54 protein-coding genes (2 of these 54 only partly in view) are annotated in these 55,700 nt (G+C 71.6%); 24 read left to right on the plus strand and 30 right to left on the minus strand.

Features of this window, described 5'->3' with window-relative positions; all coding sequences use genetic code 11:
• Positions 1–2,043: the 3' portion of a PEP/pyruvate-binding domain-containing protein gene (locus tag ACGFIM_RS26955; RefSeq protein WP_393205096.1), read on the plus strand. The gene continues 528 nt to the left of window position 1, outside the view; the window shows 2,043 of its 2,571 coding nt (coding positions 529–2,571); its start codon lies beyond the left edge, outside the window; the stop codon is at positions 2,041–2,043.
• Positions 2,044–2,168: 125 nt separating this feature from the next.
• Here the strand turns inward: ACGFIM_RS26955 and ACGFIM_RS26960 are convergent, their stop codons facing one another.
• The 5 genes from ACGFIM_RS26960 to ACGFIM_RS26980 all read right to left on the minus strand — a co-directional run bounded on the left by ACGFIM_RS26960 (position 2,169) and on the right by ACGFIM_RS26980 (position 7,960).
• Positions 2,169–3,035 (minus strand): sugar phosphate isomerase/epimerase family protein, encoded by an 867-nt coding sequence (locus tag ACGFIM_RS26960; protein ID WP_393205098.1) that lies wholly within the window; start codon positions 3,033–3,035, stop codon positions 2,169–2,171.
• Between the two features lie 17 nt (positions 3,036–3,052).
• Positions 3,053–4,219, minus strand: coding sequence for a dihydrodipicolinate synthase family protein (locus tag ACGFIM_RS26965; protein ID WP_393205101.1), 1,167 nt, complete (start codon positions 4,217–4,219; stop codon positions 3,053–3,055).
• On the minus strand, positions 4,216–5,361 hold the full coding sequence (locus tag ACGFIM_RS26970) for a Gfo/Idh/MocA family protein (protein ID WP_393205104.1): 1,146 nt from the start codon (positions 5,359–5,361) through the stop codon (positions 4,216–4,218). The genes ACGFIM_RS26965 and ACGFIM_RS26970 overlap by 4 nt, the downstream gene beginning before the upstream one ends.
• Positions 5,362–6,091: 730 nt before the next feature.
• A complete protein-coding gene (locus ACGFIM_RS26975) occupies positions 6,092–7,318 on the minus strand; it encodes an HRDC domain-containing protein (RefSeq protein WP_393205107.1) in 1,227 nt (408 codons plus the stop codon).
• A 45-nt stretch (positions 7,319–7,363) separates the two neighbouring features.
• Positions 7,364–7,960, minus strand: a complete 597-nt coding sequence (locus tag ACGFIM_RS26980) for a DUF3000 domain-containing protein (protein WP_393205110.1) — start codon at positions 7,958–7,960, stop codon at positions 7,364–7,366.
• A 622-nt stretch (positions 7,961–8,582) separates the two neighbouring features.
• Here ACGFIM_RS26980 and hemE point away from each other — a divergent pair.
• The 4 genes from hemE to ACGFIM_RS27000 all read left to right on the plus strand — a co-directional run bounded on the left by hemE (position 8,583) and on the right by ACGFIM_RS27000 (position 13,633).
• The gene (gene hemE / locus ACGFIM_RS26985) at positions 8,583–9,581 is read left to right on the plus strand and encodes a uroporphyrinogen decarboxylase (RefSeq protein ID WP_393205910.1); all 999 of its coding nucleotides are present in this window, start codon (positions 8,583–8,585) and stop codon (positions 9,579–9,581) included.
• Positions 9,582–10,322: 741 nt separating this feature from the next.
• Positions 10,323–11,726, plus strand: a complete 1,404-nt coding sequence (hemG, locus tag ACGFIM_RS26990) for a protoporphyrinogen oxidase (protein ID WP_393205113.1) — start codon at positions 10,323–10,325, stop codon at positions 11,724–11,726.
• A gap of 5 nt (positions 11,727–11,731) precedes the next feature.
• The gene (gene hemQ / locus ACGFIM_RS26995) at positions 11,732–12,433 is read left to right on the plus strand and encodes a hydrogen peroxide-dependent heme synthase (protein WP_393205115.1); all 702 of its coding nucleotides are present in this window, start codon (positions 11,732–11,734) and stop codon (positions 12,431–12,433) included.
• Between the two features lie 462 nt (positions 12,434–12,895).
• A complete protein-coding gene (locus ACGFIM_RS27000; RefSeq protein ID WP_393205118.1) occupies positions 12,896–13,633 on the plus strand; it encodes a hypothetical protein in 738 nt (245 codons plus the stop codon).
• A 171-nt stretch (positions 13,634–13,804) separates the two neighbouring features.
• On the opposite strand, the gene msrB is transcribed toward ACGFIM_RS27000, so the two are convergent.
• The gene (gene msrB / locus ACGFIM_RS27005) at positions 13,805–14,206 is read right to left on the minus strand and encodes a peptide-methionine (R)-S-oxide reductase MsrB (RefSeq protein WP_393205121.1); all 402 of its coding nucleotides are present in this window, start codon (positions 14,204–14,206) and stop codon (positions 13,805–13,807) included.
• A gap of 636 nt (positions 14,207–14,842) precedes the next feature.
• Between msrB and ligD the strand changes: the two genes are divergently transcribed.
• Positions 14,843–15,844 (plus strand): non-homologous end-joining DNA ligase, encoded by a 1,002-nt coding sequence (gene ligD / locus ACGFIM_RS27010; protein WP_393205124.1) that lies wholly within the window; start codon positions 14,843–14,845, stop codon positions 15,842–15,844.
• Between the two features lie 33 nt (positions 15,845–15,877).
• On the opposite strand, the gene ACGFIM_RS27015 is transcribed toward ligD, so the two are convergent.
• Entirely contained in the window at positions 15,878–16,690 is an 813-nt protein-coding gene (locus ACGFIM_RS27015) for an MBL fold metallo-hydrolase (protein ID WP_393205127.1), read from the minus strand.
• A 381-nt stretch (positions 16,691–17,071) separates the two neighbouring features.
• Between ACGFIM_RS27015 and ACGFIM_RS27020 the strand changes: the two genes are divergently transcribed.
• Both ACGFIM_RS27020 and ACGFIM_RS27025 read left to right on the plus strand, forming a co-directional pair.
• The gene (locus ACGFIM_RS27020; protein ID WP_393205130.1) at positions 17,072–17,404 is read left to right on the plus strand and encodes an RNHCP domain-containing protein; all 333 of its coding nucleotides are present in this window, start codon (positions 17,072–17,074) and stop codon (positions 17,402–17,404) included.
• Positions 17,404–17,811, plus strand: coding sequence for an RNHCP domain-containing protein (locus ACGFIM_RS27025; RefSeq protein WP_393205133.1), 408 nt, complete (start codon positions 17,404–17,406; stop codon positions 17,809–17,811). Before ACGFIM_RS27020 ends, ACGFIM_RS27025 begins: the two co-directional genes overlap by 1 nt.
• Positions 17,812–18,022: 211 nt before the next feature.
• Here ACGFIM_RS27025 and ACGFIM_RS27030 read toward each other — a convergent pair whose 3' ends face one another.
• Positions 18,023–18,898: a tetratricopeptide repeat protein gene (locus ACGFIM_RS27030; protein ID WP_393205136.1), complete on the minus strand. Its 876-nt coding sequence runs from the start codon at positions 18,896–18,898 to the stop codon at positions 18,023–18,025.
• Between the two features lie 240 nt (positions 18,899–19,138).
• Positions 19,139–20,680, minus strand: a complete 1,542-nt coding sequence (locus ACGFIM_RS27035) for an MFS transporter (RefSeq protein WP_393205139.1) — start codon at positions 20,678–20,680, stop codon at positions 19,139–19,141.
• A 425-nt stretch (positions 20,681–21,105) separates the two neighbouring features.
• Between ACGFIM_RS27035 and pgeF the strand changes: the two genes are divergently transcribed.
• Entirely contained in the window at positions 21,106–21,813 is a 708-nt protein-coding gene (gene pgeF, locus ACGFIM_RS27040) for a peptidoglycan editing factor PgeF (RefSeq protein ID WP_393205142.1), read from the plus strand.
• A 438-nt stretch (positions 21,814–22,251) separates the two neighbouring features.
• On the opposite strand, the gene ACGFIM_RS27045 is transcribed toward pgeF, so the two are convergent.
• From ACGFIM_RS27045 to ACGFIM_RS27055, 3 genes are read right to left on the minus strand one after another with little or no spacing between them, the layout of a single operon-like run.
• Entirely contained in the window at positions 22,252–22,614 is a 363-nt protein-coding gene (locus ACGFIM_RS27045; protein ID WP_393205145.1) for a hypothetical protein, read from the minus strand.
• A gap of 24 nt (positions 22,615–22,638) precedes the next feature.
• On the minus strand, positions 22,639–23,796 hold the full coding sequence (locus ACGFIM_RS27050; protein ID WP_393205148.1) for an ATP-dependent DNA ligase: 1,158 nt from the start codon (positions 23,794–23,796) through the stop codon (positions 22,639–22,641).
• A complete protein-coding gene (locus tag ACGFIM_RS27055; RefSeq protein WP_393205151.1) occupies positions 23,789–24,514 on the minus strand; it encodes a pyrimidine reductase family protein in 726 nt (241 codons plus the stop codon). Before ACGFIM_RS27055 ends, ACGFIM_RS27050 begins: the two co-directional genes overlap by 8 nt.
• A gap of 145 nt (positions 24,515–24,659) precedes the next feature.
• Between ACGFIM_RS27055 and ACGFIM_RS27060 the strand changes: the two genes are divergently transcribed.
• Positions 24,660–25,055 carry a hypothetical protein gene (locus ACGFIM_RS27060; protein ID WP_393205154.1) on the plus strand — a complete coding sequence of 132 codons (396 nt, stop codon included), beginning with the start codon at positions 24,660–24,662 and terminating at the stop codon, positions 25,053–25,055.
• Positions 25,056–25,085: 30 nt separating this feature from the next.
• Here the strand turns inward: ACGFIM_RS27060 and glgX are convergent, their stop codons facing one another.
• Both glgX and ACGFIM_RS27070 read right to left on the minus strand, forming a co-directional pair.
• Positions 25,086–27,218 carry a glycogen debranching protein GlgX gene (gene glgX / locus ACGFIM_RS27065; RefSeq protein ID WP_393205157.1) on the minus strand — a complete coding sequence of 711 codons (2,133 nt, stop codon included), beginning with the start codon at positions 27,216–27,218 and terminating at the stop codon, positions 25,086–25,088.
• A 69-nt stretch (positions 27,219–27,287) separates the two neighbouring features.
• A complete protein-coding gene (locus ACGFIM_RS27070; protein WP_393205160.1) occupies positions 27,288–27,713 on the minus strand; it encodes an OsmC family peroxiredoxin in 426 nt (141 codons plus the stop codon).
• 522 nt (positions 27,714–28,235) lie between these two features.
• Between ACGFIM_RS27070 and ACGFIM_RS27075 the strand changes: the two genes are divergently transcribed.
• The gene (locus ACGFIM_RS27075; protein WP_393205163.1) at positions 28,236–28,865 is read left to right on the plus strand and encodes a hypothetical protein; all 630 of its coding nucleotides are present in this window, start codon (positions 28,236–28,238) and stop codon (positions 28,863–28,865) included.
• Between the two features lie 154 nt (positions 28,866–29,019).
• The gene (locus ACGFIM_RS27080; RefSeq protein ID WP_393205166.1) at positions 29,020–29,598 is read left to right on the plus strand and encodes an HD family hydrolase; all 579 of its coding nucleotides are present in this window, start codon (positions 29,020–29,022) and stop codon (positions 29,596–29,598) included.
• Between the two features lie 186 nt (positions 29,599–29,784).
• Here ACGFIM_RS27080 and ACGFIM_RS27085 read toward each other — a convergent pair whose 3' ends face one another.
• The gene (locus ACGFIM_RS27085) at positions 29,785–31,128 is read right to left on the minus strand and encodes an ankyrin repeat domain-containing protein (protein WP_393205169.1); all 1,344 of its coding nucleotides are present in this window, start codon (positions 31,126–31,128) and stop codon (positions 29,785–29,787) included.
• A 184-nt stretch (positions 31,129–31,312) separates the two neighbouring features.
• Between ACGFIM_RS27085 and ACGFIM_RS27090 the strand changes: the two genes are divergently transcribed.
• Positions 31,313–32,029 carry a DUF1707 domain-containing protein gene (locus tag ACGFIM_RS27090; protein WP_393205172.1) on the plus strand — a complete coding sequence of 239 codons (717 nt, stop codon included), beginning with the start codon at positions 31,313–31,315 and terminating at the stop codon, positions 32,027–32,029.
• A 189-nt stretch (positions 32,030–32,218) separates the two neighbouring features.
• Here the strand turns inward: ACGFIM_RS27090 and ACGFIM_RS27095 are convergent, their stop codons facing one another.
• The 5 genes from ACGFIM_RS27095 to ACGFIM_RS27115 form a co-directional block, all read right to left on the minus strand.
• The gene (locus ACGFIM_RS27095; RefSeq protein WP_393205913.1) at positions 32,219–32,917 is read right to left on the minus strand and encodes a sirohydrochlorin chelatase; all 699 of its coding nucleotides are present in this window, start codon (positions 32,915–32,917) and stop codon (positions 32,219–32,221) included.
• Positions 32,918–32,976: 59 nt separating this feature from the next.
• Complete coding sequence (locus ACGFIM_RS27100) at positions 32,977–33,705, minus strand: phosphoadenylyl-sulfate reductase (protein WP_364067410.1); 729 nt, start codon at positions 33,703–33,705, stop codon at positions 32,977–32,979.
• Positions 33,706–33,871: 166 nt separating this feature from the next.
• Entirely contained in the window at positions 33,872–35,560 is a 1,689-nt protein-coding gene (locus tag ACGFIM_RS27105; protein WP_393205175.1) for a nitrite/sulfite reductase, read from the minus strand.
• Positions 35,561–35,670: 110 nt separating this feature from the next.
• Positions 35,671–35,754, minus strand: coding sequence for a putative leader peptide (locus ACGFIM_RS27110; protein ID WP_311132608.1), 84 nt, complete (start codon positions 35,752–35,754; stop codon positions 35,671–35,673).
• A gap of 84 nt (positions 35,755–35,838) precedes the next feature.
• Positions 35,839–35,964: a hypothetical protein gene (locus ACGFIM_RS27115; protein ID WP_393205178.1), complete on the minus strand. Its 126-nt coding sequence runs from the start codon at positions 35,962–35,964 to the stop codon at positions 35,839–35,841.
• 18 nt (positions 35,965–35,982) lie between these two features.
• On the opposite strand from ACGFIM_RS27115, the gene ACGFIM_RS27120 reads away from it, so the two are divergent.
• The 5 genes from ACGFIM_RS27120 (at position 35,983) to glyA (ending at position 41,063) form a co-directional block, all read left to right on the plus strand.
• The gene (locus tag ACGFIM_RS27120) at positions 35,983–36,753 is read left to right on the plus strand and encodes a TIGR03084 family metal-binding protein (protein ID WP_393205181.1); all 771 of its coding nucleotides are present in this window, start codon (positions 35,983–35,985) and stop codon (positions 36,751–36,753) included.
• Between the two features lie 54 nt (positions 36,754–36,807).
• The gene (locus ACGFIM_RS27125) at positions 36,808–37,182 is read left to right on the plus strand and encodes a YccF domain-containing protein (protein WP_364067414.1); all 375 of its coding nucleotides are present in this window, start codon (positions 36,808–36,810) and stop codon (positions 37,180–37,182) included.
• A gap of 64 nt (positions 37,183–37,246) precedes the next feature.
• Positions 37,247–38,179 (plus strand): YihY/virulence factor BrkB family protein, encoded by a 933-nt coding sequence (locus tag ACGFIM_RS27130; protein WP_364067415.1) that lies wholly within the window; start codon positions 37,247–37,249, stop codon positions 38,177–38,179.
• A 38-nt stretch (positions 38,180–38,217) separates the two neighbouring features.
• Entirely contained in the window at positions 38,218–39,636 is a 1,419-nt protein-coding gene (locus tag ACGFIM_RS27135) for a protein kinase (RefSeq protein ID WP_393205185.1), read from the plus strand.
• A gap of 176 nt (positions 39,637–39,812) precedes the next feature.
• Entirely contained in the window at positions 39,813–41,063 is a 1,251-nt protein-coding gene (gene glyA, locus ACGFIM_RS27140; protein WP_364067418.1) for a serine hydroxymethyltransferase, read from the plus strand.
• Positions 41,064–41,203: 140 nt separating this feature from the next.
• Here the strand turns inward: glyA and ACGFIM_RS27145 are convergent, their stop codons facing one another.
• Genes ACGFIM_RS27145 through ACGFIM_RS27155 form a run of 3 tightly spaced genes read right to left on the minus strand, consistent with a single transcriptional unit; the run spans position 41,204 to position 42,421 of the window.
• A complete protein-coding gene (locus ACGFIM_RS27145) occupies positions 41,204–41,725 on the minus strand; it encodes a hypothetical protein (RefSeq protein ID WP_393205188.1) in 522 nt (173 codons plus the stop codon).
• A gap of 16 nt (positions 41,726–41,741) precedes the next feature.
• Positions 41,742–41,936 carry an anti-sigma factor family protein gene (locus ACGFIM_RS27150; protein WP_393205191.1) on the minus strand — a complete coding sequence of 65 codons (195 nt, stop codon included), beginning with the start codon at positions 41,934–41,936 and terminating at the stop codon, positions 41,742–41,744.
• Positions 41,933–42,421 (minus strand): sigma-70 family RNA polymerase sigma factor, encoded by a 489-nt coding sequence (locus ACGFIM_RS27155; RefSeq protein WP_364067698.1) that lies wholly within the window; start codon positions 42,419–42,421, stop codon positions 41,933–41,935. The genes ACGFIM_RS27150 and ACGFIM_RS27155 overlap by 4 nt, the downstream gene beginning before the upstream one ends.
• 356 nt (positions 42,422–42,777) lie before the next feature.
• On the opposite strand from ACGFIM_RS27155, the gene rsgA reads away from it, so the two are divergent.
• Positions 42,778–43,875: a ribosome small subunit-dependent GTPase A gene (rsgA, locus tag ACGFIM_RS27160; RefSeq protein WP_393205194.1), complete on the plus strand. Its 1,098-nt coding sequence runs from the start codon at positions 42,778–42,780 to the stop codon at positions 43,873–43,875.
• 163 nt (positions 43,876–44,038) lie between these two features.
• Entirely contained in the window at positions 44,039–44,698 is a 660-nt protein-coding gene (locus tag ACGFIM_RS27165; protein WP_393205197.1) for a phosphoribosyltransferase, read from the plus strand.
• Here ACGFIM_RS27165 and ACGFIM_RS27170 read toward each other — a convergent pair.
• On the minus strand, positions 44,663–45,136 hold the full coding sequence (locus ACGFIM_RS27170) for an ATP-binding protein (RefSeq protein ID WP_393205200.1): 474 nt from the start codon (positions 45,134–45,136) through the stop codon (positions 44,663–44,665). The genes ACGFIM_RS27165 and ACGFIM_RS27170 overlap by 36 nt on opposite strands.
• Before the next feature lie 85 nt (positions 45,137–45,221).
• On the opposite strand from ACGFIM_RS27170, the gene ACGFIM_RS27175 reads away from it, so the two are divergent.
• A complete protein-coding gene (locus ACGFIM_RS27175; protein WP_393205203.1) occupies positions 45,222–46,148 on the plus strand; it encodes a helix-turn-helix domain-containing protein in 927 nt (308 codons plus the stop codon).
• Positions 46,149–46,280: 132 nt separating this feature from the next.
• Positions 46,281–46,514, plus strand: coding sequence for a DUF397 domain-containing protein (locus ACGFIM_RS27180; protein WP_393205206.1), 234 nt, complete (start codon positions 46,281–46,283; stop codon positions 46,512–46,514).
• 521 nt (positions 46,515–47,035) lie between these two features.
• Here the strand turns inward: ACGFIM_RS27180 and ACGFIM_RS27185 are convergent.
• The 5 genes from ACGFIM_RS27185 to ACGFIM_RS27205 all read right to left on the minus strand — a co-directional run bounded on the left by ACGFIM_RS27185 (position 47,036) and on the right by ACGFIM_RS27205 (position 52,074).
• Positions 47,036–47,695 (minus strand): hypothetical protein, encoded by a 660-nt coding sequence (locus tag ACGFIM_RS27185; protein ID WP_393205209.1) that lies wholly within the window; start codon positions 47,693–47,695, stop codon positions 47,036–47,038.
• Positions 47,696–48,666: 971 nt separating this feature from the next.
• On the minus strand, positions 48,667–48,978 hold the full coding sequence (locus ACGFIM_RS27190; protein WP_080036407.1) for a WhiB family transcriptional regulator: 312 nt from the start codon (positions 48,976–48,978) through the stop codon (positions 48,667–48,669).
• A gap of 100 nt (positions 48,979–49,078) precedes the next feature.
• Positions 49,079–49,948 (minus strand): sucrase ferredoxin, encoded by an 870-nt coding sequence (locus tag ACGFIM_RS27195; protein ID WP_393205212.1) that lies wholly within the window; start codon positions 49,946–49,948, stop codon positions 49,079–49,081.
• Between the two features lie 103 nt (positions 49,949–50,051).
• Positions 50,052–51,569, minus strand: coding sequence for a glycerol-3-phosphate dehydrogenase/oxidase (locus ACGFIM_RS27200; protein ID WP_393205215.1), 1,518 nt, complete (start codon positions 51,567–51,569; stop codon positions 50,052–50,054).
• On the minus strand, positions 51,562–52,074 hold the full coding sequence (locus tag ACGFIM_RS27205; RefSeq protein WP_393205218.1) for a TetR/AcrR family transcriptional regulator: 513 nt from the start codon (positions 52,072–52,074) through the stop codon (positions 51,562–51,564). Before ACGFIM_RS27205 ends, ACGFIM_RS27200 begins: the two co-directional genes overlap by 8 nt.
• Positions 52,075–52,105: 31 nt before the next feature.
• On the opposite strand from ACGFIM_RS27205, the gene ACGFIM_RS27210 reads away from it, so the two are divergent.
• Positions 52,106–53,668 (plus strand): FAD-binding oxidoreductase, encoded by a 1,563-nt coding sequence (locus ACGFIM_RS27210; RefSeq protein WP_393205915.1) that lies wholly within the window; start codon positions 52,106–52,108, stop codon positions 53,666–53,668.
• A 77-nt stretch (positions 53,669–53,745) separates the two neighbouring features.
• On the opposite strand, the gene ACGFIM_RS27215 is transcribed toward ACGFIM_RS27210, so the two are convergent.
• Positions 53,746–54,114, minus strand: a complete 369-nt coding sequence (locus tag ACGFIM_RS27215; protein ID WP_393205221.1) for a hypothetical protein — start codon at positions 54,112–54,114, stop codon at positions 53,746–53,748.
• Between the two features lie 527 nt (positions 54,115–54,641).
• On the opposite strand from ACGFIM_RS27215, the gene ACGFIM_RS27220 reads away from it, so the two are divergent.
• Positions 54,642–55,700 carry the 5' portion of a metallophosphoesterase family protein gene (locus ACGFIM_RS27220; protein ID WP_393205224.1) on the plus strand. The gene runs 99 nt beyond the window's last position, so 1,059 of the gene's 1,158 nt are visible here — the first part of the coding sequence; its start codon is at positions 54,642–54,644; its stop codon lies beyond the right edge, outside the window.

The raw sequence follows: 55,700 nt of genomic DNA on the forward strand, positions 1-55,700 counted from the left end.
GCGAACCCCGTCACCGGCAGGCGGCGCGAGATCGTCATCGACGCGAGCCCCGGCCTGGGCGAGGCGGTGGTCTCCGGCGCGGTCAACCCCGACAGGTTCCGCTTCCGCGACGGCCGGGTCATCGAGCGCCGCGCCGGAGACAAGCGGCTGGCGATCAGGCCGCTGCCCGGCGGCGGCACCGAACGCGTCGCGAAGGCGCACGACGGCCTCTGCCTTTCCGACGACGAGGTACGCCGCCTGGCCGACCTCGGCGCCCGCGTCGAGAAGCACTACGGCGCGCCCCAGGACACCGAATGGGCCATCGACGCCGGCGGAACGCTCTGGCTCACCCAGGCACGGCCCATCACCACCCTCTATCCGCTGCCCGAGAGCACCCGGGCGGGTCTGCGGGTGTACTTCTCGGTCAACGTCGCGCAGGGCGTCATGGGGCCGCTGACGCCCATGGGCGTGGCCGCGTTCCGGATGATCAGCTCGGGCGGGGCCGGGCTCGCCGGGCACGCGCCCGCAGACCCGTACGCCGGCGCGGGGTTCCTGGCCGAATCAGGCCACCGGCTCTGGCTCGACATCACCGCCGCCGTGCGCAACCGCGCAGGCCGCGCCCTCCTGCCGCGCGTGCTGACGCTGGGCGAGGCCAGGGCCGTGCCCCTCGTACGCGGCCTGTTCGAGGACCCGCGGCTCGCCCCCGCGCCCCGCTCCCTGCGGCCGTTCCTGCGCGGCGCGCTGCGCTTCGCCCGCAACGTGCGGCTGCCCCAGCGCGTGCTCGTGGCGCTCACCAGCCCGTGCCGGGCGCTGGCGCACAGCGTCCGGCTGGGGGCCGAGCTGGACCGGCGGCTGCGCGTGCCCGGCTCGGCCACCCCGGCCCAGCGGCTCGACCACGCCGAACGCGTGCTCGCCGGGACGTTCCCGCTGATCATCCGGATCATGCCGACCGCGATCACCGGCTACGCGCTCTACGCGCTGTCCTCGAAGCTGTCGGGCGTGCCGATCGACGAGATGAGCGACGTCCTGCGCAGCGTCCCGCACAACCCGACCACCGAGATGGACATCGAGCTGTGGCACCTCGCCACGCGCGTCGAGCCCGAGCCGTTCCGGGAGCTGCCGGTCTCCGAGCTGGTCGCCCGCTATCAGGCGGGCGAGCTGCCGCCGGTCGCCCAGCGCGAGATCACCGCGTTCCTCGACACGTACGGGCACCGCGGCGTGGCCGAGATCGACGCCGGGGTGCCGCGCTGGTCGGAGGAGCCCGGCCACATCCTCGGCGTGCTCGCCAACTACCTGCGGATGGACGGCGGGCTCACCCCGGCCGAGCTGTTCGAGAAGGGCGCGCGGCAGGCGCAGAAGACGATCGGCGAGGTCGCCGCGCGGGCCGGGCGGCGCGCGCGGTGGCGGGCCCCCGTCGTGCGGTGGGCGCTGGGACGCACCCGGCAGTACGCGGGGCTGCGCGAGCTGCCCAAGTTCTACCTGGTCAAGACGCTCGCGGCGGTCCGCCGCAGCCTGCTCGTGGTGGGGGAGCACCTGGCGGAGCAGGGCGTGCTCGACCGCGCCGGCGACGTCTTCTTCCTCGACCTGCGCGAGGCCAGGGCCGCGCTGCGCGGCGACGACATGCGCGAGCCGGTGACCGGGCGGAAGGCGACGTACGAGCGGGAGAAGCGCCGCAAGCACGTGCCCAGGGTGCTGCTGTCCGACGGCACGGAACCCGAGGCGGAGGCCGTTGCGGGCGCCGCCGACGGGGCCGCGCTCACCGGCACGCCCGCCTCGCCCGGCACGGTCACCGGTGTCGCGCGCGTCGTGCTCGACCCGCACGGCGCGCACCTGGAGCCGGGCGAGATCCTCGTCTGCCCGTCCACCGACCCGGGCTGGACGCCGCTGTTCCTGACGGCGGGCGGGCTCGTGATGGAGATGGGCGGCGCGATGTCGCACGGCGCGGTGGTGGCCAGGGAGTACGGCATCCCCGCCGTCGTCGGCGTCCCCGAGGCCACCCAGCGCATCGGCACCGGCGAGCGGATCACCGTGAACGGCGCCGCCGGCACGGTCACCCTCGCTTGAGCACGACCGGCCCAGTCACCCCCGCCTGAGCGCCGCCGGTGCGGTCGCCCCCCGCCTGAGCGCAGGCGGCCCGGGGCGCCCCTCGCCTGGCCGCAAGACCGCCGCCAGGCGAGGGCGTGCCCGCCTCAGGCCAGCACGACCTGCTCGTAGCGGGCCTTCATGGTGGCCACCACCTCGTCGGGATCGGCGGCCCAGATGTCGGCGTTGAAGATCTCGACCTCGACGTCGCCGGCGTACCCGGCGGCCTGGACGGCGCGCGTGATCGGCGGGAAGTCGATCACGCCATCGCCCATCATGCCCCGCCCGAGCAGCACGTCCTCGGGCAGCGGGTGCAGGTAGTCGCAGACCTGGTAGCTCGCGATCCTGCCGCCCGCCCGCGCGATGTCCTCCGCCAGACGCGGATCCCACCACACGTGGAAGGTGTCCACGACCACGCCGACCTGCTCCTCGGGGTAGGGCAGGCTCAGCTCCAGCGCCTGGCCGAGCGTGGACAGCACCGCCCGGTCGGGGCAGTAGATCGGGTGCAGCGGCTCCAGCGCCAGCTTGACGCCGCGCTCCCCGGCGTACGGGGCCAGCTCGGCCAGCGCCTCGGCCACGCGCTCGCGCGCGCCCGCGAGATCGCGGGTGAAGCCGCTGTCCGGCAGCGCCTCGCCGGGCCGGACACCGGGCAGACCGCCCACCACCATCACCAGGCAGGCCGCCTCCAGCTCGGCCGCCTCGTCGATGGCCCGCCGGTTGTCGTCGAGCGCCCGCGCGAACGCCTTGCGGCCCTCCTCGCCCGGCAGCCCACCGGCGGTCAGGAAGCCGCCCCGGCACAGCGACGACACGCGCAGCCCCGCCGCGCGCACGAGCTTGACGCTCTCCGCCAGGCCCTGCTCGGCGACCTTCTCCCGCCACAGGCCGATGGCCTCAAGGCCGTGGCGGACGCAGCCGTCCACCGCCTCGGCCACCGACCAGCGCCTGGTCGTCCACTGGTTCAGCGACAGGCTCATGCGCTTTGCGTCCCCGCTCACAGGCCGTTCACCGCCAGCAGCGCCCGCATCCTGCGCACGGCCAGCTCCGGGTCCGCGAGCAGGCCCGCCTGGTCGGCCAGCCGGAACACCTCCGACAGGTGCAGCAGCGAGCGCGCCGACTGCGCGCCGTTCACCATCGCGAACGCGTCCTGGTGGCCGTTCAGCCAGGCCAGGAAGACGATGCCGGTCTTGTAGTGGTACGTCGGCGCTTCGAAGATCTTGCGCGACAGGGCGACCGTCGGGGCGAGGATCTCGTCGTACCGCGTCAGCAGCCGCTCCCGCTCCGCCTCGTCGGCGGCCGCCTCGGCGGCGTCCAGCACCCGCAGCGCCTCCGCGGCGGCGGGGGCGATCGCGTCGAAGATGCCGAGCAGCGCGTGGGAGCCGCTCTTGATCAGCGACGGGTAGTTGAAGTCGTCGCCGGTGTAGAGCTTGACGCCCTCGGGCAGCGCGGCGCGCAGCCGCACCTCGTGCTCCTCGTCCAGCAGCGACACCTTCACGCCGTCCACCTGCGCGGCGTGCGCGTGGATCAGCTCCAGGAACGAGTCCGTGGCCGCGTCGATGTCGCGCGAACCCCAGTAGCCCGCGAGGTTCGGGTCGAACATCTCGCCCAGCCAGTGCAGGATCACCGGGCGGTCGGCCAGGCCGAACAGCTTCCCGTACACCTGGTGGTAGTCCTGCGGGCCCGTCGCGACCGCGGCGAGCTGGCGCGAGGCCATGATGATCACGCCCGCGCCCGCCGACTGCACGGTCTCGATCTGCTCGGCGTACGCGGCGGTGATCGCGTCCAGGTCGGCGGCCTGCGGCGCGTGGTCGGTGCCCGCACCGCACGACACCAGCGTGGCCGGGTCGCCGAACGAACGGGCCTCCGCGGCGCTGCGCCTGATGAGCTGCTGGGTCGCCGCCCAGTCGAGGCCCATGTTGCGCTGTGCGGTGTCCATGGCGTCGGCCACCCGCAGCCCGTGCGACCACAGGTGGCGGCGGAAGCGCAGCGTCGCGTCCCAGTCGACGGCGGCGGGGGAGCCCGGCGTGTTGTCGCCGAGCGGGTCGGCGACGACGTGCGCGGCCGCGTACGCGATGCGGCTCTTCGCCGGCGTGGCCTCCACCGCCCGGCTCTGCGCCTCCCGCAGCGGATACGACCCGAATCCGGGCAGTTCGATCCTCACAGCTGCGGCACCTCGATCCTGCGGCCCTCGGCGTTCGAACGCAGCCCCAGCTCGGCGAGCTGCACGCCCCTCGCACCGGATGCGAAGTCGTTCGGGAACGGCGCGTCCTCCAGCACGTGCCGGATGAAGTTCTCCCACTGCACCTTGAAGCCGTTGTCGAACTCGGCGTTGTCCGGCACCTCCTGCCAGTCGTCGCGGAAGCGCGCGGTCGCCGGCAGGTCCGGGTTCCAGACCGGCTTCGGCGTGACGGAACGGTGCTGGACGCGGCACTTGCGCAGGCCCGCGACGGCGCTGCCGTGGGTGCCGTCCACCTGGAACTCCACCAGCTCGTCGCGGTTCACCCTGACCGCCCAGGAGGAGTTGATCTGCGCGATGATGCCGCCCTCGAGCTCGAAGATCCCGTACGCGGCGTCGTCGGCGGTCGCCTGGTAGGTGTTGCCCTGCTCGTCCACCCGCGACGGGATGTGCGTGACGGCCTTGGCGTAGACCGACTGCACGCGGCCGAACAGGTTCTCCATCACGTAGTGCCAGTGCGGGAACATGTCGAGCACGATGCCGCCGCCGTCCTCGGCGCGGTAGTTCCACGACGGGCGCTGCGCCTCCTGCCAGTCGCCCTCGAACACCCAGTAGCCGAACTCGCCCCGCACCGACAGGATGCGGCCGAAGAAGCCGCCGTCGATGAGCCGCTTCAGCTTGAGCAGGCCAGGCAGGAACAGCTTGTCCTGCACGACGCCGTTCTTGACGCCCTTGGCCGCCGCCGCCTCGGCCAGCGCGACCGCCTCCTGGGTCGACTCGGCGGTGGGCTTTTCTGCGTAGATGTGCTTGCCGGCGTCGATGGCCTTGAGCACGGCCTTGACGCGGGCGCTGGTGACCTGGGCGTCGAAGTAGATGAGGTTGTCGTCGTCGGCGAGGGCGGCGTCGAGGTCGGTGGTGAAATCCGAAATTTCGTGCTTCTTAGCGATGGCTGCAAGCTTGTCGGCATTACGGCCGACCAGGACGGGCTTGAGGGTGACGCTGGAGCCGTCCGAGAGCGTGACGCCGCCCTGTTCGTTGATGGCCAGAACGGAACGGACCAAGTGCTGGCGGTAGCCCATCCGTCCGGTGACGCCGTTCATCACGACGCCGATCGTGCGCACGCTCATGAGGATCCCTTCAGGCACAACGGGTGGAAAGCGCTTTCCCGAACGGTAAGGCCCGCCCGCCGAGGGCGTCAAGAGCCCCACCCGTCCGGCGTCCTCCCGCCGCTCCCGTCACGACGTCCCTGACCCGCCGCTCAGCCGCTCCCGGCCTGCGCCCGAACGGCGCCCCCGGCGGCCCCACGTTGAGGTGGCGCCTCGGACCCGGCGCGCCCGCATCGCGGGAACGACCGTCACGGGTGCCTTGTGCCACGGACGCCTCAGATCGGGCACCCCACGCGCGGGCCGAGCGCCTGCCCTCGGCTCTGCGCTGCTTCGCGACCGGTCGCCGCCAGGGTCACGGTCCCTTCGCTTGGGACGGGCCTCGGCTGGGGGCGGTGCTCCCGAAGGGCGGGGCGCGCGGGCGCGTCCTCTCGCCTCTGTCCGGTCCGGCCCTCGCCGGAGCGGGGCTGCGGCGGACGCGCGGCCTGGCCAGGGCTCTGACCGGGCGCCCCTGGCCAGGCTTTGCGCTGCGACGCCGGCCGGGTCCCGGGCTGCAGACCTTTCGGCTGGAGCGGGCCTCGGCCGGGGTGTGGCGTTCCTGGGTGCGCTTCGGCCGGCCTGCGGGGTCGGTCGCCCGGCCCGTGGGTGCGTTTCGGCCGGCCTGCGGGGTCGGTCGGCCGGGCCTTGGCGGCCGGCTTCACGGGGGCCCCGACAGGGCGGTTCCCGGGTGGGCGGCCCACCCGGGAACCCCGCGCTACGAGTCGCCGCCGTCCTCCAGGCGGGCCAGCGCCTTGGCGATCGGGTGGGCGGCGAGGGAGAGCTGCCACTCGCGGGCGCCGAGCTTGCGCAGCCGGGCGGTCACGGTCTCGTCCGTGATCTCCTCGGGCGGCTCCCAGGTGAGCCTGCGCACGGCGTCGGGCTGCAGGAGGTTCTCCGCCGGCATGTGGTGCTCGTCGGCCAGCGCCGCGATCACGGCCCTGGCGGCGGCGAGCCGCTTGGCGGCGGCAGGGTCGCGGTCGGCCCAGCGGTTGGGCGGCGGCGGGCCGTCGCCGGGCGTGCTGGGCTGGGGGAGCTGGCTGTCGGGCAGCGCACGGGCGCGGGCGACGGCGGCGAGCCAGTCGTTGATGTGACGGCGAGCGCTCCGCCCGGTGAATGCCGAAATTTCGGTCAGTGCCTTCTTGGTGCGCGGTCCCTCCAGCGCCGCCGTCACGATCGCCGCGTCGGGCAGCACCCGGCCGGGCGCCAGGTCCTGCTCGCGGGCGATGCGGTCGCGCATGTTCCACAGCTCCCGCACGATCGCCAGCGCGCGCACGTTCCGTACCTTGTGGATGCCGGACGTGCGCCGCCACGGATCGGGCCGCGGCGCCGGCGGCGGGGTGTTGAGCACGGCCTCGAACTCCTCGCGCGCCCACTCCAGCTTCCCGGCGTCGGCCAGCTCCTGATGGAGCGCGTCGCGCAGCTCGACCAGGACCTCCACGTCGAGCGCGGCGTACCGCAGCCAGTCGAGCGGCAGCGGCCTGGTGGACCAGTCGGCCGCCGAATGGCCCTTCTCCAGGCGCAGGCCGAGCACGGTCTCCACCATCGTGCCCAGGCCCACCCGCTCGTAGCCGAGCAGCCGGCCGGCCAGCTCGGTGTCGAACATCCGCCGCGGCTTGAAGCCGATCTCCATCAGGCACGGCAGGTCCTGGGACGCGGCGTGCAGCACGATCTCGGCCTCGGCCAGCGCCTCGTCGAGCGAGGACAGGTCGGGGCAGCCGATCGGGTCGATCAGCGCGGTGCCCGCGCCCGCCCTGCGCAGCTGCACGAGGTAGGCGCGGTTGCCGTAGCGGTAGCCCGAGGCCCGCTCGGCGTCGACGGCGACGGGGCCGCTGCCCGCCGCGAACCTCTCCACGACCTCGGCCAGCCCGGCGGCGTCGGCGACGACGGGAGGTATGCCTTCGCGTGGCTCCAGCAGCGGCTCCACGGTGCGTTCTTCTGTCATGAGTTCACCGACCTCATGACGCAGGTACTGTCTTGACTGGTGCCCTCACTTCGTTCGGTCACTCTCCGGATCATCACGTCGACGGGGCAGGGCGGCCACGTCGGGCGGAAGGGGCGGGATGCCCGCGGCCAGGCACATCAGATCACACCAAGCGGCGACATGGCCGGACAGATCCTCCTGTGCGGGGGACCAGGAGGCCCGCAACTCCAGCTCGGTCGTGACCGGATCGTCGGCCTTGTTGCCGAACCCCTCCGACACGGCTCTTGTCACGGTACCGCCGGCGGCGGAGTAGTCGGCTTGGTGGGCGTCGAGGGCCTCGGTCAGCCAGCTCCAGGCGACGGGGCCGAGGAGCGGGTCGGAGGTGATCTCCGGCTCCATGTCGGCCCTGACGTAGGCAACCAGCCGGAACGGGCCCTCCCAGCCGCGCTGGCCGTCGGGATCGTAGAGCAGGATCAGCCGGCCCACCGCCAGCTCGTCGTCACCGCGGTAGACCGACGCGCCGATGGCGGCCGAGTACGGGGCCAGCCGCTGGGGGGCGGGCAGGTCCTCAAGCTCGATCTCCTGCCGTACCTCGGTCAGCCGCATGCTCTCCGCGGCCCGCGTGAACGCGGCGGGAGGCGGCGGCTGGTCACCGAGCGTCATAGCCGAAGCGTAGGCCGAAGTCGGACGAAAGGGGACCACGGGGGTGCTCATCCTTCGTGATCAAGCCGCTGCCGTAACCAGCTGGCGAACCGGACGGGTGGCCTCGGCGGCGCCGGACATCAGGGCGTGACCGCAGTCGACGCAGGCCCACTCGGGGCACTGGCCCGGCTCGTGCCCGTCGGCGCACGGCGGCTGCTCGAACGGCCGCTCACCGTCGCATGACGGGCAGCGCACACTGCGGCGCTCTGGGGAACTCCACAACGCGGTCATCGCACGAGTCATCGAACCGGGGCCTTTCTTCGGGTCGTGGCTCCGACGTTGGCACGAGCCGCTGACAATTCCCCGCAACGCGCTCGGCGTGTCCCGAAAGTGGTCGATGAATCGGTGCCGCGCGGTGGCTTGGGGGACTTTTGGCCCAGTCGAGACCGGCTCTCTGGCCGCGCATGGGGTGTGCTGGACCCGTGCGGGATGCCGATGCCGAGCAGACCGGTAAACCTTCATCTGGCTATCTGATCATGATTTGGGGTGTCCAATGCATGTTTTTCCGACACCTCGCACTCGTGTCGGGACCGCGCCCCGTTCATGGCACCCTGGTGAGGTGAACCTCGCCGACTCAGCCTTCCTGCGCGCCTGCCGCCGCCAGCCCGTCCCGCACACCCCTGTCTGGTACATGCGCCAGGCGGGCCGCTCGCTGCCGGAATACCTGAGGGTCCGCGAGGGTGTGCCCATGCTGACCGCCTGCTCGACGCCCGACCTCATCGTCGAGATCACCATGCAGCCCGTCCGCCGCTACGGCGTCGACGCGGCCATCTTCTTCAGCGACATCGTCGTACCGCTCAAGGCCATCGGCGTCGACCTCGACATCAAGCCCGGCGTCGGCCCCGTCGTCGCCGAGCCCATCCGCGACGCCAAGGGCCTCGACGCGCTGCGGCCCCTCGAGCCCGGCGACGTCCCCTACATCACCGAAGCCGTCAAGGCGCTCACCACCGAGCTCGGCGACACCCCGCTCATCGGCTTCGCCGGCGCGCCCTTCACCCTCGGCTCCTACCTCATCGAAGGCGGCCCGTCGAAGAACCACGACCGCACCAAGGCCATGATGTACGGCGAGCCCGAGCTGTGGCACGCGCTCATGGAGAAGCTCTCCGACATCGTGCTGCAGCACCTGCGCATCCAGATCGATGCGGGCGCCTCCGCCGTGCAGCTCTTCGACTCCTGGGTCGGCGCCGTCGCGCCCGACGACTACCGCGAGTTCATCCTGCCCCACACCCGGCGCATCTTCGAAGGCGTCGCCGACGTGCCCCGCATCCACTTCGGCGTCGGCACCGGCGAACTCCTCGGCGTGCTCGGCGAGGCCGGAGCCGACGTCGTCGGCGTCGACTGGCGCGTCCCCCTCGATGAGGCCGCCCGCCGCGTCGGCCCCGGCAAGGCGCTCCAGGGCAACCTCGACCCCGCCATCCTCCTCGCCCCCTGGGAGGTCGTCGAGCGCAAGGCCCGCGAGGTGCTGCGGCGCGGCGAGGCCGCCGAGGGCCACGTGTTCAACCTCGGCCACGGCGTGCTCCCCGACACCGACCCCGACCAGCTCAAGCGCCTCACCGACCTCGTCCACGAGCACCGTCGCTGACCCGGGCGCTTCGCTCTCCCGCCGCCTTTCGAGCGCACCCTCGGCCGGCCCGGACGCTCCCCGGGATCGCGCCACCGCCCGTGCGTGGGGCGCGCTTGTGCAAGCGCGGTCGTGGCCGGGTTGCCGCCCTGCGCGTGTGTGGCCGGGTTGCTCATGTGTGGAGGCGCGTGGGCGCGTGTCCGTGCGCGGGGCGGCCGGGTTGCGCGTGCGTGGGGGCGCGCTTGTGCGTGCGCGGGCGCGGGCGCGGGCGGTCGGCCGGCCGGCCGGGAGTGACCATCGCAACTCGCGGTCATGGCCATGCGGGCGCGGGCGGGCGGCCGCTTTTCGTCGCTCTGGGGCGCGGGTGCCGCCGGTGCGCCTCCCTCCCGCCGTGCCCGGTGCTCGGCGTTCTTTTGCGGAAACCCCCTCGGGCCGGGCGCCGTCATGCGTGTCGGAGACCCGCTGCGCTCGCCGTAGTTCACGCATCGGTCGCCCACCGTCCGGTGGTGGCCCGCCGCCAGGGGCTGGGGTTCCAGGGAGGGGTTGTGTGCAAGCCCGCCGATCGCCGTGTGCGCGGATGTGCCGATCGCGCTGCGTGCGGCTCACCGGTTCCATGGCGGTCGCTGCTGAAGGCTGGGGGTTTCCTGGGGGAGGCGGGGTTTTCGGGGCACCGGTTCGTGCTGCTGTGCGGTGGTGAGGTGGGTTGCGGGAGGTCTGCCCCGCGGAGATGGGCACGTGTGAGAAGCGGTAGCGTTCGGAGGCGTGGAAGGGAATCGGGCGCACGTGGTCGTCGTCGGCGCGGGGATCTCCGGACTCGCCGCGGCGTGGTATCTCCGGCAGGGCGCGGGTGAGCGCGTGAAGGTCACGGTCCTGGAGGGCTCGCCGCGCATCGGCGGCAAGCTCTATGCCTCGGAGGTCGCCGGGGTGAGCGTCGACGCGGGCGCCGAGGCGATGCTGGCCCGCCGTCCCGAGGGCAAGGAGCTGGCCAAGGCGGTCGGGCTCGGCGACGACCTGGTCTTCCCCGGCACCACCCGTTCGGCCGTCTACAGCCGCGGCGCCGTACGCTACCTGCCCAAGGGCCAGGTCATGGGCGTGCCCGCCGACCTCACGGAGCTGGCCAAGTCCGGCATCATCTCGCCCGGCGGGCTGCTGCGCGTGCCGCTCGATCAGGTGCTGCCGGCGACGCTCGTGCGCACCGACGTGTCCGTCGCCGCCTACATCCGCGCCAGGATGGGCGCCGAGGTCGTGGACCGGCTGGTCGAGCCGCTGCTCGGCGGCGTCTACGCGGGCCGCGCCGACATGCTGTCGCTGGAGGCGACGATGCCGCGGGTGGCCGCGATCGCGCGGTCCGAGCGTTCGCTGCTCAACGCCGCGCGCCACCTCGTCGAGGAGACGCCGAAGGACCAGGGCCCGGTCTTCACCACCCTGCGCAACGGCCTGGGCGGCCTGCCCGAGGCGGTCGCCAAGGCGTCCGAGGCCGACGTCAGGACCGGCGTCACCGTCCGCGAGCTGCACCGCACCGAGACCGGCTGGCGGCTGGTCACCGGCCCGGTGCCGCAACCCGAGATCGTCGAGGCGGACGCGGTGATCCTGGCCACGCCGGGCCCGGCGACCAGCCGCCTGCTCAAGACCGAGGCGCCCAAGGCCGCCGCCGAGCTGGCCCGCATCCAGTACGCGAGCATGGCCGTCGTCACGCTCGCCTACCCGGCCGACGCCTTCCCCGAGCCGCCCGCCACGAGCGGCTACCTGGTGCCGCCCGTGGAGGGGCGGCCGGTCAAGGCGGTGACGTTCAGCTCGGTGAAGTGGCCCCACCTGTCGAAGGACCTGGTGATCCTGCGCTGCTCGATCGGCCGGGTCGGCGAGGAGCACCTGCTGCAGCGCGACGACGTGGAGCTGGTCGCGCTGGCCACCGCCGAGATGGCCGACGTGATGGGCGTGCGCGGCCTGCCCGTCGACAGCCGGGTGACGCGCTGGGGCGGCGGGCTCCCGCAGTACAACGTGGGCCACCTCGACCGGGTGGCCAGGGTGCGCGCGGCGGTCGCCGTGCAGCCCGGTCTGGCCGTCTGCGGGGCCGCCTACGACGGCATCGGCATCCCCGCCTGCATCGCCACCGCCCGCACGGCCGCCGCCCGGATTCTGGACCACCTCTCCCTGAGAGCAGAATAGGCAGCATGACAGAGGGCGCACCGCGGCTCAAAGCCCGCGATCTCAATCAGGTGATCCGTTACACGATGTGGTCGGTCTTCCAGGCGACCGAGCCGTGCCCAGGCGACCGCGACGGCCTGGTGGCCGAGGTGCAGGAGCTGCTCGACCAGGTCGCCGGCAAGGGCGTCGTGACCAGGGGGGTCTACGACGTCGCCGGGTTCAGGGCCGACGCCGACTTCATGTTCTGGTGGCACGCTCCCACGCCCGAGGACCTCCAGGACGTCTACGCCAGGTTCCGCCGCACCCGCCTGGGCCGCCACAGCAGGCCCGTCTGGTCGGCGATGGCGCTGCACCGGCCCGCCGAGTTCAACAAGTCGCACATCCCGGCCTTCCTCGCCGAGGAGGAGCCGCGCGCCTACGTCAGCGTCTACCCGTTCGTGCGCTCCTACGAGTGGTATCTGCTCGACGAGTCCGAGCGGCGGGCGATGCTGGCGGAGCACGGCAGGATGGCGCGCGACTTCCCCGACGTGCGGGCGAACACGGTGGCGTGCTTCTCGCTCAACGACTACGAGTGGATGCTCGCGTTCGAGGCGAACGAGCTGCACCGCATCGTCGACCTCATGCGCACGCTGCGGGGCGCCCAGGCCCGCCGCCACACCCGCGTCGAGATCCCCTTCTACACCGGGGCGCGCAAGCCGCTGCCCGAGCTGGTCGCCGCCCTGCCGTAGTCCTCTCGGCCGGTCCCCGCCCTCGCGGCCGGGTGAATCCGCCGCGAGTCAGACCCGAATCGGCGATCTCGCTGCAGCCCTCTATCCGCTTTGTCACAATCGGGGAATCTCTGCCTCGCAGGGCGTGAGCGGGGTGGCACGTTCCAGGTGTGCGGGCTTGGAGGGCTGGTGGAGATGTCCGGAAGGCGGGGTCGCCGGGGGCGGCACGCGGCAGGACGCCGCTCGGCGCGGGCCAGGGGAGACGGCCTCGGGTCCGCCGGGCGGTCAGCGGAGGACGTCCGGCGACCTGCACCTGAAGTCCGGCGGGCTGCGGAGGACGTCCGGCGACCTGCACCTGAAGTCCGGCGGTCTGCGGAGGACGTCCGGCGGTCTTCGGGGGAGGGGCGGCGCTCTCGGCGGGGCGGTTCCGGTGAGCGGGGCAGGCGGCGTCGAGGGCTGCTTCGGCGGGCGGCGCTCGGGCGGATGGCCGGCGTCGCCGCCGGGGTGACCGCGGGCGGCGCGGTCGTGGTGCTCGCGATGCAGGGGGTGTTCGGGACTCCGGTCACGTACGGGCTGCTCGGCACGGTCACCGCGCCCCCGGCGAGCCAGGCCGCGGAGCCCGGCGCGAGCGACGGGAAGCGGGCCAGGGGCGGGCCCGCGGCCGCCGCGGCGGCATCGTCCGGTGGAACGAGCGCGGGCGAAGGCGCGGACGGCGAAGGGACGGACGGAGGCAAGGGCGCGAACGCGCACGCCACCAGCAAGGGGGCGCGCAAGCCGGAGCCGCCGAAGCCGGCCCCGAGCACGAACTCCGGCCTGGTGCCCGGCACGACCGGCCCCGACGACCTGCCGGCAGGAGGCCCCGTCAGGAGCCATGGCAAGGACTACAAGGCCGACGGCCCCTCGCGGCACACGGATCACCAGGCGGCCGAGTACTTCCGAACGAACTGGGGACCGGACGACAAGGCCGTGAAGCGTCTCAAGGACATCCGCACAGTGGGCGGATATCTCCGCATTTATACGGATCTGCCGGAGAGTGCGGACAACTCCCGTACCGCCATCACCCTCTGCGAGCGCGGCCTCGCCTACCTCCGCGAACGCGGCGTCGAGAACCCCGTGGTGTTCGTGCACTCGGAGTTCGGCCAGAACGGCAACCCGGTGCTCGCCAACATCATCGGCCCCTCGGATCGGAGCTGCCGCGTCACGTATCCCGACCCGGAATGACCCAGGGCCCGGGTCACCGGACCCGGACCCGTGTCTTCGAGCACACCTCGCATCGCTGTGTCACCACCCGCCCGATGGTCTCGATCGTCACCCACCGGTGGCGAAGATGGACAAAGCGCACGCGGTGCTCGTACCCCTCGCCAGCGATCGATACGCCCCGTCGCTACCCGATCACTCCTTGGGCTCGAGGCGGAGCGAGATCGAGTTGATGCAGTAGCGGTCGTCCGTCGGCGTGGGGTAGCCCTCGCCGTGGAAGACGTGTCCCAGGTGGCTGTCGCACCGGGCGCAGCGCACCTCCGTACGGACCATGCCGAGGCTGCGGTCCTCCAGCAGCCGGACCGCGTCGCTGTCGGACGGCGCGTAGAAGCTCGGCCAGCCGCAGTGCGACTCGAACTTCGTGTCAGAACGGAACAACTCGGCACCGCAGGCGCGGCACGAGTAAACCCCCTCGGTCTTGGTGTCGACGTATTCCCCCGTGAACGGGCGCTCGGTCCCGGCCTCCCTGAGGACGTGGAACTCCTCAGGCGTCAGCTGGGCCCGCCATTCCGCCTCGCTCTTGACCACCTTGTCCATGACTCCAGAGTACGAGATACGGCAAAAAGAGATCTCCGCAGGGTGAAGCATCCGTTCTCGGGGAAATTCGCGTCTTTCACGGCAAGGAGGTGTGTTCGCCTCCTGCCAAGGGGTGAGATCACCTGCGGATCCCGCCGAGCGGCACAGCCCACGCCCGTGCTGGCGCCGCTGGGGATCGAAACGGCCGGCCGGGTGGCGCGCCAGCGCCCGGAACGGCGGAAGGGTGATCTGGCGGCCCGTCCCGTCGAGCCCTCGGTCCCGCCACCGAGGAGGCTCCGGGACGGGCCCACCCCGTCCGGCCCTCCGAGCTCGCTTCCGGTCCCGCACCGTCCGGCTCGCCGGACGGTCTCCGGTCTCATTCCGTCCGGCTTTCCGCGTCCGCTTCCCGTCCCATAGCGTCCGGCTCACCAGGTCGGCGACCTGCGGTCGGCGCGGGTGGCCAGGCGATTCGGGTGGACGGGTGAGGGGCGCCGGGCGACCGGGGGTTGTGTTCGGCGGTCGGTGTGGGTGGTCAGGCGATTGGGGTGGGTGGGTGAGGGGCACCGGCTGTCCGGGGGATGCGTCCGGCGGCCGAGGGATCGTGCGAGGGCGCGCGGTGACCGGGTGTTGTCGGTCCCTCGGGGTAGGTTCGGGGGCATGGCATCGCCGTACATCGAGCTCGAGGTGGGGAAGCGGACCGTCAAGGTCACCAATCCCGACAAGGTCTACTTCCCGGAGATCGGCGCCACCAAGCGTGAGCTGGTCGAATACTACGTGAGCGTCGGCGAGGGCGCCCTGCGGGCGCTGAAGGACCGTCCGACCAACCTCAAGCGCCATCCCGACGGCGTGCAGACCGAGGCCATCTACCAAAAGCGCATGCCGCCCCGGCATCCCGACTGGCTGGAGTCGGTGGAGGTGACGTTCCCCAGCGGCCGGACGGCGCGGTCGCTGCGCGTCACCGAGGTGGCCGCCATCGCCTACTGCGCCAACCTCGGCACCATCGACTTCCACCCGTGGCAGGTGCGCGCCGCCGACGTCGAGCATCCCGACGAGCTGCGCGTCGACCTCGACCCGCAGCCCGGCCTGGAGTTCGACGCGGCGCGCAAGGCGGCGTTCCTCACCAGGGACGTGCTGGAGGAGCTCGGCATGACCGGCTTCGTCAAGACCTCGGGCAACCGCGGCGTCCACATCGCCGTCCGCATCGAGCCGCGGTGGGACTTCGTCCAGGTGCGCCACGCCGGCATCGCCCTGGCCAGGGCCGTCGAGGCGCGTGATCCCAGCCTGGTCACCACGGCGTGGTGGAAGGAGGAGCGCGGCGAGCGGGTCTTCATCGACTTCAACCAGAACGCCCGTGATCGCACGATCGCCAGCGCCTACTCGGTGAGAGCCAGGCCGCACGCGCCCGTCTCGACCCCGCTGACCTGGGACGAGCTGGCCGACGCCGACCCGCGCGACTTCGACATCCGCACGGTGCCCGCCCGCTTCGCCGAGCTGGGCGACGTCCACGCGGCCATCGACGACCGGGCGTACTCGATCGAGCCGCTGCTGGAGATGTACGCAGAGGACGAGCGCGGCGACCTGCCGTACCCGCCGAACTATCCGAAGATGCCGGGCGAGCCCAAGCGGGTGCAGCCGAGCAAGGCCCGCTCCGACACCTGACCGTCGGCACCGTCGGCACCGTCAGCCGGTTCATCAGTGGCGCACGAGGCGGTGCGGGGCCAGCTCGCACGTCTCGCCCCGGTCCAGGCGGACCACCCGGTCGGCGAGGCCCGCCCGCTCCATGTGGCGCAGGTAGTCCTCCAGCGGCGAGTGGAAGACCGTGTAGTCGTCGTAGTGGATCGGCACGACGGTCCGCGGGTTGATCATGCCGGTCCAGGCCGTGCCCTGCTCGCCGTCCATGGTGACCATGAGCGTGCCGAGCAGCTTGGTCCCGCCGAGGTGGACGAGGGCGACGTCGATATCGGGGAAGCGGCGCGGGATCGCGTCGAGCCGCCGGTCGAGCACGGTGTCGCCGCTGATGTGCAGGCGCAGCTCGACCCGGTCGTCCGGGCCGCAGAACTCCAGCATCGTGCCCATCACGGGCGGCATCAGCGCCTCGGCGGAGCCCGGGGCGTGCTTGGCGGGCAGCGCGGTGATCCGCACGCTGCCGCCCGGGCCGTGCAGGCGGTACTCATCCCAGATCATCAGCCCGACGGCCTGGCCGAAGCCCTGCCGGTAGAGGGTGCGGGAGGCGGCCGGGGTGGTGACGATGACCGTGTCCCTGTCGATGCCCTTGCGCGCCACCCGGTCCCAGTGGTCGCCGTGCATGTGGGAGAGCACGACGGCATCCAGCGGCGGCAGGTCCTCGATCCGCAGCGCCGGGTCGGTGCGCCGCCGCGAGGCCAGGCCCCACCCGAGGTAGGCGAGCTGGCCGCGGTGCAGGAAGTTCGGGTCCGTCAGCAGCGTGAAGCCGTTGTAGCGGATGAGCGTGGTCGCGTTCCCGATGAACTGCAGGCTGCCGGCCACCGCTGATCACTCCCCCGTCGCGGATCGCTCATGGCTTTCGTCCCCCTCGTTCAGGGGTCCACTGCCACGGCCGTACGACACCAAACCCCCGTACGCGGGCTCGCGTGGAAAATCGATGGCGATCCGGCGCCGTGCCCCCATACCCTCGCATCCGTTGATGAATGTGCCGTACCGCGTGGTCTCGTACCGCGCCTGAAGGAGGGACTTGATGCCTGGCACCGCGCCTAGCGCGCCTCGCAGCCGTGCCACCGGCGGGTCCCGCCTCTGAAACGAGAGACGACACCGACCGGACAGGCCGGACCAACCAGCGTGCCCGCGAGGCTCGCTCGGCGCTCCCTTGCTGTGTGACATCGAAGACCAATCCGGCAAGGAGTACCCAGGTTGTCCACCAACGGCAATCCTCTTAACACCTTCGTGTGCGTGCGCTGCGGCCTCACGGTCACCGCGAACGCCCCCGACGGCGCCCGGCGCAACCACTGCCCGAGCTGCCTGCACTCGCTGCACCTGCAGGACGAGTGCAGGTCACGGATGATCCCGATCTCGATCGCCGTGCTGCGCACCGGGGAATGGATGATCATCCACCGCTGCACCCGCTGCGGCGAGCTGACCTCGAACCCCATCTGCGGGGACGACAACCAGCTCATCCTCATGCGCATGGCGGTACGCCCGCTCGCGCAGCCGCCGTTACCGCTCGAGGCGTTCGGTGATCTGTGATGCCGAGGAGGAACGTCACGAGCGACCGCGCCCGGCCGCAGCGGCGCAAGAGAGTGCATCACGCGGAGCCGGCGGACGCCTTCCGCTGCGTCGCCTGCCGGCTCGACGTGCCCGTGGCCGCGCCCGGCACGGCGCACCGCAACCACTGCCCCCACTGTCTGACCAGCCTGCACGTCGATCATCGCGTGCCCGGCGACCGCCGCGCGGGCTGCCGGGGACGGATGGCGGCGCTCAGCGTCACCGTCCGCGGTGACGGCGAGTGGCTGATCATCCACAGTTGCCAGTCGTGCGCCGAGCTGAGCGCCAACCGCATCGCGGGCGACGACAACGCGCTGGCGCTCCTGCGCATCGCCATGCGGCCGCTGTCGGACGCCCGCCTGCCGGTCAACGCCCTGCTCGCGCTCTGACCGGGGCGTTCTGACCGGGGCGTTCTGACCGGGGCGTTCTGGCCGGGGCGTTCTGGCCGGGGCGTTCTGGCCGGGCTGCTTTGATCGGGCTGCTCTGATCAGGCTGCTTTGATCGGGCCGTTCTGGCTGGGCCGCTCCCTGGGGCGGCCCTGACCAGCACCCGGGGCCGTGCCCGCCGCGTCGGGCACGGCCCCGGCGCGGGCGTGCCTGCTCAGTCGCCGAACTCCAGGTGCAGGGCCCTGGTGAAGTCGGCGATGGCCTCCTCGTGCCGGTCCAGGTCCTGCAGGATCTCGCCGCGCACCTTGAACGCCCAGATGTACTCGGGGTCCAGCTCGATGGCGGCGTTCAAGTCCTCGAGGGCGCCCTCGTTGTCGCCCATCTCGCTCAGCACCGCGCCCCGGCTGCCGAGCGCGCGGGTGGCGGTGGGCTTCAGCTCGATCGCCCGGTTGAGGTCGGCGAGCGCCTCCTCGTTCCGGTCGATCATGCGCAGCGCCTCGCCCCTGCGGGCCAGCGCCCGCACGTAGTCGGGGTCGAGCTCCAGCGCCTTGGTGTAGTCGTCGATGGCCTCGGTGTACAGGCTCATCTCCTGGTAGAGCTCGCCGCGGGCGAACCACGAGTACGGGATCTCCTCGTTCAGCTTGATGATCTTGGCGTGCACCGCCAGGGCCTCGTCCATCCGGTTCAGCCCCACCAGTGCATCCGCCTTCCCTTCGAGGATCCATGGCGTCTCGGGGGAGAGGGTGAGCGCGTGCTCGAAGTCCTCCAGGGCCTCCTCGTAGCGCTCCATCGCGGTGTAGGTCTGGCCGCGCGAGCCGAGCGCGTACGCGCTGTCCGGCTCCAGCTTCAGCGACTCCTCGAAGTCGTCGAGCGCGGCCTGGTACCGCTTGATCAACCGGTGGCATTCGCCGCGCAGCCGCCACGCGCGGGCGTCATCCGGCACCAGCGCGATCGCCTCGGTCAGGTCCGCTATCGCGGCGTCGTGCCGTAACAGGGCGTTGTACGACACCGCCCTGCTACGTAACACCGAGGCCCGGGACTGTGCGGCCGCTTCGGACAGCCCGGAGTGATCCATGATCCCCTCATCCATGGGGGGCCAATCTATCCGACATGTACGACTGGATCTGAACGATGACGGCCTTCCCCGGGTGTGCTCCAGGACCGTGTCGTGGCCTTACCCGCTGTCCTTTGACCCCGCCGGACGGCGGTCCCGGCGGCAACGCGCACCTGCCCAGGCCGCCCGACGGCTTCCGGCCGGCCAAGAGCCTGTTCGAGCCGGGCGGCGTGCTGCTCATCGCCGTGGACCCGACCCGCCGCGCACGAAAGGTGCTCACGCTCTGGCGGGCTCCGCTGAGGCGGCGACGCCGGCCCGTTCGCGGGTGAGCGGCGTGAGCAGCAGGCCCACCGCGACGGCGGCGGCGCCGACGAGCACGCACACCACGAACCCGTCCTGCAGGCGGCCTTGAACGGTGCCGAGGAGCGGGCCGAACACGGCGATGCCGACGGCCCCGCCGACCTGCCGCGAGGTGTTGAACGCCGCCGAGGCCGCCCCGTGCAGGCGAGGCCCGACGGCGGCGATCGCCTGCGAGGTCATCGCCGGAACGAGCAGCCCGGAGGCGAACCCGGCGGGCACCAGCGCGAGCGCCAGCGGCCACAGCGCCGCAGCCGTACCCGCCCATGCCACCAGCAGGAACGTCACCACCAGCACCGCCTGAGCGGCCCCCACCACGGCCGGGAGCCCGAAGCGGCGCGCGAGGCGGGCCGCGCACAGGTTCGCGACCGCGATGAGCCCGGTCAGCGGCAGGAACAGCAGCCCGCTGGTCAGCGCCCCGAGCCCGCGCCCCTGCTGCAGCATCAGGCTCATCGCGAACAGCAGCCCGTAGAACGCGAAGTTGAACAGCGCACCCTGTCCCGCCGTCGCAACGAACGCCCGATCGGCGTACAGACCGGGCGGCAGCAGCGGCGCCCGCTTAGGGCGGCCGGGTTGTGGGAGCGGTGCCTGCTTGGTGTGGCCGGGTTGTGGGAGCGGCGCCTGCTTGGTGTGGCCGGGTCGTGAGAGCGGCGTTCGGTCCCCGAGGCCGGGCGACCGCTGCCCCGCCTGGGCGGCGCGGGTCGGCGGCGCCGGCGTCCGGCCGGCGCGTGTGCTGAGGACGAACCCGGCGAGCCCGGCCACCGCCAGCACCGCCGCCGTGACGACCGGCGCGCTGAGCAGCCCCTGGGCGGGCGCCTCGATGAGCGCGAACACCAGCCCGCCGATCAGCAGGGTCGCGGTCGCCATGCCGGTCACGTCCAGGCGGCGCTCGCCCCGCGGCACGGCCGGCATCGACCGCAGGCTCCAGATCGCGGCGGGCACGCCGATGAGCACGTTGACCCCGAACACCGTCCGCCAGTCCGCGACCGCGACGAGCGCGCCGCCCAGCAGCGGCCCGGCCGCCATCCCGACACCGCCCGCAGCCGACCACCAGCCGACCAGCCGGTTCCTGGCGTGCCCGTCGGGCGCCGCCGCCGTCGCCAGGACGAGCGCGCTGGGCAGCAGCAGCGCCGCCCCCACGCCCTGCACCAGCCGGGCCGCGTTCAGCACCGTCATCGTGGGCGCCGCCGCGCACGCCGCCGAGGCGATCGTGAAGACGAGCAGACCCGCCACGAACGCCCGCTTCGCCCCAAGAGCGTCGGTGATCGCCCCCGCTCCCAGCATCACCGCCGCGAAGGACAGCGTGTAGGCGTTGACCGCCCACTCCAGCTCGGCCCTGGACGCATCGAGGTGGGCGGCGAGCTGGGCGAGCGTCAGATGCACGATCGTGCCGTCAACGAAGACCATGAAGGCGGCGACCAATGCCAGTGCGATGACAACCCGCCGGTGTTCGATAGCCATAGAACGACTGTAGAGGGTGTTCGATTGAAGTCGAACACTGGGGCCCGCTTGCAGCCGCACGGAGATCCCACACCGGAGGTGCACCCGGCCGAACCCGCGCATCAGAGGAGCCATCGCACGCCCGGGCAGTAGACGGCCTGCGCGCCCTCCGGGGATGCGCCCGCACTTGTTCTTCCAGAACGCCGCTTGGGCGGGGAGTTCTTGAGAGCGCCGCTTGCGGGGAGAAGCCGAGCATTCGGCCGGGAGCTGCGCGTGCAGGGTGGCGGCCCAGCCTGGGGGTGGTGCGCGCAGGGGTGGCGGCCCAGCCTGGGGAGCGCGCAGGGGTGGAGGTCCAGCCTGGGGAGCGCGCAGGGGCGGCGGTCTGAGGTGTCAGGGCGGGTGGGCTTGCCGGAAGGGATGGGGGCGGGGTCGCCTAAGATCGGGGCATGGAGCTCGCCCCCGGCGTACACGTGGCCATCACCGATCGGAACGGCGGTGTCGGCGCCCCGCCGTACGGTTCGCGCAACCTCGGCGGCATGGTCGGCGACGACCCGGAGGTCGTGCAGGCCAACCGGGCGGGCCTGGTGGCCGAGCTGGGCGTGCGGGCGGTGGTGTTCATGCGCCAGGTCCACAGCGCCGACGTGGCGTACGTCAGCGAGCCGTTCGGCGACGACCCGCCTCCGCTCGACGGCGTGTTCACCACCGAGCCCAGGCTGGCGCTGGCGTCGCTCGGCGCCGACTGCCCGGCGGTGCTGGTGGCCGACCCGGTCGCCCGCATGGTCGGCGCCGCACACTCCGGGCGCCCCGGCACCGAGGCCGGCATCGCCACCGCGCTGGTGACGGCGATGGCGGGCAAGGGCGCGGAGCCTGGCCGGATGGTCGCGCTGATCGGGCCCGGCGCGTGCGGGCGCTGCTACGAGGTGCCCGCCGACATGCGGGAGAAGGTCGCCGCGAAGGTCCCCGCCGCCTGGTCCACGACCTCGTGGGGCACCCCCGCCCTCGACCTGCGGGCGGGCATCGAGGCGCAGCTCAAGGCGGCGGGCGTGAGCGACGTACGCCATGACGCGCGCTGCACGATCGAGTCCCAGGAGCTCTACTCGCACCGCCGCGAACAGCCCACCGGCCGCTTCGCCGGCCTCATCTGGCTCGCCTGACCGTCCACCGGTTGTTTCGCGGGCCTCATCCGGCTCGCCTGACGCGACGTGTTTCCCTGCTCGCCCGTTCGCCTCCCCGCCGCCCGGTGCCGAGCCGCCGGCCGGCGCGGGGCTGCCGGCCGGCGCGGGGCTGCCGGCCGGTGCCGGGCCGCCCCGCGCTCCGGGTTCTTCGCGAGCCCGGTGACAGGCCTTGTCGGGCGGTGCCGGGCTGCTCGTTCGCTTGTGTGTCGGGCGCGGTCGGACCGCCCAGCGCGGTTCTCGCGGCCGTCCGCCTGGTTCTTCTCGTCGCACCTGCGCGGCCCGGTTCTCCTGGCCGCTCCCGTGCGTTGGCCCGGCGGGTCGGTGTGCGGGGAGGTGTGCTGAGCGCGAGGGCTCCTGGGTCACGAATCGATGGCGTCATCCGGGTGGCCCGCCGCGAAGGATCGGTCCGCGGGGCGGTTACGCCGAAGGGCCGGAGCCTCTGTTCCTGGTGCCGTTGAAGATGCCGTTGATGGCGAGGATGCCGAGCCAGACCGGGATCAAACCGGTCATGTGCCCCTCCCCGAACAGCAGGAACAGCACGGTGGTCACCGTGCCAAGGGCGACGGAGACGATGGCGAGCGCGAGCCGCTGCCCTTCGGAGGGGCCCTGGCGGGCCGGAGTGCGGCTCTGGGGGCCGAGCCGGCTGAGGCGCTCGTCCACCCGCCGGTCGATCTCCTGGCCCATCTTGTCGAGGAACGACTCCACGACGGCGTCTTCATAGTCGGGCCCGAGGTCGCGGCGTGCGGACACGGCGGCCTTGAGCTCATCCCCTGTCGTCATATTCGAGATATATCTAGACAGCCGCTAGCGGGCAAGGATGTCCTCAAGGTTGTAATGCACTGGACGCTCAAGCTGCTCGTACGTGCACGACTCTGGAGCACGGTCGGGGCGCCAGCGACGGAACTGCGCGGTGTGCCGGAACCGGTCGCCCTCCATCTGGTCGTAGGCCACCTCGATCACCAGCTCGGGCTGCAGCGGGATGAACGACAGGTCCTTCTTGGCGTTCCACCGTGACACCGCGCCGGGCACCCGCTGGCCGCCCCTGGACGGCCCGGCCGCCGGCCTGCCGATGCCGGCCGCCGCCTGCTCGGCCCAGTGGCCCCACGGGTGCTCGCTCAGCTCCGCGATGTACGGCTTGAGCTCCTCGACCAGCTCGGCCCTGCGCTTCATCGGGAACGAGGCCGCCACCCCGACGTGGTGCAGCCGCCCGTCGTCGCCGTAGAGGCCGAGCAGCAGCGAGCCGACGATGGGGCCCGACTTGTGCTCGCGATAGCCGCACACCACGACGTCGGCCGTGCGCTCGTGCTTGACCTTGAACATCGTGCGCTTGTCGGGGACGTACGGCTGGTCGCCCGGCTTGACGATGATGCCGTCGAGCCCGGCGCCCTCGAACATCTCGAACCACTCGCCCGCCTGCGCCCGGTCTTTGGTGACCGGGGTGAGCCTGATGGAGCCGCCCTTTTCCGGAAAGAGCGTTTCGAGCCGCGCCCTGCGCTCGGCGAACGGCAGCTCCATCAGCGACTCGTCGCCCAGCGCCAAGAGGTCGAACGCGACGAACTGCGCGGGCGTGCGCTCGGACAGCATCTGCACCCGCGACGTGGCGGGGTGGATGCGCTGCTGGAGCGCGTCGAAGTCGAGCTGGCTGCCCATGGGCAGCACGATCTCGCCGTCGATGACGACCTTGCCGGGCAGCTCGGCCCGCGCCGCCTCGACCAGCTCGGGGAAGTAGCGCGTGAACGGCCGCTCGTTGCGGCTGCCGAGGTAGACCTCGTCGCCGTCGCGGAAGACGATGCAGCGGAAGCCGTCCCACTTCGGCTCGTAGAACAGCGTGCCGTCCTGCTCGGGCATGGCCTTGACCGGCTTGGCCAGCATGGGCGGCACGGGCGGCCGCACCGGCAGGCCGGGCACCGGCGGCGGCTCCTCCGCGGCCGCGCCCGGCCCGGTGGTCGGCTCGTCACTCATGGCTCTGCTCCCTTGTGTATTTGCAGAAGAGCACGCCGTCCTCCTCCAGCACGTGCTCGAGCCGGAGGCCGACCTGCGCGGGCTCGCCGTTCAGGATGCGGGCGGCGCCGCCGCCCACCAGCATGGGGCTGATCGTCAGGCACAGCTCGTCGACCAGGCCGCGCGCGGACAGCTGAGCGTTGATGCGCGGGCCGCCCTCGCACAGCACGCGGGTCAGGCCCCGCTCGTGCAGCGCGGCGACGGCGAGGCGCATGTCGACGCTCGCGTCACCGGCCACCACCAGGTCGGCGCACTTGGCCGCGAGCCTGCGCCGCTCCTGGGGCGCGGCCTCGCAGGTGATGACGATGGTGCGGCTCGGCGCGTCGGTGAACAGCTCGCCGTCGAGGTCGATCGCCAGGCTCCGGCTGATCACGGCGATGGGCGGCACCTCGGGCCTGCCCTCGCGGTGCTCGGCCCACCAGTCGCGCGGCGGGACCGGGCCGTAGCCCTCCTTGCGCACGGTGGCGGCGCCGGCGAGGATCACGTCGGCCAGCCCGCGCAGCGTCTGGAAGATGCGCCGGTCGCCCTTGCTGGACAGCGGCCCCGACCGGCCTTTGAGCCAGGCGGCGCCGTCGGCGCTCGCGACCATGTTGACGCGCAGCCACGGCCCGGTGCCGGGGTACGCGTACGCCTGCGCAATGTCTGGGTTGTCCTGAATGTCGGGATAGATGCGCCGCACCCCTCTACCTTGGCACAGCGCACCGACAATCGGCTCCGAGCCCGGATTCGGGACGGGATAGTACTTTCGTGTATCAGCGGACTTCTTACCGATTCTTTGCTTAACGTGCCCATAGGGGATGGGCTGCCAGGAAGAGGGGGAAGCCGTGAGCCTGGCCACCGCCGTGGCGTGGACGATCGCCGTGATCGCCGGGATCTACTTGCTGTCGTACTGGCTCACCGGTGACGGGCCGCACCGCGCGAAGGTCACCCGGTTGCCCGCCGTGCTCGTCGTCTCGCATCCGGCGCTGGCCGTGGCCGCGCTGGCCTGCTGGGCGGGCGGGCTGATCACCGGCAGCCGGGCGCTGGTCTGGGCCGCGTTCGCCGGCCTGGCCGCCACCGCGCTGCTGGGGTTCGCGATGTTCACCCGCTGGCTCGGCGCCGGCCGCCACACCACGGCCGCGCGCGGCTTCCCCGCACTCGCCGTGACCCTGCACGGCGTGGCCGGCGTCACCGCCTTCACGCTCGTCTTCCTGAGCGCCGGCGCCGCCCGCCTCTTCTGATCGGGACGACCTGCCCGGCGACGCCGCGGCTCAGAGCGACTTGCCGTTCTGGCGGGGCTGGCGGAGCAGTTGCAGCGAGCGCGCCGTCACCGCGACCACGTCGCCCGCCGTCCAGTGCTCGTCCTCGTAGACCTCCTGGGTCGTGTCGTGGGTGGTGTCGAGCACCGGCACCCACACGGTGCCGAACTCCTCGCCGGGCAGCGTGAACGACAGGTTCTCGTGGTGGGCGTTGATGAGCAGCAGGAACGAGTCGTCCACGATGCGCTCGCCCCGGGGGCCCGGCTCGGTGATGGCGTCGCCGTTCAGGTAGACCATGAGCGACTTGGCGTAGCTGATGTGCCAGTCGCCGGCCGTCATCTCGCGCCCGCCGGGCGTCAGCCACACCAGGTCGCGCCTGCCGTCGTCGGGGTGGCGGCCGTGGAAGAAGCGCCGCCGCTGGAAGACAGGGTGCTCGCGGCGCAGCTTCGACAGCGCGCGCACGAACTCCAGCAGCTCGGCCTCGGTGTGCACGTTGGACCAGTCGATCCAGGCGAGCTCGTTGTCCTGGCAGTAGGCGTTGTTGTTGCCTCGCTGGGTGCGGCCGATCTCGTCGCCGTGGGACAGCATCGGCACGCCCTGCGACAGGAACAGCGTGGCCAGGAAGTTGCGGCGCTGGCGGCGGCGCAGGGTGACGATCTGGGGGTCCTCGACGGGGCCTTCGGCGCCGCAGTTCCAGGAGCGGTTGTCGTTGGTGCCGTCGCGGTTGTCCTCGCCGTTGGCCTCGTTGTGCTTGTGGTCGTACGAGACGAGGTCGGTGAGCGTGAAGCCGTCGTGGCAGGTGACGAAGTTGATGGAGGCGACGGGACGGCGGCCGGAGGACTCGTACAGGTCGGCCGAGCCGGTCAGGCGGGAGGCGAACTCGGGCAGCGCGGAATGGGTGCCCCGCCAGAAATCTCGCACGATGTCGCGGTATTTCCCGTTCCACTCCGTCCACAGGGGCGGGAAGTTTCCGACCTGGTAGCCCCCGGGCCCGACGTCCCACGGCTCCGCGATGAGCTTGACCTGCGAGATCACCGGATCCTGCTGGATGAGGTCGAAGAACGCGCTCAGCCGGTCGACGTCGTGCAGCTCTCTGGCCAGCGCCGAGGCCAGGTCGAAGCGGAACCCGTCGACGTGCATCTCCAGCACCCAGTAGCGCAGCGAGTCCATGATGAGCTGCAGCGCGTGCGGCGAGCGCACGTTGAGCGAGTTTCCGCACCCGGTGTAGTCGAGGTAGTAGCGCCGGTCGCCGTCGTGGAGGCGGTAGTAGGCGGCGTTGTCGATGCCGCGGAAGCCGAGCGTCGGCCCCATGTGGTCGCCCTCGGCCGTGTGGTTGTAGACCACGTCGAGTATGACCTCGATGCCGGCCTCGTGCAGCGCCTTCACCATGGCCTTGAACTCCAGCACCTGCTCGCCCCGCGTGCCCGAGCTGGAGTAGCCGCCGTGCGGGGCGAGGTAGGCCATGGTGTTGTAGCCCCAGTAGTTGGTCAGCCCGCGGGCCACCAGGAAGTGCTCGGGGATGTAGTGGTGCACCGGCATGAGCTCGACCGCCGTCACGCCCAGCGACAGCAGGTGCTCGATGATCGCCGGATGCCCGACGCCGGCGTACGTGCCCCGCAGGTCGGGCGGGATGTCGGGGTGGCGCATCGTGAGCCCGCGCACGTGGGCCTCGTAGATCACGGTCTGGTGGTACGGGATGCGCGGCGGCCGGTCGTTGCCCCACTCGAAGAACGGGTTGATCACGACGTTCTTCGGCATGTAGGGCGCGCTGTCCTCGGTGTTGCGCCGGCTCGGGTCGGTGAAGTAGTAGGGGAACAGCGCCTGGTTCCAGGTCAGCTCGCCGTCGATCGCTTTGGCGTAGGGGTCGAGCAGCAGCTTGGCGGGATTGCAGCGGTGGCCCTGCGACGGGTCGTACGGCCCGTGCACGCGGTAGCCGTAGCGCTGCCCAGGCTGGATGCCGGGAAGGTAGCCGTGCCAGACGAAGCCGTCGACCTCGGGCAGGGCGATGCGCTCCTCCGCGCCGTCGTCGTGGAACAGGCACAGCTCGACCCGCTCGGCGACCTCGGAGAACACCGCGAAACTGGTGCCCACGCCGTCCCAGGTGGCGCCGAGTGGATAGGGCTCGCCCGGCCAGACCTCACGCATGTGACCCGATTGTCGCACGCGCGAGCGCTCTTGGTCGCGCAATGGTCTGATCGCCGATGGGTAAGGAGATCAGACCAGCTCGGCGTTGAGCGTGATCGTGGTGCCGGCGAGGGCCTTGCTGACCGGGCAATCGGCCTTGGCGTTCTCGGCCGCCTGCTGGAACTGCTCGGCGGTGAGGCCGGGCACCCGGCCCTGGACGTTCAGCACGATCCCGGTGATGCCCTCGCCCGGCTGGAATGTCACGTCGGCGCTGGTGTGCAGCGACTCGGGTGGCGTGCCGGCCCCGGCGAGCCCGTGCGCGAGCGCCATCGAGAAGCAGGAGGAGTGCGCGGCGGCGATGAGCTCTTCGGGGGAGGTCTTGCCGTTGGCGGCCTCGGCCCTGGACGGCCACGAGACCTCGAACGTGCCTACGCCCGACGTGTCGAGAGAGACCGTGCCCGAACCGTCGAGCAGGGCGCCCTTCCACTGGGTCGTCGCGGTGCGCGTGGTGGCCATGGGTGTTCCCTCCGCTTCTCTCCGTCACGGTCTGAAGACGACACTATCGCGGCGCGGAGGAATCTCGCGGGGCGGGGTCATCCCGCTCCGCCTTCGCCGGCCCGACGCGCACTTCGCGGTGGACGTGGTGGCGCTCTGCCTCTCGCGCGGTGGCCGTGGCGACCCCGCCGATCTTCCCGCCCGCCTGGAGGGCGGCCTTTCCCCGGCCAGGGACGTGCTCGCCACTGCGCCGCCCATTACAGCTCTTAAGTCACCAAAGTGGACTGATTTCGCGCATCGTACTTTTTCCTGAGAAGGAAAAGCAGCCATCGTTCGCCTATTACCGCATCGCCGCCCGAAACCTGAACAGCAACCCCCAAAAGTCTGGTACAACGAGCCCTTCGCCGAACCTTGAGGATTTGACGGGTTGTTTGGATCAGTGCGGGTCAACGCGATTCTGCGTACGGGTACGTCTGCCCCTGTCCAAGTGCGCCGAGAAAAGGGGCCTTGGATTTCGGGTCGTTCTACCCAGGGCGGTAAGAAATGCACGTTCAATCGCATCAACCACATACCCCAGCGCTGCGCCGGCGTCTCGCCACCCTCGCGCTGGCCGGCACCGCGGCGGGCGTCATGGCCCTTCCCTTCGGCCAGGGGATCGCCGCGGCGAGTGCGGGCGCGCCCGCCGGCCCCGCCGCCGCCGGATACGTCGCCGGCGAGAAGCCGGTGCTCAAGTGCGGCAAGCGCTGCGGGCCGAACTGGTGGGGCCGCCCCTGGTGGGGACACCATCACCACCACGACTACGAGTACCGCGAGGACCACCACTTCCGCGGCCGCCGCCACGACGACCGGCGGCACGAGCCCGCCCGCGAGGCCCCGAGGCCCGAGGAGCCGGAGCAGGAAGAGCCCGAGCCGCCGGAGCGCCCGGTCAAGCCCGTCAAGCCCGTCAAGCCCATCAAGTTCAAGCCGGTCAAGGAGCACAAGCCGTACAAGGATCACAAGCCGTTCAAGGGTTACAAGCCGTACAAGCCGGTGAAGCCCATCAAGGAACGGCCGATACTCAAGCCGGTCATCAAGATGCCTCCGCGCTACGGCGACTACGCGCCGTGGGACAGCTGGCGCAACGGCCTCAGGAGCGACTGGGGCAACGACTGGCGCGACGGCGACTGGGACTGACGGCGCGCGTCCGGCCGGGGGCCGGGCGCCGCGATCGGGGAGCGGCGACGTAGGCTTGCCAGTCCTCGATGAGTTCACCGGAGGATGCCGCGAACGGGCGCACCGCCCGGCGCGGCCTCCTCCGGATGGCAGCACGAGACGAGAGGGGGTCCCCATGGCGGGTGACGACACGACCGGTCTGGCCGACCTGCTGTACGAGTTCGGGCTGCTCAAACGCTACAAGCGGACGGGCTGGCTGGTGGCCGGGGTACGCGACCCCGAGAGCATCGCCGAGCACTCCTTCCGCGCGGCCGTCATCGCCGCCGTGATCGCCAGGCTCGAAGGGGCGAACCCGGAGCGCGCGGCGTTCATGGCCCTGTTCCACGACACCCAGGAAACACGCATCACCGACATCCCGTACGTCGGCAAGCTCTACCTCAAACCGGCGCCCAACGAGGAGGTCACCGCCGACCAGGTGCGCGAGGTGCCGGAAGAGGTGGCCGGCATGCTGCGCGACGCGGTGGGGGAGTACGAGGAGAAGGCCAGTCTCGAAGCGGTCTGCGCGCGCGACGCCGACAAGCTGGAGTGCCTCATCCAGGCCGTGGAGTACCGCGAGCAGGGCCACCAGAACGTGCAGGGCTGGATCGACAGCTCGCTCGCGGCGATCACCACGACGACGGGCAAGCGCCTTGCGGAGGAGGCGCTGAGCACGGGGACGATCGACTGGGTGACCCGCGTGCTCAACGGCGGCTGACCGCACTCCCGGCCCTCGGGCGCGCAATCAAGGCCCTCGGGCGCGCGCACAGGGCCCTCGGCAGGGCGCGGCCCTCGGCAGGGTACGGACCTCTCAGCCGGGCACGGGCCTCTCAGCCGGGCACGGGCCTCTCAGCCGGGCACGGGCCTCTCAGCCGGGCACGGGCCGAAGGGCGGGGAGAGGCGCTCAGGAAGGCCGCTCCGAGACGAGGTCCCTCGCGTACTCGTCGTCGCTCTCGGCCAGCACCCGCGCGGCGCCCTGGGCGGCGCGCTCGTCGCCGCGCACGGCCAGCCCGCGGGTGGCCTCGGCCACCGTGCGCAGGTCGGAGTCGGACAGCCGGGCCGCCAGCGCCTCCCTGATCTGCGGCGTGTCGGCGTCCAGCCCGGCGAGCCCGGCGGTGGCCCAGTCGCGGATCTCGGCGTTGTCGTCCTCGGTCATCGAGATCAGCAGCGCCAGCCCCTCTTCGTGGCCGGGCGGCAGCACGTCGGCCAGCGCGATGGCGTCGGTCGTCGTGCGCTTGTGATCGGGACGTCCGATGATGTCCAGCACGTACGGCAGCGCGCGCGGGTCGCCCTGGTGGCCGAGCGCGGCCAGCACCGAGCGCAGCACCTGCGGGTTGCTCTCGGTGGTGACCATCTTCTGCAGCAGCGGCAGGGTCCTCTCCAGGTACGGCTTCTCGCCGTCGGAGTGCCCGAACTGCGCGATGGCGTCGACGCCGAACTCCCGCTCCCTGGCGTCCTCGCTGATGCAGAGCCCGGCCAGCGCCTCGTAGGTCTCGTCGTCGGCCCGCTTGGCCAGCGTGTCGGCCACGATCCACCAGGTCTCGGCGTCCTCGTCGACGTCGCGGTGCGCCAGAGCCCGCGCCACGAGCCGATCCACCGGCGTGTGGACGCCCGCCGCGTCCTCCAGCAGGGTCGCGATGGCGGCGTGACCGCGCTGTGCCTGCACCTGCTCGCTCTCGGAGCCGTCGGCCGAGCGCCCCGCCACGGTGACCAGCTCGGTGCCGTCCTTGGCGTACTGCCGGGCGACGACGTACTCCCAGCCCTCCTGCTCGATCTGGTCGAGCAGCGCGCTCTCCAGGTGCACGCCGACCCAGTCGAGTGCGATGTCCAGCGGGGTGTCGCCGTCGCCGTCGTACTTCTCGTGGTCGGCCCCCGCCTCCAGCAGCGTCCGCACGACGCCCAGCGCGCCGCGCCTGGCGGCCAGGGTGAGCGGGGTGTCGCCGTCGTCGTTGGCGGCGTCGACGTCCGCGCCCGCCTCGATGAGCACCCTGGCGACATCGGCGTTGCCGTTGGCCGCGGCCCACAGCAGCGCCGTCCAGCCGCCCGCCTCGCGGCCGTCGACCTCGGCGCCGGCCTCCAGCAGCGCGGTGGCCACCTCGGTGCGGTCCCGGGCGGCGGCCGCGCAGAGCGGCAGCCCGCCGTCCTCGCCCTCGCTGGCCTTGTTGGGATCGGCGCCGCTGGCGAGCAGCTTGCCGACGGTCTCGGTCTCGCCGTGCAACGCCGCGCGGTAGAGCTGTTCCTCATGCATGACAGGGACCCTAGCCTGGTCCGGCCGCGCCCCGGACCAGGCCGGGGTCCCGTGTCATGGCGTGGTACGCGCCTCGCCCGGTGGTTGGTTCACTCCTGACCAGAAATATGCATGTTTCGGGGTATGGAGTTATTCCTCCGCAGGGAGGAGGAACGTCCGGACGGAAACGCGATATGTTGCGAGCATGACTGATCCTGGTGAGCTGCGTGCGTCGGACGCCGAGCGCGAGGCCGTCGTCGAGCAGCTGCGCATCGCCTCGGTCGAGGGCAGACTCACCCTGTCCGAGCTGACCGACCGCACCGAGGCCGCCTACAGCGCGAGGACGCACGCCGAGCTGGCCATGCTCACGCAGGACCTGCTGCCAGGCGGCGTGCGATCGTCCGCACCCGCCCAGCAGGGCGGCGCGAAGCGGCGCTGGTTCGTCGCCGTCATGGGCGACTCCAAGCGGAACGGCACGTGGCGCATCGACCAGGAGCTCGGCGCCTTCGCCGTGATGGGCGACATCGTGCTCGACCTGCGCGAGGCCGAGGTCCGCACCGACCAGGTGGACATCATGGCCGTCGCCCTCATGGGCGACGTGAAGATCATCGTCCCCGACGGCGTGATCGTCGACATCGACGGCGTCGCCTTCATAGGCGACAAGAAGGTCAAGGTCGCGCAGGCCGCCCCGGGCGTGAACGTCCCCGTGGTGCGCGTGCAGGCGTACGCGGTGATGGGCGACGTCAAGGTGGTCGGCGACTCGCACGTCAAGCCGCTGAAGCGCGGCTTCGCCGCCTGGCGCGAGCACTGGCGGCAGCTGCACGGCGAGGACTGGCGCGAGATCGGCCGCCAGGTCCGCGCCGAGGCCCGCGAGCTGCGCAGGCAGCTCCGCGACGGCGACGGCCGCCGTCACGACTACTGACAGGCCGCCGGCGGGCCGGAACCCGGCCGGTCGTGGCGGCCGTGGCCGTGCCGGCTGACCGGTGCCGTGCTGACCGGGGCGTGCTGACTGGTGCCGTGCTGATCGGGTGGTGCTGACTGGCGCCGTGCTGACCGGGTGGTGCTGACTGGTGCCGGGCCGACCGGATCCGGCCGGATGCCGTGCGCCGGGTCAGCCGGCCAGCGCCACCGGCCGGCGCAGCGCCTCCTCGTACCGGTCGAGCAGCACCTCCACCAGCTCGGGCGCCGCTCCCAGCACGCCGGCCACCGCGTCCGCGCCCGCCTCCAGCGTCTCGCGCCGCACCTTGTCGGCGAAGAAGCCCGGAGCCAGCAGGTACGGGGCCACGACCACGCGCGGCGCACCCGCCCGCTTGAGCGCGGCCACCGCCTGCGCGGGGGTGGGCCGGGCGGCGGAGGCGTACGCGGGCGTCACGGTCCACCAGCCGGACCGCCGCCACACCCGGGCCGTCTCCGCCACCACGGCGTTGGCCCTGGCGTCGCTCGAGCCCGCGGACACCAGCACCACCGCCGTGCCGGGATCGCCGGCGGGCACGCCCGCCTCGGCCAGCCGCCGCTCCAGCGCCGGCAGCAGCAGCGGGTGGGGGCCGAGCGTGCGCCCGTAGCTCACCGACAGCAGGGGATCGCGCGCACGGGCCTCGGCGAGGGCCGCGGGCAGGTCCACCCGGCTGTGGTAGGCCTCGGTGAGCAGCAGCGGCAGCACCACCGCCGTGCGCAGCCCGCTCAGCGCCTGCTGCAGCGTGGGCGCGCAGTGGTCGAGGTAGGCCACCCGCACGTCCAGCGGCACCTGGTCGAGCAACGCGGCCACGGTGGCGGCGGCACGCGGATCGCGCGATCCGTGGGCCACCGCCACCAGTGGCACGCGGCCGGGGGCCGTCCCGCCTGCCAACGGCACGGGTCCCCCGCCGGGGATCACAGGTGAATGCCGCATTCGACCTTCCCCAGGCCCGCCCAGCGTCCGCTGCGCGGATCCTCACCCTCGGCGACCTGCCGCGTGCACGGCGCGCAGCCGATCGAGGGGTAGTTGTCGTAGTGCAACGGGTTGATCAGCACCCCGTTGTCGGCGATGTAGTTGTCGACGTCCTCCTGCGTCCAGCCGGCGATGGGGTTGACCTTCACCATCTGCCGCTTGGCGTCCCACTCCACGACCTTCACGCCGGCCCTGCTGGGCGACTCGTCGCGGCGGATGCCGGAGATCCACGCGAGGTACGGCTCCAGCGCCCGGTTCAGCGGCTCGACCTTGCGCAGGTAGCAGCACAGGTCGGGGTTGCGCCCGAACAGCCGCGGCCCCAGGTCGCGATCCTGCTCCTCGACCGTGCGCGACGGCTTCACATCGATCACGTTGACGTCATAGACCTGCCGCACCGCGTCACGGGTGCCGATCGTCTCGGCGAAGTGGTAGCCGGTGTCGATGAACAACACGTCCACGCCGGGCTTGACCCTGCTGACCAGGTCGATGAGGAGCGCGTCGCTCATCGAGGAGGTCAGGCACAGCCGGTCGCCGAACGTCGCCGCCGCCCACCGGATGACCTCGCGGGCGGGGGCGTCCTCAAGGAACTTGGCGGCGGACTCCACGATGCCCTGCAGGTCGAGCACGCCGCGCTGCTCTCTCAGCCCGATCTCCACGTCGACGAGCGTCATATCTTCACTCCGATCCCCAGGAAACTCAGCTTGAAGGCACGAGCGCAGGCGCGGCAGTACCAGCCGCCGCCGGTCCCGGACCCGGCGCGCCCGCCCTCGGCGGGCTCGTACGGCTCAAGGTCCTCGTCACCGCAGTAGGGGCAGTGGAAGGGAACCGCTCGTTCGCTCATGTCAGGTCGGCCTCGTCTGCTCGCTGCACCCAGTCGGCGAACGACTCGCCTTCCTTCTTCTGGCTGTCGTAGTTGGACACGACGCGCGCCACGTAGTCGGGCAGCGCCTTGGCGGTGGTCTTCAGCCCGCGCACCTTCCTGCCGAAGCCCGAGTTGACGCCGAGAGAGCCGCCCAGGTGGATTTGGAAGCCCTCGACCTGGTCGCCGTTCTCGTCCACGACGAGCTGGCCCTTCAGCCCGATGTCGGCGACCTGGATGCGGGCGCAGGAGTTGGGGCAGCCGTTGACGTTGATGGTCAGCGGCTGGTCGAAGCCGGGCAGCCGGCGCTCCAGCTCGTCGATGAGCTCCATCGCGGTGGACTTGGTCTCGACGATGGCGAGCTTGCAGTACTCGATGCCGGTGCAGGCCATCGTCTGGCGGCGGAACGTGGACGGGTTGACCTGCAGATCGTTGGCCTCGAGCTCGGCCACGACGGAGTCGACCTTGTCGGGCGCGATGTCGAGGATGACCATCTTCTGCTCGACCGTGGTGCGCACCCGGTCGGAGCCGTGCCGCTCGGCGATGTCGGCGATGACGCGCAGCTTGTCGCCGTCCACCCGGCCCACCTTGGGCGCGAAGCCCACGTAGTAGTTGCCGTCCTTCTGCTGGAAGACGCCGACGTGGTCGCGGCGGCTGCCGCGCGGCTGCTCGGGCGCGGGCCCGTCGGGCAGCGCCTCCTTGAGGTATTCGGTCTCCAGGACCTGGCGGAACTTCTCCACGCCCCAGTCGTTGACCAGGAACTTGAGCCTGGCGCGGTGACGCAGCCGCCGGTAGCCGTAGTCGCGGAAGATGCCGACGACGCCCTCGTGCACGTCGGCCACCTTCTCGGGGCGGACGAACACGCCGAGCCGCTTGGCCAGCATCGGGTTGGTGGACAGGCCGCCGCCGACCCACAGGTCGAAGCCGGCCTCGCCGCGCTCGTTGACCACGCCCACGAACGCCACGTCGTTGATCTCGTGCACCGTGCAGTGGGCGGGGCAGCCGCTCAGCGCGGTCTTGAACTTGCGCGGCAGGTTGGAGTAGGCCGGGTTGCCGATGACCCGGTCGTAGATCTCCCTGATCTGCTCGCTGGCGTCGATGACCTCGTCGGCGTCGATGCCGGCCAGCGGGCAGCCCATGATGACGCGCGGGGTGTCGCCGCACGCCTCGGTGGTGGACAGCCCGACGGCCTCCAGCCGCTCCCAGATGTCGGGCACCGACTCGATCTCCACCCAGTGGAGCTGGATGTTCTGGCGGTCGGTCAGGTCGGCGGTGCCGCGGGCGTACTCGTTGGAGATGTCGGCGATGGTGCGCAGCTGGGCCAGGCTGAGCTGGCCGCCGTCGATGCGCACGCGCAGCATGAAGTAGCGGTCGTCCAGCTCCTCCGGCTCGAGCACGGCGGTCTTGCCGCCGTCGATGCCGGGCCTGCGCTGGGTGTAGAGGCCGTACCAGCGGAAGCGGCCGCGCAGGTCGGCCGGGTCGATCGAGTCGAAGCCCCGCTTGGCGTAGATGTCGATGATCCGTTGCCGGACGTTGAGCCCGTCGTCGTTCTTCTTGTTCTCTTCGTTCTTGTTGAGCGGCTCACGGTAACCGAGAGCCCACTGACCTTCGCCGCGCGGGCGTCTGTGGTGCCGGCTGGCAGGAGTGCGGCTGGCAGGGGTGCTCATTGCGCGTCCTTCTGATCTTGGGCGCGCGCAACGTCCTCCTGGGCTCATCATCGAAACCCAGGGCTGATGAAAAGGAGTGCGACGCGCTCAGCGGGAAAAACGGATGTCGGTTAACGGGCGTCGCAACAGATGGCACTGCGGACACGCTGAAGGTCGACGTGGCGTCGGCCGACGAGCATGGGGTCCGCGGGCATGATTCGAGAGTACTCGGGCTGTCCGAGATGTCCAAGACGGGGTCCAGAGTGTGGGATAGTGCCCCGTTTATGCCTGTCGTCCCGTCAGCCCTGGCGCACCCAGGCGAGCTTCGAATCCTTCGGCAGCGCCTGCTCGCGGTGCTGGCAGTCGCACCACGAGCCGCCCCGGCATTCCTCGTGACGCTTGTCCTTGCAGCTCTGGCAGATCACGCTTGCATTATGAACCTCATGGCCGAGCTCGTCGGTGACCTGCGCGCCGAGACGAACGCGCTGCTCGCGCTGCTGCCGCCCGCCGGCGACGACCGCTGGGAGCGGCCGATCCCCGCGGAGGGGTGGGCGGTGCGCGACCAGGTGAGCCACCTGGCGTGGTTCGACGACGCGGCCGTGCTCGCCGCCACCGACCCCGAGGCGTTCGCCGCGCTGGCCGCGGGCAAGGGGCCCGAGGCGGTGGACGACCTCGTGGCGGAGTCGCGCGGCACTCCGCCCGCCGAACTGCTCGCCTGGTTCGGCGCGGCGCGCACGCGCGCGCTCGAGGTGTTCGGCCGGCTCGACGCGCGGGAGCGGGTGCCGTGGTTCGGCCCGCCGATGTCGGCCGCCTCGTTCGTCACCGCCCGGCTGATGGAGACGTGGGCGCACGGCCAGGACGTCGCCGACGCGCTCGGCGTCGTACGGGAGCCGACCGACCGGCTGCGGCACGTCGCCATGCTCGGCTACCGCGCCAGGCCCTACAGCTTCGCCGTACGCGGGCTGCCCGTGCCCGGCGACCCCGTACGCGTGGAGCTGTCCATGCCCGGCGGCGGCACCTGGACGGCCGGCCCCGATGACGCGCACTCCGCCGTACGCGGGACGCTGCTCGGCTTCTGCCTGGCCGTCACCCAGCGCGCCCACCTGTCCGACACCGGCCTCGAGCTGATCGGCGAGCCCGCCAGGGCCTGGATGGAGATCGCCCAGGCGTTCGCCGGGCCGCCGGGAAAGGGGCGCGCGCCCAGGCAAGGGTGAGCTCAGGGTCATTCCGGATGACGCGAATGGCATGATCGATGACATCCTGTAAACATGCGCACAATTCTGAACGTCATCTGGCTCATCTTCGCGGGTATCTGGCTGGCCGCAGGCTATGCGCTGGCCGGGATCATCTGCTACATCCTCATCATCACGATCCCGTTCGGCATCGCCTCGTTCCGGATCGCCGCGTACGCCCTGTGGCCGTTCGGAAGGTCCGTCGTGCGCGACCCCGATGCCGGTGCGTTCACCACGATCGGCAACGTCATCTGGCTCATCTTCGCGGGCATCTGGCTGGCCATCGGCCACGTGATGACGTCCATCCCGCTGTTCATCTCCATCATCGGCATCCCCATGGGCATCGCCAACCTCAAGCTCGTCCCCATCTCCCTCCTGCCGCTGGGCGCGCGCATTGTCGACGACCGCTAGGCGAGGCGCTCGGCGCGGCACGTAAGCTGTGGCGAAGAGTCACTGCTGATTACCGTTGGGTGCCATGACGTCCACTGAAGCCCCTCCCCGGCCCAAGCGAGGGCTCGTCTCCCACGCGAGGGCCAGGCTCAGCTGGGTACTCGACACCAAGTCGTGGGCGATCGTGCGCGCCGCCACGAATGCCGGCGTCACCTACCGCGTGACCGGTCTGGCCGGTGAAGCGGCCTTCTTCGCGCTGCTGTCGCTGCCCCCGTTCGTGCTGGGGCTGATCGGCGTGCTGGGCAAGCTCGGCACGTGGCTCGGCCCCGGCGTCGTCGGAGAGGTGAAGACCTGGGTCATCCAGCAGGCCGCGCTGCTGTTCACCGACGACGCCGTCGACAAGGTCATCAACCCGCTCATCACCGACGTGCTCAGCGACGACGCCGGCAAGGTGTCCATCATCTCGCTGGGCTTCCTGCTCTCGCTCTGGTCGGGCTCGCGGGCGCTGTACGTCTACGTCGACCTGATATCCGTCGCGTACGGGCTGGGGGAGGAGCGCGGCATCATCCGCACCCGCCTCATGTCGTTCGGCCTGTACGTCGTGGGCCTCATCATCGGCATCATCGTCATGCCGATCCTCGTCGTCGGCCCCACGCTCATCAAGGACGCCCTGCCCGCCGACTACGGCGTCCTGGTCGACGTGGCCTACTGGCCGGTCGTCATCGTCGGCTCCGTGCTCTTCCTGACCGTGCTCTACCACGTCAGCGTGCCCGTGCGCACGAAGTGGTACCGCGAGCTGCCCGGCGCCATCCTGGCGCTGTTCCTGTGGATCGTCTGCGCGGCCGTGCTGCGCGAGGTGCTGGCCGCCTGGTTCTCGCCCGTCTCCGTGTACGGCTCCCTGGCCGCGCCCATCGCGCTGCTGCTGTGGCTCTACATCACCGCGCTCGCCGTGCTCATCGGCGCCATACTCAACGCCGAGGTCGACCGGCTCTGGCCCGGGATGAGCCGGGCCAAATAGCGTTCCTTACGCGGGGGGTGTCCGGAATAATCCCCTCGATGGAGTCGCCACAGCGGGTCGGTCCCTACACCTTGGTGAAGAAGCTCGGCGAGGGCGGCATGGGCGTCGTGCACCTCGCCTGCGACCCTGCCGGCAGGCAGGTCGCGCTCAAGATGATGCGCGCCGACCTGGCCGGGCAGGAGGAGTTCCGGCGCAGGTTCGGCAAGGAGAGCGAGGCCGCGCGGCGGGTCGCGAGGTTCTGCACCGCGCCCGTGCTCGACGCCGGGTTCCACGCTGGCATCGCCTACATCGTCACTGAATATGTGGAAGGCCCTGATCTGTCGGCCGTGGTCTCGCGCGCGCCGCTCACCGGCGCGAACCTGGAGGCGCTCGCCGTCGGCGTGGCCACCGCCCTGGCCGCCATCCACGCCGCCGGGGTCGTCCACCGCGACCTCAAGCCGTCCAACGTGCTGCTCAGCCCGCTCGGGCCGCGCGTCATCGACTTCGGCATCGCGCAGCTCGCCGACGCCTCCGGCGCGGTGGCGACCGTCGCCAGGTCGATGGGGACGCCCGCGTACATGTCGCCGGAGCAGGCCAGGGGCGAGCACGTGACCCCCGCGAGCGACATCTTCTCCTGGGGCTCGCTGGTGGCGTACGCGGGCACCGGCAGGCCGCCGTTCGGCACCGGAGGCGTGCCCGAGGTCATCTACCGCGTGATCAACCACGCGCCCCGGCTCGACGGGCTCGACGAGCGCGTCCGGCCGCTGGTCGAGCGGGCGCTGGACAAGGACCCGGCCCGCCGGCCGACCGCCCAGCAGCTCATCGACGCGCTGCTCGGCCGCGCGCAGGTGCCGGTGGCCGCCGCCACCCAGGCCGTCTCCGAGACGTGGACGCCGGTCGTCCTCCCGGCCACCCGGCCGCAGGCCGGGCCGTCCCAGCCGTCCCAGCCGCCCGGGGTGCCCGCCGCCCCCCGGCGGCGGATCTGGCCGATGCTCCTCGTCGGCGTGGTCGCCGCCGTCATGGGCGCGGCCGTCACGCTCGTCGCCGTACGCCCCTGGGAGCGGCAGGGACCCGTGCCCGGCACGCCGGAGGCGACCCGCAAGGTCGAGGCGCTCGGCACCACGTTCGAGGTCAGTATCGACTCGCTGGTACGTCAGGGCGCGTCCGCCCGCCTCGTCTGGACGGTCAAGAACGTCGGCACCGAGAACGCGCCGTTCACGCTCAAGCTCGGCAGAGGCGGCCTCGACCAGACGGTCTCGCAGGTGAGCATCGTCCCGCCGGGCGTGCGCGACGCGCTCTTCCCGGTGATCGACGAGGGCAGATGCCGCTGCTCCAGCGTCCCGGCTGCGCCGTTCGGCCAAGGCGACCAGCTCCAGCTCTGGGCCGTCTTCGAGGGCCTGCCCGACGACGCCGACCACGTGGACGTCAACCTGAGGCTCTTCGGCCTGTTCAAGCACGTGGCGGTCGAGGAGGCGTGACTCGCCGTCCGCGGGCGCCGGCCTGCTGATCACCAGGAAATGGGCCCCTGCCACATCCGCTATCGTCTAGGGCGAGACGCGACTGGCGCATCAGGTGGGAACGACCACCAGGGAGCGAAAGGAGCGGAGGCCGTGCGCCTGGGTCTTCGCAGATCGTCAACGATGACAGGAGAGTCATGGGTTCTCTCGCTAGCGTCGACCCGCAGATCGCCCAGCTCATCCAGGCTGAAGAGCGTCGCCAGGCCGACACCGTCAAGCTGATCGCGTCCGAGAACTACGTGTCCAAGGCCGTGCTCGAGGCCACCGGCACGGTGCTGACCAACAAATACTCCGAGGGCTACGCGGGCAAGCGCTACTACGAGGGCCAGCAGGTCATCGACCAGATCGAGACCCTCGCCATCGAGCGCGCCAAGTCGCTGTTCGGCGTCAACCACGCCAACGTCCAGCCCTACTCCGGCTCGCCCGCCAACCTCGCCGTCTACATGGCGTTCCTGCAGCCCGGCGACACCGTGATGGGCATGGGCCTGCCGTTCGGCGGCCACCTCACCCACGGCTGGTCGGTCTCGGCCACCGGCAAGTGGTTCAACCCGGTCCGCTACGGCGTGCGCAAGGACACCGGCCGCATCGACCTCGACGAGGTCCGCGAGCTCGCCCTGCAGCACCGGCCGAAGCTCATCTTCTGCGGCGGCACCGCGATCCCGCGCACCATCGACTTCGAGGGCTTCGCCTCGATCGCCCGTGAGGTCGGCGCCGTGCTCGCGGCCGACATCGCCCACATCGCGGGCCTGGTCGCGGGCGGCGCGCACCCGTCGCCTGTCGGCCACGCCGACGTGATCTCCACGACCACCCACAAGACGCTGCGCGGCCCGCGCGGCGCGATGCTCATGTCGATGACCGACGAGCACGCCACCGCGCTCAACAAGGCCGTCTTCCCCGGCCTGCAGGGCGGCCCGCACAACCACACCACCGCCGCCATCGCGGTCGCGCTCCACGAGGCCGCCCAGCCGGAGTTCCGCGAGTACGCCCACCAGATCGTGCGCAACGCCAAGGCGCTGGCCGACGAGCTGTCGGCGCGCGGCTTCGACCTGGTCTCCGGCGGCACCGACAACCACCTCATCCTGCTCGACCTCACGCCCAAGGGCATCGGCGGCAAGCCGGCCGCGCAGGCGCTCGACCGTGCCGGCCTCGAGACCAACTACAACACGGTCCCGTTCGACCCGCGCAAGCCGTTCGACCCCTCCGGCATCCGCATCGGCACCCCGTCCGTCACCTCGCGCGGCATGGGCGAGAACGAGATGCGGCAGATCGGCGCCTGGATCGACGAGGTCGTCTCGGCCGTGGCCAAGGGCGACGCGGAAGACGTCATCACCCGCGTGCGCAACGAGGTCACCGAGCTGACCTCGCAGTTCCCCGCCCCCGGCCTGTAAGCCGTCCGGCACGGGCACGGGCACGGAGAAGGCCGAGCGCCCCGCCGCACGGGCTCCCGGGCGCGGCGGGGCGCTGTTCGCGGGCGGGGCGTGGCCGGAATGCCCCGCTCGCCGACCGCGGCCGCGTACGCGGCGCGCGGTCAGGTCTCGACGGTGAGCAGCCGTTTGCCGTCCGACGTGACCACCTCGAAGCGGTCGATGTCCTTCAGCTGCGTCGCGCTGCCCCCATGCATGTAGAGCGGGTCGGGCGACCCCGGCACTCCGTACCCGGCTGGAGGCACGGACCACCCGGTCATCACCCGGCGCTCACCCGACTTGGCGACCGAGACCAGCTCGCACTCCAGGGGCCCCTTCACGCCCGCCAGCTTCAGCGCCACGTGCGTGCCCCACTTCTTCGACTCGACCACCAGCCCCCCGGTGACGCCGTCCACGCCCTTGCCCTGGATCGGGCGGCCCTCGGCGTAGAACTGCTCGGCGGTGCCCATGTGCGTACCCATCTCACCGCTTCGGCCCTGCGCGAGCGGCACGGCCTCGCCCGCGTCGAGCTGCGTGCCGACCACCAGCCCGCCGGCCACCAGCGTGACCGCCGCCGCGATGCCGATCACGAACGTCCCCCTGCGCGCCCGCCGGTCGGCCGCCCGCTTGCGCCGCAGCAGGCTCACCACGTCGGACCGGCGGTCATCGGAAGGGGGGGCCGAGGTCCTCGACGGGGCCGATGCCGTGCAGCACGTTCGCCACGCCCGACAGCTCGTGCAGCTCGTAGCGGCAGGAACTGCAGCCCAGCAGGTGTGCCTCGAACGCCAGCCGGTCGTCCTCGTCCAGCAGCCCGAGCGCGTAGGCGCCCACGTCCGTGTGCTCGACCCTCGAAGTCACGCCGTCACCCCCCTCTCCTCCAATGCGATGCGGAGCGCGCGGACGGCGTAGTAGACGCGGGACTTCACCGTGCCCACGGGGATGCCCAGGGCCGCGGCGGCGTCGTTGACCGACCGGTCCCGCAGGATCGTCTCGTTGAGGATCTCGCGATGTGCCGGCGACAGCGCCTTCAGCGCCTCGGCCACGACGACCTGATGCAGCAGTCCCTCCATCTCGTCGGGAACGGGCAGGCTCTCCAGCGGCGCGGCACCCGACTCCCGCGGCCGGGCGTCCTTCCGCCGCCGATCATCGATCACGATACGTCTGGCGACCGTGGCGAGCCAGGGCATCAGCGAGACCGAGTCAGGGTCGAGCCGCTCCGCACTCCGCCACGCCCTGATCATCGTCTCTTGCACCACGTCTTCCGCCCACTGCCGATCGCCCGCGGTCAGCCGGATCACGAAGGCCAGCAGCGGCCTGTGGTACTCCCGGTACAGCGCGGACACGACCACCTCGTCGTCCGGGCGTACGCGCCGGATCCAGTGGCGTAAGCGCGGCTTGCCCGACGGTACGGCTTCCTCGGCCGAGGACGGGGGATACGTGCCGGTTCGCATCATTCCCCTTTCTCAGTCCGTCGGCAGGTGGTACGGCCGGCCGCCCTAACGCGGTTCAACAGGCGGCGGAACATAATGCGATTGCATCGCCGTGGCCGGATACGTAGAGTCGGCTCGGCAAACGATCGAGGAGGTGAGGACTATGCGGGTCACCGTCTTCGCCGTGCCTTCAGTCCACCTCCGGGCGCTCGCCTGAGCGGCCCCGAGCCTTCCCTTCTTTCACCTTCTTGATCAAAGGTTCCACTGCGTTGTCTTACGATCTTTCGCTGTTCGGCTGGACCGACCTGCGCGCCGCCGCTCTTCCCGACGGCACCGTCCCGGCCCGGGTGTCCCGCGTCGACCGCGGCGCCGCCGAGGTGATCGCCGCCGACGGCCGGCACCACGTCAGATACGGCGCCCGCGTACGCCGGGCCTCGGCCGCCGACCCCATCGCACTGCCCTGCGTCGGCGACTGGGCGGCGCTCACCTGGCTGCCCGAGGGCCGCTACGAGCTCGACCAGGTGCTGCCGCGCACCACCGCGTTCGTGCGGGGCGGCGTCAGCCGCGACTCCGTCGGCGGGCTGTCCGGCGACGGTCAGGGCCAGGTGCTCGCCGCCAACGTCGACATCGTCTTCGTGGCCGAGCCGTCCATGCACTCCACCGACTTCGCCGACCTCGGCCGCATCGAACGCCTCGTCGCGCTGGCCTGGGAATCCGGCGGCACGCCCGTCGTCCTCGTCACCAAATCCGACCTGTTCGACGACGGGCTCGACGACCTGCTCGCCGACGTCCGCACGGCCGCGCCCGGCGTGGACGTGCACGCTGTATCGTCGCTGAAGGGCGACGGCGTCGATCTGGTCGCCGGCTACCTGCAGGGCTCGCGCACCGCCGTCATCCTCGGCCCGTCGGGAGCCGGCAAGTCCACCCTGGCCAACGCGCTCGCCGGGGAGACCGTCATGGAGACCCAGCAGGTACGCGCCGCCGACGGCCGCGGCCGCCACACCACCGTCCACCGCGAGCTCATCCCGCTGCCCGGAGGCGGGCTGATCATCGACACGCCGGGCATCCGGCGGGTCGGCCTCTACGACATCGGCGACGGCGTCGACCGTGTCTTCTCCGACATCGACGCGCTGGCCGCCGGCTGCCGCTTCGGCGACTGCGGCCACGACAGCGAGCCCGGCTGCGCGGTGCTCGCGGCCGTCGAGAACGGCGACCTGCCGGAGCGCCGCCTGCACAGCTGGCGCAAGCTTCAGCGCGAGGCCTTGTGGATGGCGGCCAGGACGGACGCGCGGCTGCGCAAGGAGCAGCGGAACCGGTGGAAAGTGATCCACAAGGAAATGCGCCGCTCCGGCCGCAACCGTCCCTGACCCCCGCCCCGGCGGGCTCGTAGCGGACGGCCAGGGCTCGCGAGTGCACGGTCGCCCTCCTGCGCGGGGGAGTGCCGAAGTCCCGACTCGGACGGGTTGATGGGGCGTCGATCCCGGAGGAAAGGTGCGAAAGGGGCGGCGGGGAGCGGGTAGGGCACATTTCATGGAGCTCTTCGCAGACCGGACCCAGGCGGGGGAGCTGCTCGCGGAGCGGTTGCGGGACGCGCACGACCCCGTGATCCTCGCCCTGCCGCGCGGCGGCGTGGCCGTGGCGGCGCCGATCGCGCGCCGTCTCGGAGCGCCGCTCGAGGTGCTGGTGACCAGGAAGATCGGTTTCCCGCCGGCTCCCGAGCTGGGGGTCGGCGCGATGGCCGAGGGCGGTGAGCCGGTGTTCGACCACGGGCTGCTGCGCCGGCTCGGGCTGACGCCCGAGTCGCTGGCGGACGTGGTACGCCGGGAGCGGCGCGAGCTGGCCCGCAGGGTACGCGTCTACCGCGGCGACCGCCCGCTGCCTCCGCTGGAGGGCCGCGAGGTGATCGTGGTGGACGACGGCCTGGCGACGGGCGGCACCGCGCGGGCGGCGCTCAGGACGGTGGCCGCGGCCAAACCGGCGAAGGTCACGCTGGCGGTGCCGGTCGGCTCGCCGGACACGGTGGCGTCGCTGCGGGACGAGGCGGACGAGGTGGTGGTGCTGCTGACCCCGGCGGCCTTCCAGGCGGTCGGGCAGTGGTACGCGGACTTCGAGCAGCTCACCGACGATGATGTGCTGCGCCTGCTGGAGGAGAGTTCAGCCGGTGATGACGGCCCAGACGAGCTTGCGTGAGGAGCCGGTGGACAGCCAGCCCCAGGCGGAGCAGAGGGCGTCCACGAGCCGCAGGCCGCGCCCGTACTCGGAGAAGACGTCGGGCGCCGCGGCGACCGGCACCGTGCGGCTGTGGTCGGTGACCACGCAGGCCAGGTCGTTTCCGTGGGCCAAGAGCCTGAGCTGCGCCGCGCCGCCGCCGTGGCGGATGGCGTTGGTCACCAGTTCGGAGACCACCAGTTGCAGGTCGAAGGCGGCCTCCATCGCACCCCATGTGCCGAGCGTCTGATCGACGAAGCGCCGCGCGATGGACACGCACGCGGGCTCGACTGCCGCGTTGTGGGGAAAGGGGAAGACGGCGTCGCACTCGCCGGGCCGCCCGTCGACCAGGATGGACGAGAGCCATGCCGGTGGCCGGGAACCAATGGCGGCTTGCGGCCGTGCGTCGAAAGTCGTCATCCTGGCCCCCGAGGCGCGGTCTGGTGATCCAATACCCATCTTTACGGCCAGTGCTTACCGATGCAAGACTTTTCGTAGTTTACGGATGCGAATCGCATCTGCACGTGCAGGGAGTCCAAGGAGCGGTGGAGTGAGCGCGGAGAGCACGGAGGGGAAGCTTCTCAGTCACACGCCTGGAAGCCCTACGGTGCTGCGGATCCTGCTGGGCACTCAACTGCGCAGGCTCCGCACGGAAAAGGGTATCTCCCGCGAGGACGCCGGGTATGCGATTCGCGCATCTCATGCAAAGATCAGCCGATTGGAGCTAGGTCAGGTCAGTTTCAAACAGCGTGACGTGGCCGACCTGCTCACCCTGTACGGCGTCACCGACCCCAAGGAGCGTGAGCCGCTGCTGGCGCTGGCCAAGCAGGCCAACGCCCCCGGCTGGTGGCACCAGTACAGCGACCTGCTGCCGTCCTGGTTCGAGGTCTACATCGGCCTGGAGGGCGCCGCCTCCAGCATCCGCACGTACGAGAACCAGTTCGTCCCCGGCCTGCTGCAGACGCCCGACTACGCCAGGGCGGTGATCTCGCTGGCCCACGAGAAGGCGCCGGAGGACGAGTTGGACCGCCGGGTCGCGCTGCGGATGACGCGGCAGAAGCGCCTGGAGAGCGGGCTGACGCTCTGGGCGGTGATCGACGAGGCCGTCGTGCGCCGCATGCTCGGCGGCCACGAGGTCATGCGCGGGCAGATCGCCCATCTGCTCGACATCACCGCGGAGCGCAACGTGACCGTGCAGGTCATGCCGTTCGAGCGGGGCGGGCACGCCGCGGCCGGCGGGCCGTTCAGCATCCTGCGCTTCCCCGAGCGCGAGCTGCCCGACGTCGTCTACATGGAGCAGCTCACCAGCGCCCTGTACCTGGACAAGCCCGCCGACTCCGACCACTACATGGAGGTCATGGACCGGCTGAGCATCCAGGCGGAGGAGCCGAGGGCGACCAGGCGCTTCCTGGAACGCCTGCTCTCCGACTGAGTCACATGTCCGTGTGATCCACTCCATATAGGGATTTTGGCTGTCCGGTATATGGAGCCCGTCGCGTTGCCGTATTGTCACCTCGCAAGCGCGGATGCACGTGCATCCGTAAGATCGCGAGGAGCTGCCCCCATGCAAGAGTTCCGGAACGGAACGCCCGCCGGCCGCCTTCCCGTCGTCTGGCGCAAGAGCAAGCGGAGCAACCCCAACGGCAACTGCGTCGAGGTCGCGAGCCTGCCCAACGGGGAGATCGCCATGCGTAACTCACGCTTTCCCGACGGTCCCGCGCTTGTCTACACGCCGGCCGAGATCACCGCGTTCGTCCTCGGCGCCAAAGACGGCGAGTTCGACGACCTGATCGTCTGACCTCTCCCTCATCCCCGCCGGTGGTCCCTGGCTGGGGACGAAGGGCGCCGTCCCCGCACATGACCCAGGCTGGGAATGCGGGACGCCATCCCCGTCCACGGCCGGATCGCGGAGTGGGGGACGCCGTCCCCGCCCATGTCCCGGGCTCGGAGCGAGGGACGCCGTCCCCGCTCGCGGCCCCGCCCTGGGGACGAGAGACACCATCCCCTCATACGCCCCGGACTGGGGACGAGAGGCGCCATTCGCGCATGCGACCCGGCCCCGGCTGGGAGTGAGGAGCGCCGTCCGCGCATGTGACCCGGAGTGGGAGCGAGGGCGCTGTCCGCGCATGCGACCCGGCTCCGGGCGGGGAGTGAGGAGCGCCATCCCGCTCGCGGCCGGGCCGGGAGTGGGGGCGCCGTCCTCGTCTGCCGGCTCTGGGCCGGGGACGAAGAACGCCGTCCCCGCTGTCCCGGCGGTCTCCGCCATCCTGACTGTCCGCCAGCCCGGTCATGACCGCCCGGGCGGCGGTGCATTTTCGGTCAGGGGTGGGCGGTTTCGGGCCTGGGCGCGTTGTGCCAGCGCCAGCGCGTAAGCCGCGGACGCCCCGGCAGATCGCCGCGGCCCGTGGCCCACAGCAGCGTGGCCCAGGGGTCGCCGCCCTCCGGGGCGTCGGGGAAGAGGCGGCCGAGCACGCGTGCGCAGACATCGGCGGGCGGTGTCCAGGACAGGCCCAGCCCTTGCGCCATGTCGTGCACGTGCACGAGCGTTTCGACCAAGCCCATCGCGGCTGAGGCCGAGGCGTCGGCCGGGCCGAAGACGTGATGGGCGCGTGCCTGCGGCGGAGCGGTGCGCACGGCCGCGATGAGCAGCGCGCCGGTGCTCTGCAGCACCTGAAGCAGGCCGGTGACGCCGCCCGCGCGGTCGGCGTGCACGCTGTTGCGCGGGCCGCCCGGCCTGGCGCTGCCCATCTTGAACGGCACGTAGCGGTCGAGCGGCGGCACCGTCAGCCCGAGCTGGACGGCGTAGGCGAACAGATCGTCGGCGAGGTGCTCGGCCGTCTCCCAGCACGTCCATTCGAGCGAGCCCGCCCTGACATCCCAGGCGGCGGGCTCGTCGGCCTGCGCGAGAGTCTCGACGGCCCGCGCGACGACCTCTTGCAGATCGTCGGCCAGAACGGAGGCGCTATGCGAAGTCGGCATGACCTCGACGGTATCGGCCGCCTGTGACAATCGAGCGCTGACAAGCCGACGCCGACCGTCCGGCGCTGATGATTCGGTGCTGACGGTCCGGTGCTGATGTCTCGAGCGCCGGGGATGCGGTGTAGACGGTCCGGCGCCGACATCTCGAGCGCCGGGGATGCGGTGCTGACGGTCCGGCGGTGACGTCTCGAGCGCTGACGGTGCGGTGCCGACGGTCAGCGGTGACCTGACAAGCGCCGAAAGTCCGGCGCCGACAGGCCGGGGCTGACCATCCGGCGCCCAGACATCAGCGCTGACGATGCCGCGCTGCCACGCTCCCGATGATCGGGTGTGGGCGAGCCCCCGGATGATGCCAGAAGAAGGCAGGGTTATGCGGGGGAAGATGCTGAATTGGTGCAGTGACGAAAATTGTCGGATGCGTCGGCTAGCGTGCCATTCGTGAGGACCAAGGCACGAGAGGGACGCCGACGCGTATGAGGGGCCGCACGGGCGCGGAGTCCTCGCGATCCGGCCCGTACGCGACGGGTGGCGGTCGCGCGGGCGGTGCGCCCTCGGGGCCGTACGCGGCGATCCGCGCAGGCGAAGTGCCCCAAAGCCCGTGCACGGGGTTTCGCGCGGTTGGCGTGCGCACAAGCCTGTGCACGGCGATCCGCACGGATGGTGCGCGCCGAAGCCGGTACGCGGGGATCCGCATGGGTAGTGCGCACGGAAGCCCGTACGCGGGGATCCGCCTGGGGGATGCGGACCGGAGTCCCTGCGCGGCGTCTCGCCGGGGCGGATCGTGGCCGCGGCCGGTGTGCGCGGTGGGGAAAACAACACATCCCCCCGCTCGTTCGCGAAGGGATGCCGATGGCCTGATCAGGCAGTTGTCCCGACCGGGTTCGCCAGAGCCTGGGCATGGAACGCCAGGCTCCGGTTCATCGGGACAACTGCGTGATCACGCGATGTGTGGTGAAGGTGCCGGGTGTGTGTCAGGCGGCGGAGATGCCGGCGCTGGCCGCGCGGCGCATGCGACGGCGGCGCTCGCTGGCTCGCTCGTCCTCGTTGAGACCGCCCCACGTGCCGTACTTCTCGGGCCGGGACAGCGCGTAGTCAAGGCACTCGTTGCGGACAGGGCACTGGGCGCAGATCGCCTTGGCCTTCCGCTCACGTACGTCACGCTCGGGCTGCCGCTCCCCATCGGGGCCGAAGAAGAGCACGAGGTCCTCACCCCGGCACGCGGCATCATCCTGCCAACCCCAGCTGGGGCGGGGGCGGGCGAGCTGCCGACGTACCTGAGACATGAGAAAACCACCTTCGTGAGAGGTATTTCGGGATTTAAGCCGCATTGGACGCTTTTGGCATCACTGTTCCAACGCAAGGCTGGGCCGTGATGTTCCCAGATCAGGTGAGGGCGGGCGTGGCGTACCGCACAGGCGTGAGCCTGTCCAGCGAAACCAGCCGGTAGGTGGTGATCGTCTCGGCACAAGCCGTACCACACGGCGCAGCGAACGCCGATGGTTCGATCACAACCTGGAGCCGGACGTCACCACAGCGCACGATGGCCTGAGTGACGTCGCCGTCCATCCTGGAGGATTCCACGGCCACTGCGCCGACGGAGCGCTCTCCCGTATGGGCTCGGGCGAAGTGCTCGACGGCTTGCAATGGCTCAGGGATGCCTGCGCGTCCCCGGTAACGGTCGAGGATGACCTCGCCCGCCCGGTACGCGTTAGCCGCTGCCAGTGCAGCAGCCTGAGACATGCTGCCGTAGAAAATTCCGTGTGGCAAGCACACGAGGTTGGCGGCGTAGCGATCGCCGCCAACGTGTGACGTTTCCCACACTCTGTCCGGCAGTTTTTCGGCCAGGGACCGAGCGAGGGGCAGTCCAATGCGGGCGCAGCACGCATTGCGCTTGGCGTGCGTGCAGACCAGAAATACCGGCTCGTCTTCAAGTATGCAGGACTCGGGGACCACTCCGGCCACCAGCGCGTCCAGGTCAAGATCGTCAGGACCTGCGATGACGCCTCCGGCGAGCCATGGACGGTCGCCCACGGCGTGGGCCACTAGCACACCGATCCCCTGCTCCCGCTGGCGGGTCCGCCTTCCCGGGCGGCGGATCAGCTGGGGCCTGATACCGCGTTCGAGCGCTCTGCGGACGAGTTCCGAGATTTCTTCAGGAAGTTCGAAGCTTTCCAGGTGCGAGGGCCACGGTCCGGCGTATTCGACGAGCAGCCACAGCCTCGCGCCCACCGTGGCACTCGCCAGAGTGGGCACCGCTCCGGTGTGGCACCCGGCCGGATGCCCGCAGCCCCTTGCCAACGCACATGCTCCTTCCCCGAACCGAATTAGGTAAGACTAACCTAACGGTTCGGAGAGGTCATGGGCGGGAGGTCTGGTGCACTACCTCCCGTGTCGCCGGAAGAGCCCGCTCGCGGTCCTGCGCGACGAGGCCGATCCGCGTCCGCCGGTCGAGCAGGTCGCTCTCGTCCAGCGCGCCCTCGTGCCGCACCGACCAGAGCAGGTCGCCCGCCGTCAGCCCCAGCCCGACCTCCTCCGGGTGCGCCTTGATCAGCTCGTACGCGGCATCGGCCTCCGAGCCGTACCTGTCGGCCACGCGCGGCGGCACGTCCGACGGGCGCGGGCCCGCGCCGACGAGCGGGATCCGCCGCGTACGGCACCGCCCGGCCCGCAGGTTCGCGTGCTCGACCGCCTGATCCACCGCGTCCTCGGCCATCCGCCGATATGTCGTCAGCTTCCCGCCCACGACGGTCACCACACCGTCGCCCGCGAACACCGCGTGCCTGCGTGACAGATCGGACGTCCTGCCGTCGGCCGCCAGAAGCGGCCTGAGGCCCGCGTACGCGCCCGCGACGGCCTCTCTGGTCACCGGAGTCTCAACAACCCCGTTCAACACCTCCAGCAGCGTTCTGACGTCCTCCTCGGGCGCTTCGGGGACGTCCGGCACCGGGCCGTCCACGGGCTCGTCGGTGAGCCCGACGTACACGCGGCCGTCGTGCTGCGGGAGCACCAGCGCGAACCTGTTGCTCTCGCCCGGCAGCGGAAGGTGCAGCCCCGCGATCAGGCCGGGCAGCGAGCGGGACGCGAGCACGATGTGGGTGCCGCGCGACGGCCGCAGCCGCACCCGCGGGTCCAGCCCGCCCGACCACACGCCGGTGGCGTTGATCACCACCCGGGCGCGGATCGTGAACTCCTCGCCGGTCAGCTCGTCGCGCACGTCGGCGCCGTCGCCGGTGAGGCGCAGCGCGCGGCAGCGGGTCAGGATGCGCGCCCCGTGCGCGGCGGCGGTCCTGGCGATCGCGACCACCAGGCGGGCGTCGTCGAGCAGCCGGCCGTCCCACGACAGCAGGCCGCCGCGCAGCCGCCCGGACGCGCCGTCCGCGCGCAGGACGGGTGCGAGCCTGCGGGTGCGCTCCGGGCTGAGGCGGCTCGGGCCGGGCAGCAGGCGGCGCGGCGTGCGGGCGGCGGCGCGCAGCGCGTCGCCGAGCCGGTAGCCGGCCATCACCATGGCCTCCTGGGCGCGGGAGACGTCAGGGGTCAGCGGCAGCACGTACGGATGGGCCTTGACCAGGTGCGGAGCCGTCTTGCGGAGCAGGACGCCGCGCTCGACCGCGCTCTCGTACGCCACGTCGACCTGCCCCTTGGCCAGATAGCGCAGCCCGCCGTGCACCATCTTGGAGCTCCATCTGGATGTGCCGAAAGCCAGGTCGTGCGCGTCGATCGCCGCTACGCTCAACCCTCGTGAGGCGGCGTCGAGCGCGGCGCCCGCGCCCGTCGCGCCGAGCCCGACGACCAGCACGTCCAGCCGTCTCTCCGGAAGCTCGGCGACCTCGCGCAGCTCGCGGGATCGTCGTGCGGCGTTCAGCGAGCTATCCAAGGTAGGCCTCCAGCAGCGCGGCGAGCTCGGCGTCGAGCTCGTCCATGGTCACGGGGTCGAGCATGGTCGGCGCGGACAGCAGGAACGACTGCGCGACGAGCAGCACCGCGCGCGCCTTGCGCGGGCCGCCCGCGACCGGCTCAAGCACCTCGAGCACGGCCTCGTGGCTGGCGCCGCGCCGGTCGAGCAGATAGGGCAGCAGCAGTTCCGGGTCCGCTTCCACGATCTTGCGCCACAACGGGTGCGCGCGCAGCCCCCTGACGCCCGCCACCACCGCGCGTACCGGGTCGGACAGGTCGAGTTCCGACACCACGCGCACCCACTCCCTGGTCATGAGGTCGGCGACCAGCGTGCGCACGTCGGGCCAGCGGCGGTAGATCGTCATCCGCGAGACGCCCGCCCTGCGGGCCACGTCGGTGAGCGTCGTCCTGCGCACCCCGTAGGCGAGCACGCAGTCACGGGCTGCGTCCAGCACAACGTCGTCATTGTGACGATTCGACGTCATATGTCACAGTGTAAACGTGACTGGAGAACCCATGCTGTGGTCCGGCTGGGGCGACCCGGCCAAGGCCCGCGAGCTGCCGGACCAGGTCAAGAAGCTGTTGGGCGACCTGCTCGGCGTCCGCGCGCCCGGCGCACCCGCCGCCGCCCTGGACGAGGTGCGGCTGCCCCCGATCGCCCTCACCGAGTCTCTGCTCGGCGCGCTCGCCGGCGTCGTCGGCGACGAGCACGTGCTGACCGGGCACGAGGACCGCGTCCGCCACACCCGCGGCAAGTCCACCCCCGACCTGCTGCGCATGCGCGCGGGCGACGGCGGCGACGCCCCGGACGCCGTCGTGCTGCCCGGCTCGCACGACGAGGTGGCCGCCCTGCTCGAGCTGTGCTCGCGCGAGCGGATCGCGGTCGTGCCCTTCGGCGGCGGCACCTCCGTCGTGGGCGGCCTCGCGCCGGGCGGGCGCGACCGCTTCGCCGGGGTCGTCGCGCTCGACCTGCGGCGGCTCGACCGGCTGCGCTCGGTGGACGCCGAGTCGATGCTCGCCGACTTCGAGCCGGGCGTGCGCGCGCCCGACGCCGAACGGCTGCTCGCCGCGCACGGCCTGACGCTCGGGCACTTTCCCCAGTCCTTCGAGTACGCCACGCTCGGCGGCTTCGCCGCGGCCCGCTCGAGCGGCCAGGCGTCCGCCGGTTACGGCCGCTTCGACGACATGGTGGCCGGGCTCACCCTGGCCACGCCCACCGGCACGCTCGAGCTCGGCCGCGCGCCCAAGTCGGCGGCCGGGCCCGACCTGCGTCAGCTCGTGCTCGGCTCCGAGGGCGCGTTCGGCGTCATCACCTCGCTGCGGCTGCGGGTGCGGCGCGCGCCCGCGGAGCGGCGCTACGAGGGGTGGCGCTTCCCGTCGTTCGCCGCCGGGTCGGCCGCCGCGCGGGCGCTCGCCCAGGAGGGGCCGCTGCCCGCGGTGCTGCGGCTGTCGGACGAGACCGAGACGATGGTCGGCCTGGCCGATCCCGAGGCCATCGGCTCGGGCGGCCCCGGCGGCTGCCTCATGATCACCGGGTACGAGGGCGCCGATGTGGACCCCCGGCGGACCCGGGCGTCGGCCGTGCTCGCGCGGCACGGCGGCGAGCCGCTGGGGGAGGGGCCGGGCCAGGCGTGGGAGCACGGCCGCTTCTCGGCGCCGTACCTGCGCGACTCGCTGCTCGCCGCCGGCGCGACCGTCGAGACGCTGGAGACGGCCGGCTTCTGGTCGAACCTGCCGCGCCTGTACGACGCCGTCAGGCTCGCCCTGCTCGGCGCGCTCGGCTCGCCGCTGGTGCTCTGCCACATCTCCCACGTGTACGAGACCGGCGCCTCGCTCTACTTCACCGTCGTCGTCGCCCAGGACGGCGAGCCGGTGGCGCAGTGGCAGCGGGCCAAGGAGGCGGTGAACGCGGCCGTCGTCGAGGCCGGCGGCACGATCACGCACCACCACGGCGTCGGCCGCGACCACGTGGCGGCCTACGGGCGGGAGATCGGCCCCGTCGGGGTGCGGATCCTGCGCGCGGTCAAGGCGTCGCTCGACCCCGAGGGCGTGCTCAACCCCGGCGTGCTCATCCCGTAGCCCCGGCGGGTCCGTCGTGCGGGCCGCGTGCGGCCGTGGGCTCGCGCCGGGTCGAGGGGCGTGGGGGCGGCCGGCGGTCAGGTGTCGGCCGGGGGCACCGCGTCGGCCTCGGCGATCGCGGCGGCGGCGTCGCTGTAGTGGCGCTCGGCCTCGTAGGCGTCCGCCAGCGTGTGCAGCGAGGCGATGAGCGGCGCGCCGCCGATGGAGCGGGCGGCCGCCACCGCCTCCTGCGCCAGTGGCAGCGCCTCCGCGGAACGTCTCCATAAAAGCAGCTGCCGCGCGGTCGTGCGGAGGCAGTGCACCAGGAGCTCGGTGTGCTCGCGAGGCGACTCGTCGGCGAGTATCCGCGCGCGGGCGATCGCCTCGCGGAAACCGTTCAGCGCGGCGCTTCTGCTCCAGCGCGGCCGGGTTTGCGCGAATGCCAGCGAACCCTGGATGGCCTCCACGCCGGAAGTGCCTTTTCGGGTCGCGTCATCCGGGCCCCTACGGCTCATCGGAGCCTCCCCTCGGCGATCCCAACCGCTTGCTTGGGGGAGGAAGGCTACACCATTGCGAACCTTCTGTGTTCCGTACAGTACGGAGCGTTCAGGTCGCATGGAAGATAGATCACGGTAAAGATGTGGTCATGGTGGAAGTAGCGGCTGAGCGCGGAAAGCAGCTTTCGTCCCGGGTGTCGGAGGAGGGGGCGGGCTGGGCATGCTCGCAGATCGGCACGTTTCAGCAGCTCAGGCCGGATCGCAAGAGCTTCAGCTGGCTGAATCCCGCGACGTTGTGGCGCTCGCGGAACGAGGTGCTCGCGGCCTTGTTCGGAGATCCTTCCGGGCAGGTGCGCAGGCGGTGGATCGAGGCGCAGAAGGCGCGCGGGATTGATCCGGAATTTCGTATCAAGCCACCTGTTGGGGGAAATTTCTCTTTCCTGTTACTGGGCGATACCGGCGAGGGTGACGCGTCCCAGTACGCCGTTGTTCCGGGCATGCTGAAAGTCGGTGCCGGCACGTCCTTCGCCATCATCGCCAGTGACGTCATCTATCCGACCGGATCCGGCAACGAGTACGGCGACAAGTTCTTCCGTCCGTACCAGGATTACGACGCGCCGATCTACGCGATACCCGGAAACCACGACTGGTACGACGGGCTCGGCGGCTTCATGCGGGTCTTCTGCGACGCGCCGCCGCTCGAACCCGTACCGGACAAGGGGCTGCGCGGGCTGCTGTGGCGCAAGCCCGACCCCATCGACGAGGAACGGTTCGCCGAGGCGCGCAAGCTGCGCTCCAAGCCGTCGCAGCAGGCCGAGGGCCAGGCCGCGCAGCCGGGCCCGTACTGGGTGATCGAGAGCGAGAGCCTGCTCATCGTCGGCGTGGACACCGGCATCGGCAACGTCATCGACCGCGACCAGACCGCGTGGCTGCGCCGGGTCTCGCGCGACCCGCGCCCGAAGATCCTGGTCACCGGCAAGCCGATCTACACCGGCAACGAGTACAAGCCCTCGCCGCTGGAGGACGGCGGGACCATCGACGACATCGTCCGCGACCCCGCGCACCGCTACGTCGCGGCCATCGGCGGCGACGTGCACAACTACCAGCGCTACCCGGTCAGGCTCGACGACGGCCGGGTGATCCAGTACCTCGTCTCGGGCGGCGGCGGCGCGTTCATGCACGCCACCCACACCATCGAGCGGGTGGACGTGAACGGCGTGCACGAGGACGACTTCAGGTGCTACCCGCTGCGCGGCGACTCGCTGTCGTTCTACAGCCAGCTCTACGCCCGCAGGCTGCGCATGCCGTGGCTCTACCTGACGCCCGCCGAGGCCGCGTGCATCATGAACGAGCGCGTCAGGAACGCCCCGGTCAGGACGCCCGCGGGGCCGGTGCGCATCACCCGGCGGATGCGCTGGGCGGCGCGGCTGCTCGGCGCGTGGACGTGGCCGCTGCGGCTGCCGGTCGACCGGATGTTCCACCGCTGCCTGTCGGAGCTGTCCGACTGGGACACGCCGCCGTTCTTCAAGCAGTTCCTGCACATCTCGGTGACGCCG

It is taken from the genome of Nonomuraea sp. NPDC049309 (assembly GCF_043196965.1).
Taxonomy (GTDB): Bacteria; Actinomycetota; Actinomycetes; order Streptosporangiales; family Streptosporangiaceae; genus Nonomuraea; species Nonomuraea fastidiosa.

Coding starts and splice junctions, on each gene's coding strand:
- ACGFIM_RS27045 (WP_393205145.1), bottom strand. CDS start 22,614: ATGACGACAGGGGATGAGCTCAAGGCCGCCGTGTCCGCACGCCGCGAC.
- ACGFIM_RS27050 (WP_393205148.1), bottom strand. CDS start 23,796: ATGAGTGACGAGCCGACCACCGGGCCGGGCGCGGCCGCGGAGGAGCCG.
- ACGFIM_RS27000 (WP_393205118.1), top strand. CDS start 12,896: ATGGCCGGCGTCGCCGCCGGGGTGACCGCGGGCGGCGCGGTCGTGGTG.
- ligD (WP_393205124.1), top strand. CDS start 14,843: ATGGCATCGCCGTACATCGAGCTCGAGGTGGGGAAGCGGACCGTCAAG.
- ACGFIM_RS27030 (WP_393205136.1), bottom strand. CDS start 18,898: ATGGATGAGGGGATCATGGATCACTCCGGGCTGTCCGAAGCGGCCGCA.
- pgeF (WP_393205142.1), top strand. CDS start 21,106: ATGGAGCTCGCCCCCGGCGTACACGTGGCCATCACCGATCGGAACGGC.
- ACGFIM_RS27035 (WP_393205139.1), bottom strand. CDS start 20,680: ATGGCTATCGAACACCGGCGGGTTGTCATCGCACTGGCATTGGTCGCC.
- ACGFIM_RS27125 (WP_364067414.1), top strand. CDS start 36,808: ATGCGCACAATTCTGAACGTCATCTGGCTCATCTTCGCGGGTATCTGG.
- ACGFIM_RS27110 (WP_311132608.1), bottom strand. CDS start 35,754: ATGCCCGCGGACCCCATGCTCGTCGGCCGACGCCACGTCGACCTTCAG.
- ACGFIM_RS27180 (WP_393205206.1), top strand. CDS start 46,281: ATGCAAGAGTTCCGGAACGGAACGCCCGCCGGCCGCCTTCCCGTCGTC.
- glyA (WP_364067418.1), top strand. CDS start 39,813: ATGGGTTCTCTCGCTAGCGTCGACCCGCAGATCGCCCAGCTCATCCAG.
- ACGFIM_RS27185 (WP_393205209.1), bottom strand. CDS start 47,695: ATGCCGACTTCGCATAGCGCCTCCGTTCTGGCCGACGATCTGCAAGAG.
- ACGFIM_RS27090 (WP_393205172.1), top strand. CDS start 31,313: ATGACTGATCCTGGTGAGCTGCGTGCGTCGGACGCCGAGCGCGAGGCC.
- msrB (WP_393205121.1), bottom strand. CDS start 14,206: ATGGACAAGGTGGTCAAGAGCGAGGCGGAATGGCGGGCCCAGCTGACG.
- ACGFIM_RS27130 (WP_364067415.1), top strand. CDS start 37,247: ATGACGTCCACTGAAGCCCCTCCCCGGCCCAAGCGAGGGCTCGTCTCC.
- ACGFIM_RS27105 (WP_393205175.1), bottom strand. CDS start 35,560: ATGAGCACCCCTGCCAGCCGCACTCCTGCCAGCCGGCACCACAGACGC.
- ACGFIM_RS27070 (WP_393205160.1), bottom strand. CDS start 27,713: ATGGCCACCACGCGCACCGCGACGACCCAGTGGAAGGGCGCCCTGCTC.
- ACGFIM_RS27075 (WP_393205163.1), top strand. CDS start 28,236: ATGCACGTTCAATCGCATCAACCACATACCCCAGCGCTGCGCCGGCGT.
- ACGFIM_RS26970 (WP_393205104.1), bottom strand. CDS start 5,361: ATGAGCGTGCGCACGATCGGCGTCGTGATGAACGGCGTCACCGGACGG.
- glgX (WP_393205157.1), bottom strand. CDS start 27,218: ATGCGTGAGGTCTGGCCGGGCGAGCCCTATCCACTCGGCGCCACCTGG.
- ACGFIM_RS27080 (WP_393205166.1), top strand. CDS start 29,020: ATGGCGGGTGACGACACGACCGGTCTGGCCGACCTGCTGTACGAGTTC.
- ACGFIM_RS27175 (WP_393205203.1), top strand. CDS start 45,222: ATGCGAATCGCATCTGCACGTGCAGGGAGTCCAAGGAGCGGTGGAGTG.
- hemQ (WP_393205115.1), top strand. CDS start 11,732: ATGACAGAGGGCGCACCGCGGCTCAAAGCCCGCGATCTCAATCAGGTG.
- ACGFIM_RS27205 (WP_393205218.1), bottom strand. CDS start 52,074: ATGACGTCGAATCGTCACAATGACGACGTTGTGCTGGACGCAGCCCGT.
- ACGFIM_RS27210 (WP_393205915.1), top strand. CDS start 52,106: ATGCTGTGGTCCGGCTGGGGCGACCCGGCCAAGGCCCGCGAGCTGCCG.
- ACGFIM_RS27135 (WP_393205185.1), top strand. CDS start 38,218: ATGGAGTCGCCACAGCGGGTCGGTCCCTACACCTTGGTGAAGAAGCTC.
- ACGFIM_RS27100 (WP_364067410.1), bottom strand. CDS start 33,705: ATGACGCTCGTCGACGTGGAGATCGGGCTGAGAGAGCAGCGCGGCGTG.
- ACGFIM_RS27170 (WP_393205200.1), bottom strand. CDS start 45,136: ATGACGACTTTCGACGCACGGCCGCAAGCCGCCATTGGTTCCCGGCCA.
- ACGFIM_RS27165 (WP_393205197.1), top strand. CDS start 44,039: ATGGAGCTCTTCGCAGACCGGACCCAGGCGGGGGAGCTGCTCGCGGAG.
- ACGFIM_RS27190 (WP_080036407.1), bottom strand. CDS start 48,978: ATGTCTCAGGTACGTCGGCAGCTCGCCCGCCCCCGCCCCAGCTGGGGT.
- ACGFIM_RS26975 (WP_393205107.1), bottom strand. CDS start 7,318: ATGACAGAAGAACGCACCGTGGAGCCGCTGCTGGAGCCACGCGAAGGC.
- ACGFIM_RS27085 (WP_393205169.1), bottom strand. CDS start 31,128: ATGCATGAGGAACAGCTCTACCGCGCGGCGTTGCACGGCGAGACCGAG.
- ACGFIM_RS27120 (WP_393205181.1), top strand. CDS start 35,983: ATGGCCGAGCTCGTCGGTGACCTGCGCGCCGAGACGAACGCGCTGCTC.
- ACGFIM_RS27025 (WP_393205133.1), top strand. CDS start 17,404: ATGCCGAGGAGGAACGTCACGAGCGACCGCGCCCGGCCGCAGCGGCGC.
- ACGFIM_RS26980 (WP_393205110.1), bottom strand. CDS start 7,960: ATGACGCTCGGTGACCAGCCGCCGCCTCCCGCCGCGTTCACGCGGGCC.
- ACGFIM_RS26960 (WP_393205098.1), bottom strand. CDS start 3,035: ATGAGCCTGTCGCTGAACCAGTGGACGACCAGGCGCTGGTCGGTGGCC.